This is a genomic window from Tessaracoccus sp. MC1627, from assembly GCF_014164725.1.
Lineage (GTDB): Bacteria > Actinomycetota > Actinomycetes > Propionibacteriales > Propionibacteriaceae > Arachnia.
This window is the reverse complement of sequence record NZ_JACJGA010000005.1, coordinates 1-57671: the sequence shown is the minus strand read 5'-3', so window position 1 is coordinate 57671 and position 57671 is coordinate 1. Positions and strand designations below refer to the sequence as shown.

At 69.3% G+C, this 57671-nt stretch carries 52 protein-coding genes (1 of these 52 running past the window's edge); 45 read left to right on the top strand and 7 right to left on the bottom strand.

The genetic code is table 11. From position 1 onward, the window contains the following. From H5399_RS11360 to H5399_RS11310, 11 genes are all read left to right on the top strand, one after another. On the top strand, positions 1 to 698 hold the 3' portion of the coding sequence (locus H5399_RS11360) for a glycosyltransferase family A protein (RefSeq protein WP_182783172.1). 166 nt of this gene lie to the left of the window's left edge; 698 of the gene's 864 nt are visible here — the last part of the coding sequence; its start codon lies beyond the left edge, outside the window; it ends in the stop codon at positions 696 to 698. Further along, positions 695 to 1588 (top strand): glycosyltransferase family 2 protein, encoded by an 894-nt coding sequence (locus tag H5399_RS11355; RefSeq protein ID WP_182783171.1) that lies wholly within the window; start codon positions 695 to 697, stop codon positions 1586 to 1588. Before H5399_RS11360 ends, H5399_RS11355 begins: the two co-directional genes overlap by 4 nt. A 23-nt stretch (positions 1589 to 1611) precedes the next feature. Further along, complete coding sequence (locus tag H5399_RS18550) at positions 1612 to 2592, top strand: glycosyltransferase (RefSeq protein WP_182783170.1); 981 nt, start codon at positions 1612 to 1614, stop codon at positions 2590 to 2592. Continuing rightward, positions 2583 to 3611, top strand: a complete 1029-nt coding sequence (locus H5399_RS11345; RefSeq protein ID WP_182783169.1) for an RNA-binding protein — start codon at positions 2583 to 2585, stop codon at positions 3609 to 3611. The genes H5399_RS18550 and H5399_RS11345 overlap by 10 nt, the downstream gene beginning before the upstream one ends. Next, a complete protein-coding gene (locus tag H5399_RS11340) occupies positions 3608 to 4498 on the top strand; it encodes a glycosyltransferase family 2 protein (protein ID WP_182783168.1) in 891 nt (296 codons plus the stop codon). Before H5399_RS11345 ends, H5399_RS11340 begins: the two co-directional genes overlap by 4 nt. A gap of 91 nt (positions 4499 to 4589) precedes the next feature. Continuing rightward, the gene (locus H5399_RS11335) at positions 4590 to 6833 is read left to right on the top strand and encodes an N-acetylneuraminate synthase family protein (RefSeq protein ID WP_182783167.1); all 2244 of its coding nucleotides are present in this window, start codon (positions 4590 to 4592) and stop codon (positions 6831 to 6833) included. Between the two features lies 1 nt (position 6834). Then, positions 6835 to 7878, top strand: coding sequence for a glycosyltransferase family 4 protein (locus H5399_RS11330; RefSeq protein WP_182783166.1), 1044 nt, complete (start codon positions 6835 to 6837; stop codon positions 7876 to 7878). Next, a complete protein-coding gene (locus tag H5399_RS11325) occupies positions 7875 to 8903 on the top strand; it encodes a glycosyltransferase family 4 protein (RefSeq protein ID WP_182783165.1) in 1029 nt (342 codons plus the stop codon). Before H5399_RS11330 ends, H5399_RS11325 begins: the two co-directional genes overlap by 4 nt. Next, positions 8903 to 9835 (top strand): glycosyltransferase family 2 protein, encoded by a 933-nt coding sequence (locus H5399_RS11320; RefSeq protein WP_182783164.1) that lies wholly within the window; start codon positions 8903 to 8905, stop codon positions 9833 to 9835. The genes H5399_RS11325 and H5399_RS11320 overlap by 1 nt, the downstream gene beginning before the upstream one ends. Continuing rightward, positions 9835 to 10983 (top strand): glycosyltransferase, encoded by a 1149-nt coding sequence (locus H5399_RS11315; protein WP_182783163.1) that lies wholly within the window; start codon positions 9835 to 9837, stop codon positions 10981 to 10983. Before H5399_RS11320 ends, H5399_RS11315 begins: the two co-directional genes overlap by 1 nt. After that, positions 10980 to 12155, top strand: coding sequence for an O-antigen ligase (locus tag H5399_RS11310; RefSeq protein WP_182783162.1), 1176 nt, complete (start codon positions 10980 to 10982; stop codon positions 12153 to 12155). The genes H5399_RS11315 and H5399_RS11310 overlap by 4 nt, the downstream gene beginning before the upstream one ends. Here the strand turns inward: H5399_RS11310 and H5399_RS11305 are convergent. Next, positions 12149 to 13693, bottom strand: a complete 1545-nt coding sequence (locus tag H5399_RS11305) for a polysaccharide biosynthesis tyrosine autokinase (protein WP_182783161.1) — start codon at positions 13691 to 13693, stop codon at positions 12149 to 12151. The two genes, H5399_RS11310 and H5399_RS11305, sit on opposite strands and share 7 nt — an antisense overlap. 145 nt (positions 13694 to 13838) lie before the next feature. Here H5399_RS11305 and H5399_RS11300 point away from each other — a divergent pair, with 145 nt between their 5' ends. From H5399_RS11300 to H5399_RS11275, 6 genes are all read left to right on the top strand, one after another. Further along, on the top strand, positions 13839 to 15257 hold the full coding sequence (locus tag H5399_RS11300) for a sugar transferase (protein ID WP_182783160.1): 1419 nt from the start codon (positions 13839 to 13841) through the stop codon (positions 15255 to 15257). A 76-nt stretch (positions 15258 to 15333) separates the two neighbouring features. Continuing rightward, a complete protein-coding gene (locus H5399_RS11295; RefSeq protein WP_182783362.1) occupies positions 15334 to 16713 on the top strand; it encodes a sugar nucleotide-binding protein in 1380 nt (459 codons plus the stop codon). Then, complete coding sequence (locus H5399_RS11290) at positions 16710 to 17609, top strand: 2-nitropropane dioxygenase (protein WP_182783159.1); 900 nt, start codon at positions 16710 to 16712, stop codon at positions 17607 to 17609. Before H5399_RS11295 ends, H5399_RS11290 begins: the two co-directional genes overlap by 4 nt. Next, positions 17606 to 17866, top strand: coding sequence for a PqqD family protein (locus H5399_RS11285; RefSeq protein WP_182783158.1), 261 nt, complete (start codon positions 17606 to 17608; stop codon positions 17864 to 17866). The genes H5399_RS11290 and H5399_RS11285 overlap by 4 nt, the downstream gene beginning before the upstream one ends. Beyond that, a complete protein-coding gene (locus tag H5399_RS11280; protein ID WP_182783157.1) occupies positions 17859 to 18596 on the top strand; it encodes a hypothetical protein in 738 nt (245 codons plus the stop codon). The genes H5399_RS11285 and H5399_RS11280 overlap by 8 nt, the downstream gene beginning before the upstream one ends. Further along, positions 18593 to 18886 carry a PqqD family peptide modification chaperone gene (locus H5399_RS11275; protein WP_182783156.1) on the top strand — a complete coding sequence of 98 codons (294 nt, stop codon included), beginning with the start codon at positions 18593 to 18595 and terminating at the stop codon, positions 18884 to 18886. The genes H5399_RS11280 and H5399_RS11275 overlap by 4 nt, the downstream gene beginning before the upstream one ends. On the opposite strand, the gene H5399_RS11270 is transcribed toward H5399_RS11275, so the two are convergent. After that, a complete protein-coding gene (locus H5399_RS11270; protein WP_182783155.1) occupies positions 18876 to 19778 on the bottom strand; it encodes an HAD family hydrolase in 903 nt (300 codons plus the stop codon). The two genes, H5399_RS11275 and H5399_RS11270, sit on opposite strands and share 11 nt — an antisense overlap. A 200-nt stretch (positions 19779 to 19978) precedes the next feature. Between H5399_RS11270 and H5399_RS11265 the strand changes: the two genes are divergently transcribed. From H5399_RS11265 to pknB, 8 genes are all read left to right on the top strand, one after another. Continuing rightward, positions 19979 to 20752, top strand: coding sequence for a hypothetical protein (locus H5399_RS11265; RefSeq protein ID WP_182783154.1), 774 nt, complete (start codon positions 19979 to 19981; stop codon positions 20750 to 20752). Positions 20753 to 20788: 36 nt separating this feature from the next. After that, the gene (gene meaB / locus H5399_RS11260; RefSeq protein WP_182783153.1) at positions 20789 to 21823 is read left to right on the top strand and encodes a methylmalonyl Co-A mutase-associated GTPase MeaB; all 1035 of its coding nucleotides are present in this window, start codon (positions 20789 to 20791) and stop codon (positions 21821 to 21823) included. Positions 21824 to 22732: 909 nt separating this feature from the next. Beyond that, the gene (locus H5399_RS11255) at positions 22733 to 23440 is read left to right on the top strand and encodes a DUF3662 and FHA domain-containing protein (RefSeq protein WP_182783152.1); all 708 of its coding nucleotides are present in this window, start codon (positions 22733 to 22735) and stop codon (positions 23438 to 23440) included. 2 nt (positions 23441 to 23442) lie between these two features. Further along, positions 23443 to 23904, top strand: coding sequence for an FHA domain-containing protein (locus H5399_RS11250; RefSeq protein WP_182783151.1), 462 nt, complete (start codon positions 23443 to 23445; stop codon positions 23902 to 23904). Positions 23905 to 23907: 3 nt separating this feature from the next. Next, positions 23908 to 25353 (top strand): PP2C family serine/threonine-protein phosphatase, encoded by a 1446-nt coding sequence (locus H5399_RS11245; RefSeq protein ID WP_182783150.1) that lies wholly within the window; start codon positions 23908 to 23910, stop codon positions 25351 to 25353. Further along, positions 25353 to 26747: an FtsW/RodA/SpoVE family cell cycle protein gene (locus H5399_RS11240; RefSeq protein WP_182783149.1), complete on the top strand. Its 1395-nt coding sequence runs from the start codon at positions 25353 to 25355 to the stop codon at positions 26745 to 26747. Before H5399_RS11245 ends, H5399_RS11240 begins: the two co-directional genes overlap by 1 nt. Then, positions 26744 to 28171 carry a penicillin-binding protein 2 gene (locus H5399_RS11235; protein ID WP_182783148.1) on the top strand — a complete coding sequence of 476 codons (1428 nt, stop codon included), beginning with the start codon at positions 26744 to 26746 and terminating at the stop codon, positions 28169 to 28171. The genes H5399_RS11240 and H5399_RS11235 overlap by 4 nt, the downstream gene beginning before the upstream one ends. A 68-nt stretch (positions 28172 to 28239) precedes the next feature. Then, complete coding sequence (gene pknB, locus H5399_RS11230; protein ID WP_182783147.1) at positions 28240 to 30084, top strand: Stk1 family PASTA domain-containing Ser/Thr kinase; 1845 nt, start codon at positions 28240 to 28242, stop codon at positions 30082 to 30084. Between the two features lie 698 nt (positions 30085 to 30782). Here pknB and H5399_RS11225 read toward each other — a convergent pair. Next, positions 30783 to 31421 carry an aminodeoxychorismate/anthranilate synthase component II gene (locus H5399_RS11225; protein WP_182783146.1) on the bottom strand — a complete coding sequence of 213 codons (639 nt, stop codon included), beginning with the start codon at positions 31419 to 31421 and terminating at the stop codon, positions 30783 to 30785. Between the two features lie 62 nt (positions 31422 to 31483). After that, positions 31484 to 32263 carry a DUF881 domain-containing protein gene (locus H5399_RS11220; RefSeq protein WP_255422274.1) on the bottom strand — a complete coding sequence of 260 codons (780 nt, stop codon included), beginning with the start codon at positions 32261 to 32263 and terminating at the stop codon, positions 31484 to 31486. A 105-nt stretch (positions 32264 to 32368) separates the two neighbouring features. Here H5399_RS11220 and H5399_RS11215 point away from each other — a divergent pair, with 105 nt between their 5' ends. The 9 genes from H5399_RS11215 (at position 32369) to H5399_RS11175 (ending at position 42036) form a co-directional block, all read left to right on the top strand. Further along, entirely contained in the window at positions 32369 to 32653 is a 285-nt protein-coding gene (locus tag H5399_RS11215; RefSeq protein WP_182783145.1) for a cell division protein CrgA, read from the top strand. Continuing rightward, positions 32650 to 33294 carry an HAD-IA family hydrolase gene (locus tag H5399_RS11210; RefSeq protein WP_220490973.1) on the top strand — a complete coding sequence of 215 codons (645 nt, stop codon included), beginning with the start codon at positions 32650 to 32652 and terminating at the stop codon, positions 33292 to 33294. Before H5399_RS11215 ends, H5399_RS11210 begins: the two co-directional genes overlap by 4 nt. Before the next feature lie 48 nt (positions 33295 to 33342). Continuing rightward, complete coding sequence (gene lysS / locus H5399_RS11205) at positions 33343 to 34854, top strand: lysine--tRNA ligase (protein ID WP_370585756.1); 1512 nt, start codon at positions 33343 to 33345, stop codon at positions 34852 to 34854. Between the two features lie 579 nt (positions 34855 to 35433). Next, positions 35434 to 36735 (top strand): ABC transporter substrate-binding protein, encoded by a 1302-nt coding sequence (locus H5399_RS11200; protein WP_182783143.1) that lies wholly within the window; start codon positions 35434 to 35436, stop codon positions 36733 to 36735. Between the two features lie 74 nt (positions 36736 to 36809). Continuing rightward, positions 36810 to 37742 (top strand): carbohydrate ABC transporter permease, encoded by a 933-nt coding sequence (locus tag H5399_RS11195; RefSeq protein ID WP_182783142.1) that lies wholly within the window; start codon positions 36810 to 36812, stop codon positions 37740 to 37742. After that, complete coding sequence (locus H5399_RS11190; protein ID WP_220489491.1) at positions 37742 to 38650, top strand: carbohydrate ABC transporter permease; 909 nt, start codon at positions 37742 to 37744, stop codon at positions 38648 to 38650. Before H5399_RS11195 ends, H5399_RS11190 begins: the two co-directional genes overlap by 1 nt. Continuing rightward, positions 38647 to 40056 (top strand): GH1 family beta-glucosidase, encoded by a 1410-nt coding sequence (locus H5399_RS11185; RefSeq protein WP_182783141.1) that lies wholly within the window; start codon positions 38647 to 38649, stop codon positions 40054 to 40056. The genes H5399_RS11190 and H5399_RS11185 overlap by 4 nt, the downstream gene beginning before the upstream one ends. 14 nt (positions 40057 to 40070) lie before the next feature. Further along, on the top strand, positions 40071 to 41075 hold the full coding sequence (locus H5399_RS11180) for a LacI family DNA-binding transcriptional regulator (RefSeq protein ID WP_182783140.1): 1005 nt from the start codon (positions 40071 to 40073) through the stop codon (positions 41073 to 41075). A gap of 43 nt (positions 41076 to 41118) precedes the next feature. Continuing rightward, the gene (locus H5399_RS11175) at positions 41119 to 42036 is read left to right on the top strand and encodes a DMT family transporter (RefSeq protein WP_182783139.1); all 918 of its coding nucleotides are present in this window, start codon (positions 41119 to 41121) and stop codon (positions 42034 to 42036) included. A gap of 3 nt (positions 42037 to 42039) precedes the next feature. On the opposite strand, the gene H5399_RS11170 is transcribed toward H5399_RS11175, so the two are convergent. Next, positions 42040 to 42756 (bottom strand): NUDIX domain-containing protein, encoded by a 717-nt coding sequence (locus H5399_RS11170; protein WP_182783138.1) that lies wholly within the window; start codon positions 42754 to 42756, stop codon positions 42040 to 42042. A gap of 63 nt (positions 42757 to 42819) precedes the next feature. Between H5399_RS11170 and nadA the strand changes: the two genes are divergently transcribed. The 4 genes from nadA to H5399_RS11150 all read left to right on the top strand — a co-directional run bounded on the left by nadA (position 42820) and on the right by H5399_RS11150 (position 47472). Next, positions 42820 to 43854 carry a quinolinate synthase NadA gene (gene nadA, locus H5399_RS11165; RefSeq protein ID WP_182783137.1) on the top strand — a complete coding sequence of 345 codons (1035 nt, stop codon included), beginning with the start codon at positions 42820 to 42822 and terminating at the stop codon, positions 43852 to 43854. Continuing rightward, positions 43851 to 45584, top strand: a complete 1734-nt coding sequence (nadB, locus tag H5399_RS11160) for an L-aspartate oxidase (RefSeq protein WP_255422273.1) — start codon at positions 43851 to 43853, stop codon at positions 45582 to 45584. Before nadA ends, nadB begins: the two co-directional genes overlap by 4 nt. Before the next feature lie 5 nt (positions 45585 to 45589). Then, positions 45590 to 46498, top strand: a complete 909-nt coding sequence (nadC, locus tag H5399_RS11155; protein ID WP_370585766.1) for a carboxylating nicotinate-nucleotide diphosphorylase — start codon at positions 45590 to 45592, stop codon at positions 46496 to 46498. A 167-nt stretch (positions 46499 to 46665) separates the two neighbouring features. After that, positions 46666 to 47472, top strand: coding sequence for a type IV toxin-antitoxin system AbiEi family antitoxin domain-containing protein (locus H5399_RS11150; protein WP_182783135.1), 807 nt, complete (start codon positions 46666 to 46668; stop codon positions 47470 to 47472). Positions 47473 to 47618: 146 nt separating this feature from the next. On the opposite strand, the gene H5399_RS11145 is transcribed toward H5399_RS11150, so the two are convergent. Beyond that, positions 47619 to 49052: a nitronate monooxygenase gene (locus H5399_RS11145; RefSeq protein ID WP_370585755.1), complete on the bottom strand. Its 1434-nt coding sequence runs from the start codon at positions 49050 to 49052 to the stop codon at positions 47619 to 47621. Between the two features lie 77 nt (positions 49053 to 49129). Then, the gene (locus tag H5399_RS11140; RefSeq protein ID WP_182783134.1) at positions 49130 to 49306 is read right to left on the bottom strand and encodes a hypothetical protein; all 177 of its coding nucleotides are present in this window, start codon (positions 49304 to 49306) and stop codon (positions 49130 to 49132) included. A gap of 295 nt (positions 49307 to 49601) precedes the next feature. Between H5399_RS11140 and H5399_RS11135 the strand changes: the two genes are divergently transcribed. The 7 genes from H5399_RS11135 to H5399_RS11105 all read left to right on the top strand — a co-directional run bounded on the left by H5399_RS11135 (position 49602) and on the right by H5399_RS11105 (position 56955). After that, complete coding sequence (locus H5399_RS11135; RefSeq protein WP_182783133.1) at positions 49602 to 50741, top strand: ThiF family adenylyltransferase; 1140 nt, start codon at positions 49602 to 49604, stop codon at positions 50739 to 50741. Between the two features lie 16 nt (positions 50742 to 50757). Beyond that, positions 50758 to 50997 carry a MoaD/ThiS family protein gene (locus H5399_RS11130; protein ID WP_182783132.1) on the top strand — a complete coding sequence of 80 codons (240 nt, stop codon included), beginning with the start codon at positions 50758 to 50760 and terminating at the stop codon, positions 50995 to 50997. Between the two features lie 14 nt (positions 50998 to 51011). Then, positions 51012 to 51881, top strand: a complete 870-nt coding sequence (locus H5399_RS18075; protein WP_182783131.1) for a DUF4031 domain-containing protein — start codon at positions 51012 to 51014, stop codon at positions 51879 to 51881. 85 nt (positions 51882 to 51966) lie between these two features. Next, entirely contained in the window at positions 51967 to 52422 is a 456-nt protein-coding gene (locus tag H5399_RS11120) for a cupin domain-containing protein (protein WP_182783130.1), read from the top strand. 221 nt (positions 52423 to 52643) lie between these two features. After that, a complete protein-coding gene (locus tag H5399_RS11115; protein ID WP_182783129.1) occupies positions 52644 to 53246 on the top strand; it encodes a TetR/AcrR family transcriptional regulator in 603 nt (200 codons plus the stop codon). Further along, positions 53231 to 54976, top strand: a complete 1746-nt coding sequence (locus tag H5399_RS11110; protein WP_182783128.1) for an ABC transporter ATP-binding protein — start codon at positions 53231 to 53233, stop codon at positions 54974 to 54976. The genes H5399_RS11115 and H5399_RS11110 overlap by 16 nt, the downstream gene beginning before the upstream one ends. Next, complete coding sequence (locus H5399_RS11105; protein ID WP_220489637.1) at positions 54973 to 56955, top strand: ABC transporter ATP-binding protein; 1983 nt, start codon at positions 54973 to 54975, stop codon at positions 56953 to 56955. Before H5399_RS11110 ends, H5399_RS11105 begins: the two co-directional genes overlap by 4 nt. The last annotated feature ends 716 nt before the right edge of the window (positions 56956 to 57671 follow it).

Here is a 57671-nt window from a genome sequence, read left to right as displayed (position 1 = left end):
GATTCAGAGGCGGGATCAGCGTGGTGGACTCCTCGGAGAAACCGGGGGTGGCGCACGCACGAAACGTGGCCGCGCGGGCTACCGATGAACCGATGATCCTCATCTGTGACGGCGACGATGTGGTCCACCCAGAGTGGGTGGGCGCGATGCGCACGGGCCTGGCAACCCATGACATCGTCACCGGGCCACTCCACTTGAGGCACCCGGGCGCTCCCAACCGCGACACCATCTGGAACGGGAACAACGTCCCCACTTCCATGAATTACCGCTCCTACGCCCCCGGTGGCAACATCGGCATACGGAGGGGGGCGTTCGAAGCCGTCGGCGGCTTCGACGAATCCCTCTCTCTTGGCCAAGAGGACGTGGATCTTGGCTGGCGAGCAATTGAGCTGGGCCTTCGCATCGGTCATGCCCAGGGGGCTGCGGTGGACTACTACCAACGCGACGATCTCAGGTCAGCGATTCGCCAACAGCTTCGATACGGCAAGGCGCACGTAATGCTGTACAACAAGCACCGGCAGAATCCAGACATCCCACCCCCCGCATCGGACAAAACATCCGTTCGCTGGTTCTGGGAATGGGCCAAGCAGCTACCTAGAGCCGTCGCCGCGGGTCAGGTCAGGCCGGCCATTGCGGCCGCCGCGTTCCAGGCGTCACGCTTCTATCACTCCATCAGCTTGGGGAGGAGCCCCCTATGAATCTGCTCAGCGTGGTGATTCCACACTATGGGGCGCCCGAACCAACGCTCGCCTTGGTCAACCAGCTAACTGACCAAGCCGGCCCTCTCCGACTGGAGATCATCGTCAGCGACGACTGCTCACCCGTACCGTTCCCTCCCTCGGGCGCATACAAACTGGTGAGGCGGACTGAGAACGGCGGCTTCGGTTCGGCGGTCAACAGCGGCGCTGCGGTGGCCACCGGCGACTACCTTCTGATTCTCAACAGCGACCTGGAGATCGATCCGACATTCATCTCCTCGCTGATCGACGCGAGCGCACCATGGCAGCCGGCGGTGACCGCTCCCCGAGTGGTGACGCCCGCCGGGCGCGTCGACCACACCGCACGCTCCTGGCCGAGTATCGCCAACCAGACTCTGGAGTGGCTCACGCCGCTGGCGCGCTGGCACCAACGCGTGTGGTTCCAGCGACTCTTGGGCCATAATCCTCGGACCCTCACCACCACCCAGCCCGTCGAGGTCGATTGGCTCGTCGGGGCGGCTTTTTTGGTTCCCACTGCGGACTTTCGTGCGGTGGGTGGGATGGACGAAAGCTTCCACATGAATTCGGAAGAGATCGACCTGCAGCGCAGGTTGGCCGCTCGCGGCCTGAAGCGGGTCTACCTGCCCGCTGTCTCCGTCGTCCACGAGGGCGGCGGATCGTCGGACCCCGCCAAGCGCCGGTGCTGGCTCGTCACCTCCCAGCTGCGGTACGCAGAGAAGTGGGGAGGGTTGAGGCGTCTCCGCGTCGCACTGACCGTGGCTACGTTCATCAACTTCGCATGGAACAGCATTCGGCGGCTACGAGGAATCGACGTCCAGCCGCTGACCGTTGCACGCGAAGAGTTGTCGCTCGTCTGGACCCGGATATGAGGACCAGCCCTCGACTCCTCTTGGTGAGCCCCGTCTTCCACGGCTACTGGCGGTCGATCGAGGATGGCTTCCGCAGCTGCGGGTTCGAGATCAACTCCCACCTCTACGACCGAAAGGACCGCCTCCTCGACAAGGTGGCGTACAAGGCGCTGCACGAGCTTCCGGCCAAGGCTGGCGTCAGGAAAGACCGCGTGAACGCGACCGTCACGGCGGGCACCGCACAGGCCATCCGGGCTCATCGGCCGGACGTCACGCTGGTGATTCGAGGGGATCAGTTCGGTGAGTCTGTCTTCGCGGCGTTGGACGAGGTGGGCTCGAAGAAGATCGTCTGGCTCTGGGACGAGGTGCGACGCACGTCTCATACGGACGACTCGCTCGACCGGTACGACCACCTGATGTCCTACTCCCCGCTGGACACCGCCGCCTTCATCGCTTCGGGCCGTGACTGCCTCCACCTACCCAATGCGTTCGACCCGGCCATGTCACCCGCGCCGCGCCACGCCAACGAGGTCGTCTTCATTGGCGCGCGCTATCCACGTCGAGAGGAGCTTCTCACCCATCTCTCGGCCCGTGGTGTGCCGCTTCGCGCGTTCGGACGCGACTGGTCGCGCCACCTCCTCGACCGCGCCCGCACCTGGCAGATCAGCCGACCCGACGTCCCGTCCTCCCGTGACATCAGCCGGCTGGATGGGTATGCGCTGACCGCAGGCGCGCCGGCCGCGATCAACATTCACGGGGATCAGGACGGCTTCACGATGAAGACATTCGAGGTGCCGGGCGTCGGCGGCGTGCAGCTCATCGACCGGGACGACGTCTCCGACTTCTACGAGCCGGGCAAGGAGGTCGCCGTCTTCCACGATGAGGCCGAGTTGCTGGAGCTGTGCGAGCGCGCCATTCGGGACGACAGGTGGGGCGACGCCCTACGCCTGGCTGGGCGCAAGCGCACCCTCGCAGAGCACACATGGGCGCACCGCGCGGCGAAGGTGGCGCAGCTGTGGGCCTGAAGTACTCGGACCTGGACTCCTGGCGCCGCTGGCAGCAATCCCGGCGACGCCTGCACGTGTTGAAGGACCGCGCCCGCTCCCTCCGCCGCTCGCCAGCCCCACAGCCCGCACGCCGTTTCTGGGTTCGAGGAGCGGACCCGACGATTCTTGTGGCGTGCGACTCTGACTCCCCAACGAACGACCACGCCCTGATCAAGCCGCTCGAGACCGCCACGGACCTGGGGGCGGTCGTCGCTCATCCTGAGGGCGTCCACCTCAAGCTGGGCGGCGAGTGGACCGAGCTCGGATCGATCGACGAGGTCTGGCCGTCCGTCAGGGCGGTCGCCTCCATCGGCGACCACCTCGGGACCGGGGCATGGGCGCACGGCCTCGCCCAACGTGAACAGCGGGGGCAGCTCGTGGTCCAGCACGGCCTCCTGACCCCCTTCTCACCTCCCCCTCCACGGAACTCCCGTGTGGCGGTCTGGTCCGAGGAGGACGCCTCTTTCCTCGGACAGGGGCGGCCCGACCTCAGCTTCGTGGTGACGGGATCACCGTTGCTCGAAGCTGCGGCCAGCGCGCCCGCTCGTCACGTGAGCCGCTTCGAGACCCCCGTCTTCCTCGGCCAGCTCCACGGCGCCGAGCTGTCCCGCAGGTCAATGGCGCGATCCGTCACCGCCTTCTGGCGCGAGACGGGCTGCTGGTACCGGCCTCATCCCCGCGAGGAAGACAAGCTGTCGCGTCTTCAGCACGCGGCCTGGAGACGCGCCGGCATGCAGTTCGACGACGCGGCCCGGTTGAGCGACGTCGACCGCCCCGTGGTCAGCGCTTTCTCCACCGGGGTGCTGGAGGCGGCCGCGCGCGGAATCCCCGCGTGGGTCTTTCACCTCGATCCCCCACAATGGCTGGAGGAGTTCTGGGAGCGGTACGCGATGTCGAGGTGGGGGATGACGCCGACACCCCAGTCGCCATTGACTTCTATCGGTGGCGTCTCGGCGAGCACGCGGATCGCCCACCTGTTCGAAGGAGAGCGCCCATGACCCGGGTCGAGGTGTCCGTAGTGATCTGCGTGCTCAACGGGGCGGCGACGATTCGACGACAACTCGACGCCCTGGACGCTCAGCGGGGCCACCCGCCGTTCGACGTCCTTGTCGTCGACAACGGGTCCACCGACGCCACCCCCACACTCATCGCGGAGTGGCAATCCCGACCCGGCGCACCGACTCGGAAGCTCGCAATCGAGGCCCACGAACGCCGCAACATCCCGTACGCCCGCAACGTCGGCGCCATGACGACGACAGGCCGGATCATCGCCTACTGTGACGCGGACGACCGGGTAGATCCGGCGTGGGTCAAGGCCATCGCCGACTGCCTCTCTGGCGACGGGATCCTGGGGGGTCGAATCGAGGGGGTGAGCCCTCGAGGGGAGCCGAAGCCTGACACCTTCCCCCACGGGCTCACGCGAACTCCCTATCTCCCCCATGGCGGCAACTGCAACCTGGCGATCACCAGGAGCTGCTTCGACGCGATCGGCGGATACGACGAGACTCTCCCGCGCTACGGGTTCGAGGATGTCGACATCTGTTGGCGTGCCCAGGAGGCAGGCTTCCCCATGACGTACTGCCCCGAAGCCGTCGTCTACTTCTCCATCTCCCCAAAGACCAAAGCCATCAAGAAGGAGTTCCTCATCGCCCAGGCACGGGTGGCCATGGCCCATCGTCATCCTGGGGCGTACCAGGGATTCACGCTCCCCGGCACGGTTGCGCACCTGGCGCGCACCACAGCACTGTTGCCAGTGCGCCTGGCCCGACCCGGCGCATCAACTCGCAGCCGCCACGTGAGGCACTTCATCGACGCCTGTGGATTCATGGTTGGGTACCTCAAGTACGGGCCTCCCCCGCGGTCGGCGAAGACCCAGCGGAAGTAACGCTGAAGCCGCACGCAACCAACTTGTGCCACCATGGGAGTGATCCCCTCAACGAGGGGCATGAACGACCAGCTCGCGGGGGGGCCGCTAGATGATCATCGAGCGCCGTGTGGGCCAGTACTTGGTCCGCGATGACGAGCCGCTGCTCAGCGCCCTCAGACGGATCGACGCCAACAAGTCACGCATCGTCTTCGTCGTCGACAACCACGGACATCTAGTGGGTTCGCTCACCGACGGCGACGTGCGCCGTTGGCTGATCGCAACCCCAGACGCCCTCCTCGACTCCCCGAGTCGGCAGCCCGCGAACGCCTCCTGCGTCCGCGCCCGGATCGACGACCCGCACCAGCAGATCTCGGCGCTCATCACAGGTGCCATCAGCCACGTGCCACTGCTCGACGACCAAGGCCGCCTGGTCGCCGTCGCCAGCAACGACCGCCGCGCCCTCCAGATCGGCCGCCACCGCGTCTCCGCCGAGGACCCGACGCTGATCATCGCCGAGATCGGCAACAACCATCAGGGTGACGTCGACTTCGCCAAGGAGCTGGTCGACCTCGCCGTCGACTCCGGCGCCGATGTCGTGAAGTTCCAGCTCCGTGACATGGACGCCCTGTACCGGCAGACCGGCGCCGCCAGCGGCGGCGAGGATCTGGGCGCGCAGTACACGCTCAACCTGCTCGCGAAGTACTCGCTGAGCGCCGAGCAGATGGTCGAGGTGTTCGACCACTGCCGAGCCGTCGACGTCGACGTCCTGTGCACCCCGTGGGACTCGCCCAGCGTGAAGGTGCTGGCCGACTACGGCGTCCCCGGCCTCAAGGTGGCCTCCGCCGACATGACCAACCACACGCTCCTCGACGAGATGTTCGCGACCGGGCTCCCGCTCATCGTCTCGACGGGGATGAGCACCGAGGCCGAGATCATCGAGGCCGCCGACCTCCTGCGCTCGTCCGGCTCGCCCTTCGCCATGCTCCACTGCCAGAGCACCTATCCGGCCCCGTTCAAGGACATCAACCTGCGGTACCTGTCCCGCCTCGCGGAGATCGCGGGCGGGCCCGTCGGTTACTCCGGCCACGAGCGCGGCTACCACGTGCCGCTGGCCGCCGTCGCGATGGGCGCCCGGATCATCGAGAAGCACTTCACCACCGACCAGAGCCTCGAGGGCAACGACCACAGGGTCTCCCTCCTCCCCGGCGAGTTCCGGGCCATGGTGGCGCGCATCCGTGAGCTCGAGGAGTCGCTCGGCAACGGAAGCGCCCGCGTGGTCTCCACCGGCGAGTCGATGAACCGTGTCAACCTCGCCAAGTCGCTCGTCGCCACCCGCCGCATCAACGTGGGCGAGCGGATCGGGCGCGACGACGTCACGGTCAAGTCCCCCGGCCGCGGCCTGCAGCCCAACAAGCTCCACGAGCTCCTGGGGCGCACGGCGGGCCGGGCGATCGAGGAGGGCGACTTCTTCTACGCGGGCGACCTCAGCGACGCCCCCGTCGGCAAGCGGAACTACTCCTTCCGGCGGCCCTGGGGTCTGCCCGTGAGGTACCACGACTTCGCGAAGCTCGCCGAGGGCACCAACCCCGACTTCGTCGAGTTCCACCTGTCCTACAAGGACGTGGAGCTCGACGTCGACGAGATCTTCGCCGGACGCCTGCCGTACGGCTTCACCGTCCACCTGCCGGACTTGTACGCCGGCGACTTCATCGTCAACCTCGCCAGCCCCGACGACGTCGTCTGGGAACGCTCGATCGCCGAGACGCAGCGGGTCATCGACCTCACCCGGCACCTGACGCCCTACTTCACCCAGGACGAGCCCCCGGTCGTCATCGCCACGATGGGCGGCTTCACCGCCGACGGCTTCGTCGACCCCGGCGAGCGCCCAGCCATGTACGCGCGGATCGCCCAGGCGATCGAACGCCTCGACACCGCCGACGTCCGGCTCACCGCCCAGACCCTGCCGCCCTACCCGTGGCTGATGGGCGGCCAGCAGTACCACAACCTGTTCATGGGGCTCGACGACACGGTCGACTTCTGCGAGCAGTACGGCCAGCGGATCACGCTCGACATCTCGCACTCGAAGCTCGCGGCCACCTTCCACAAGCTGCCGTTCAGCACCTACGTCGAGAAGCTCGCCCCGCTCACCGAGCACCTGCACATCGTCGACGCCGAGGGCGTCGACGGCGAGGGCCCGCAGATCGGCGACGGCGAGGTCGACTGGCCGCTGCTCGCGAGGCAACTCGACGACCTCTCTCCCGGCGTTGGTTTCATCCCCGAGATCTGGATGGGCCACACCGACGGCGGCGCCGGGTTCTGGACCGCCCTCGAACGGTTGGAACAGTGGTTCTGACGTGACCAGGCGAGCACTGTGGGTCACCCCGGTCAGCAACCTGGCGGGCGTCTCACGCAAGATCCTCGACGCGGCCCGCGTGGGCATTCCCGGATACGCCCTCACCGTCGCCGCTCCGGCCGGCCCCGTGCTCGACAGGCTGGCGCAGCTGGGCGTCCCCACCCACGTCCTACCCCTCGACAGCTCGCCCGTCCAGGCGGTCCGCCAGCTGAGGACGATCATCCTCGACCTGAAGCCCGCCGTCGTCCACACCCACCTCGCGCGGGCCGACTTCCTCGTCCCCGCCGCGGCTTTCGGCCTGCCCACGCACCTGGTGTCGTCCGAACACGGCATCGCGGCCGACGACCGGCTCTACCACAGCGGCCGGGCCAAGGCGCTCGTCCGCCGAGCACTTCACCACGCCCGATCCCGTCGCTACGACGCGCTCATCGCCGTCAGCGAGTCGACCAAGCGTGAGATGATCCGCGCCTGGCGACCCACCCCGCCGATCCACGTCGTCCTCAACGGCGTCGACCGCCCGCAGTGCCAGCCCCGCGAGCCCGGCACGAGGTTCCTCAGCCTCGCGCGGCTGGCCCCCGAGAAGCGCATCCCGGACACTCTCCGGGCCTTCGCGCGCCTCGCCGGCGACCTCCCCGCCGCGACCCTCACCGTCGCGGGCGACGGGCCCGCTCGAGCAGAGGCCGTCTCGCTGGCCCACGACCTCGGCCTCGCCGACCGGGTCACCTTCCCGGGCTACCTGGAGCCGGAGGACGCACTCGCCGACCACGACGTTCTGGTGCAGCTGTCGGCGTGGGAGAACGCCTCGTACTCGGTCCTAGACGCCGTGGTCCACGGCCTGGGCGTCGTCGCCACCCCCGTCGGCGGCAACCCGGAGATTCTGCCTGGCCACTGCATGGCCGACGGCGACGACGTCGAGCGCGTAGCGGCGCTCCTCCGCGAGCAGGCGCTTCAGGTGGACCGGCGCCCGACGCTCCCCGGCGGCTGGCCCTCGGTCGCCGACATGACCGCCCAGATCGCGGCGGTGTACGAAGAGGTCATCGGATGAGGATCAGCTTCGCGGCCAACCACGGCGACATAGGCGGCGGCGAGGTGATGCTGCTGGCGATGGCGAGGGCGGCGCGCGCACTGGGGCGCGACGTCGAGGTGGTCACCCCCGGGGGGGCCCTCGCGGAGGCGGCCATGGCCGACGACTTCCGAACCGTCACGATTCACGCCGGCTCCACGCCCAGCTACCTGGCCAACCTCCGACGGTGGGCGCGCCAGTCCCGGCCGGAGCTGCTCTGGTGCAACGGGCTGAAGCCGGCCTTCGCCACGTCGTTGCTGCCCAACCGGGTCGTGCACCTCCACTCGCTGCCGGTCGGGCCGATGGGCGCCCTCGCTGCCATCGCAGTGCGGCGCGCGACCGCCGTCGTGGTGCCGTCGCAGTGGATGAACTCGCAGCTGGGCGGGCACCTCCGCGTCCTGCCCAACTGGACGGAGTCCCTCGCCCTGGAGCCCCTTCCGCCGCCGGCCACTCCCGCCGACCGGCCGATCCGGCTCGGCTTCCTGGGGCGGCTCACCAGCGAGAAGGGCGCGCGCGTGCTGGCTCGAGTCGTCGCCTCGCTCAACGCGTCCGACCCGGGGCGCTACCAGGTGATCGTGGGGGGCGCCTCCCGGTTCACGAGCGAGTCGGACGCCGACGACACCGCGGCCGCACTCGCCGCGCTGGACCCGCCCACCGAGTTCCTCGGCTGGGTCGACCGCGGTGAGTTCTTCTCCAAGGTGGACCTGGCCGTGTTCCCCTCGGTGTTCCCGGAGTCGTTCGGCCTCGTCGCGGCCGAGGCCATGGCGGCGGGAATCCCGTTCGTGATCTCCGACGCCGGGGCCCTGGCGGAGGTCACCGACCACGACCCCCGGTTCATCGCCAAGGCGGGCGACGCCAACTCCCTCGCCGCGGCCATCCGGGCGGCGGCCACCGCCTATCCCGCCGAGCAGATCTCACGCTCCCGGGCACGTTGGGAGGAGGAGTTCTCACCTCGCGCCGGGACGGAGCGCTTCGGGGCCCTGCTGGACTCGCTGGAGGCCCGCTGATGACACTCGCGTCGATCGTGATCCCCAGTCGTGGTGGCGCCTCGCGCCTGCCCCGGCTGCTGAACGCCCTCGCCGCTCAGGACGATCCGAAGTGGGAGGCGATCGTGGTGGTGGACGGCGACGTCGACGGGTCCGAGCAAGTCCTCGCCCGCTACCAGCACCTCCCGGTTCGGGCCATCGTGTTCCCGGAGAACCGCGGCCGGGTCGCGGCGCTCAACGCCGGCTTCGAGGCCGCCGACGGCGACGTCTTGATTCGGTGCGACGACGACCTGGAGCCCGGAACCGGCTACGTGCGGCTGCACAAGGCCGCCCACTCCGACTCGCCCGGCGGAGCAATCGGGCTCCCCCTCAACGTGTCGGCCGTGACCCCCTACTGGCGCGTCTACGGGCAGCCAACCGACCAGAGATTCCGGTCGCAGGCGTACGCCACGGACCCAGCCAAGCAGTGGCGCTACTGGGGGGGAAACGTCTCCGTCACCCGCCCCGTCCACGAGGCTGTCGGGGCCTACAGCGCCGACTACCGGGCCTACGGCTTTGAGGACGTTGACTACGGGTACCGCATCCATCAGGCGGGCTACCCGGTCCGACTGGTGGAGAATCTGGAGACCCCACACCACATGGCGGCGGTGACGACGAGGATCCGCAGCAACCGCGCCTTCCACTCGGGAGCCGCGAGGCGCATCTTCGAGGCTCGGCACGGCGTCGGGGTCCTCGGGGATCCCACCGATCTCGACCCGAGCGCGTGGAACCGTCTGGTCCTGGGGCTCGGCGGCGCGCTGAACGCCCCGCTCGTGCAGATGCTCGCGGCTCTGGCTGATGCGGCGGCCCGACTCCTTCCGTCGCCCGTGGCCCGTAAGCTCGTGGCCCTCACGGTGGAGTCGGCGGCGCTCGCGGGGTACCGCAACGCCCACCAAGTGTCGTTGGAGGTGTAATGGCAGCCCGTCCCCGCGTGGCCATCGCGCACGACTACTTCACCCAGCGCGGCGGCGCTGAGCGCGTCGCGCTGGCGATGCTGCGCGCCTTCCCCGACGCGACCCTCTACACCACCGTGTACAACCCCGAGACCACGTTCCCCGAATTGCGCGACGCCCGGGTCATGACGCTGCCCCTCAACAACCTGGCGGCCCTCCAACGTGACCACCGCTTCGGCCTCCCGCTATACCAGGGCGCGATCGACCGGGCTCCGGTCATCGACGCCGACGTGCTGCTGGTCTCCACCACCGGCTTCGCCCATGGCTTCCGCACCACCGGCAGGAAGCTCGTGTACTGCCACTCCCCCGCTCGCTTCCTGTACCTGGCCGAGGACTACCTCGGCGGGGCGCCGGCGAAGTCGCCCGTCGGATGGCTGCTCTCCGCCCTCCGTCCGAAGCTGGTGCACTGGGATCAGCGGGCCGCCCGCTCCGCGGACCGCTACCTGGCGAACTCCACCGTCGTGAGGCAGCGGATCAGCGACGTCTACGGCATCGACGCGACCGTGGTGCCGGCTCCGCCGGCTGTGAACTCCGCCGTCGCCCCCCACCCCATCGCCGCGCTCGCCGACTGGGACGAGGGTTTCTACCTGGTGGTGTCCCGCCTGCTGCCCTACAAGAACGTGGACAAGGTGATCGCCGCCTTCCGCGAGTTGCCAATGGAACGACTGGCCATCGTCGGCCGCGGGCCGCTGTCCGAGGAGCTTCGCCGCGACCTCCCGGTCAACGTGAGGATGCTCGAGGGCCTCACCGACGGGGAGCTGGCCTGGGCATACGGCCAAGCCGCGGCGCTCATCGCGCCCAGCTTCGAGGACTACGGCCTGACCCCCCTCGAGGCCGCGGCCCTCGGGACGCCGACGCTCGCCCTCCGCGCTGGCGGCTACCTCGACACCGTCGTCGCTGGGGTCACCGGCGCGTTCTTCGATGCCCCCACGGCCGGGGCGATCGGCGACGCCGTCCGGGGCAACACCGGCCGGGCGTGGGACGCATCCCAGATCCGCGCACATGCCACCGCATTCGACGAGTCGCACTTCGCCGCGGCCTTGAGGCGGCACGTCGCCGAGCTTGTGCCACACTCGTGGGCTAGCACGGAAGACGGGAGGCCACGGTGAGTACCACGGACACCACCCTGGCTGTTCCTGACGCGGACTCACCAAGGGAGAACCGCTGGCTGGAGGAGTGGGGCGACATCGTCATCCCAGTGTTCCTCCTAGGCATGCTCATCCCCGTGCGAGGGGTTGAGTTCCTCATCCCTGCCCTGACTCTTCCGGTCAACACCCTCGCCTGCGCCGCATTGGTAGGCATAGGCGTCTGGGCGGGCGCACGCTGGAAGGCGGGCAGCGTCCTGGTCTCGCTGGCCGGGACGGGGCTCGTGCTCTGGCTGGTGGGCTGGACGCTCTGGATGCACGGCCTCGACGAGCTCCGGCGCTCCCTCAACATCATCACCCTCTTCGCCGTCGCCGCCGTCCTCGGCGCCGGCCGCCTGCACGTCCGCTCGGTCACCAGGGGGGTGGTGATAGGCATGATCATCGCCCTGGCTTTCAGCGCCGCGCTCATTCCAGGCAGCAGCTACGAGGGCAGGCTCACCGGCGTGCTGGGGGACCCGAACGCGGCGGGCTACGTGCTCACGACGCTTGGATTCGCGGTCATCCAGTCACTGCGCACCCGCCGTGCCCGCCTGGCGTTCTGGGCCGTGGTGGGCATCGGGGTGCTCCTGACCGTCTCTCGGACGACGCTGTTCGCCTACGCAGTCGCCACCCTCTGGGTGTGGTTCGCGCCGCGGATTAATCGCCTGCTCAGTGTCGCGACTCTCGGAGTGTCCGCGGCTCTCTACGCCTGGATGGATGCCTTGGCGGAAGAACGGGGCTGGTTCACCGAACGCTCAGGCTCGGACGACCTCCGCGCGGCCCTCGCTCTTGCCGAACAGCAGATGGTTCGGGATGCGGGATGGCTCGGCCAGGGGCTTGGCACGGCGGAGGTACAGATCAGGGGCACCACCCTGTTCTTCCACAACAGCTACCGGGCGATGCAGACCGAGGGCGGCCTCATCGCCATGGGCCTTCTGATCGCCCTGATCGTCGGCGTCTTCCTCATGTTTCACCAGCTACCCGCGAAGGACCGACCTGTCTGGGCCGAGGGCGCGCTCATCTGCGGCCTTATCTGTTCCTTCAACATTGGCTTTTCCCTGACCAGCCCGCCGATTGCCGTGGCTCTGGGTCTCTACCTCGCCTATCACGGAGCGGCGCGTGAGCGGATTGCAGCGGAGGCGGACGGAGGTCAGTGACCTGCGCTGCGCTTCGCGGAGCGTGGAACAGTCACCGGCGGAGTGACGTCACCGGGAATGCGAGCGAGGGGCTCTGACGGGGCTGCGGCGCGTCGGACCGTGATGGGCGCGGTGTCCTCCTCGGTGAGCAGGGTGTCTCCGGTGCCGTAGTAGGCCTGATAAGCGCCGCCGTGTCCGGCGCCGTACACCACATCACCCATGCTCTTGCGATGCGCTCGATGCAGAACCGTGCCCAGTACCGAGCCACCCACCTGCTTCAGCAGCTTCGTCGCCATCCGTAACTGCTCCTTGTGCGTCTTCCCCACCCGAGCAACCAGAACCGCCCCGTCGGTGGACGCCGTCAGGAGGCCAGCGTCGGTGACCGCCAGGATCGGCGGCGCATCGGTGATCACGAAGTAGTGCTTTGAGAGGCCCGCCAGAAGCGTCTTCATGCGCCGCGAGCCCACCATCTCCGAAGGGTTGGCCGGTACCTTGCCCGAGGTGAGGACCATGAGATTCGGCTCGCTCGTGCGCTGCAACGCGTCGTCCACGGACACGTCACCCACGAGCACCTGCGAAAGCCCGATCGCGTTGTCCGCGCCGAAGATCGTGTGCTGCACCGGCTTGCGCAGATCGGCATCGATGAGCACCACGGGCTGCCCCGACCGCGCGATCAACACTGCGAGGGTGGATGAGATGGTGGACTTACCCTCGCCCGGGTTCGCCGACGTGACCACGATCGATCTGGGCGGCGAGTCGATGTTGACGTAGCGCAGGTTGGTGCGGAGCTGGCGCAGCGCCTCTCCGGCCGGACCGAGCTTGGACAGGCTGATCCGAGCCCCGGTGCGCGCCTCGGACAGTTCCTTGGTGTCCGGGATCACACCGAGGACTCCGTGCCCGGTTTCAGCCTCGACGTCCGCCATAGTGCGCACCCTCACGTCCAGCTTCGAGCGGGCGAAGGCAACGGCCAACCCAAGCCCGAGCCCGGCGCCGGTCCCGATGAGGAGGAGTCGAAGCCAGTTCGGCGAGACCGGCTCGGAGGATGCGGAGGCGGGGCTGTATGTCGCGATCCGAACCGCGACATCGTCCGGATTCGCCGGCGTCCCCTCCTCAGTGGGGGTGCGCATCTCCAGGGCGAGCGCCTCGGCGGCGAGCGCCTCGAGTCCGGCGTCGGCCAGCAGCCGCGCCTCCTCACCCGAACCGCCGGTGGCGCTGACTGTGAGCAGCGGCGTGCCCGTCACAGTACTGGCGCTGATCGATCCGTTGGCGGCCGAAGGGTTCTCCTGGATGGAGGGTGCCTCCGCGGCGCGGTCCCGCACGGCCGCCGTCCCGGCCAAGGCCACGTAGACCGCCGCGCGCTGTTGCGCGAGCGCGCTGCCGCTCATGGCGCCGCCGACGCTCGTGTTGTCCCCGGCGACGACGATGCCCGTTGCGCTCGACTGGTACACCACCGGCTGCAGGTAGGCGTAGCCCGCCGCCGCCACGAGGCCCAGGAGGGTCATGATGGCGATCAGGCGCGCGTCGTGGCGCAGAAAGCGGACGAACTCGATGAGCGTCACGTACGGAACCCCCGGACATAATCGCGGGTGCCGCCCCGCGGTCCTCCCGAGTATAGGCACCGCCCGCAGGGCACGCACCGTCGAGGATTCGGCGTCCGCCACACCCACTGGCTAGAGTGCTCGGAAGGGGGTGTTGGGGAGCACTATGCGTAATCTGTATCGCTGGGCACTCGTCGCCCTGGATACTGCCCTGATTTCTGCTGCTGCGGTTGCCGCGGTGGCGCTGCGCAGGTGGGTCCCCTTCCTCCGGAGCATCAACGACGCGGAGCAACTCGTCATCCCCGTTGCCCCACTCATCGTGGTGGGATGGCTGCTCGCACTGGCCTTCGGCGGGGCATACCGCCCGCGCCACTGGGGCTTCGGAGTGGCCGAGTACCGCCAGGTGTTCAACTCATCGCTGCTGTTCCTGCTCGCTCTGGGCTTCTTCGCCTTCATCTTCAACTACCCGCTGTCCAGGGGATTCGTCGCCATCCTGGTGGCCATCGGCATCCCCGCCCTGCTTCTGGGGCGCCGCACCGCGAGGCGGATCCTGCAACAGCTGCGGGTGTCCGGTCGCTTCTGTCTGCCCACCCTGGTGGTCGGGGACAGAGGCGCCGTCGACGATGTCGTGGCCGTGCTGCGGAGGGAGACGTGGCTCGGCTACACCCCGGTGGGCGTGGTGGCTCCGCCCGACGACGAGTCGATCGACGTCGACGCGAGGTCAGACAGCGACATCGACGAGGTGGGCACCCTCGACGACCTCCTGAGCGTGATCGATCGCACCGGTGCCCGGGCCGTGATCTTCACCACGGGCTCCGTCCGACGCGGGCGCGAGTTCAACGAGATGGCCCGCAAGTTGGAGGGCCACCGCGCCGAGATGGTGGTGGTCCCCGCCATGACCGACATCTCCAGCCAGCGCATCCACGTGACGCCCGTGGCCGGACTCCCGCTCATGCACGTGGGAAAGCCGCAGGCGGAGCGGTCCCTCAGGTTCACCAAGCGAGCCTTCGACCTGGTCGCCTCAGTACTGCTGTTGGTGCTGCTGTCCCCCCTCATGCTGGTGACAGCCCTCGTCATCAAGCTGAGCGACGGCGGGTCCGTGCTCTTCAGGCAGCAACGCGTGGGCATGGGAGGAGAGCCGTTCCAACTGCTGAAGTTCCGCTCCATGGTGCAGAACGCCGAGCAGATCCGGGCCGAAGGCCTCGAGGACGCCAACGAGGCGGAGGGTGCCCTGTTCAAGATCAGAAACGACCCCCGCATCACCCCCTTTGGGCGCTTCATCCGCCGCTTCTCCATCGACGAACTCCCCCAACTGTTCAACGTGCTGCGAGGGGAGATGAGTCTCGTCGGGCCGCGCCCGGCCATGGAGCAGGAGGTGGCGCTCTACCTGACTCATGTGCGGCGTCGATTGGACGTGCGGCCAGGCATCACGGGCCTGTGGCAGGTGTCGGGCAGATCCGACCTCGGGTGGGACGACACCGTCCGTCTCGACCTCTACTACGTGGACAACTGGTCCATGCTTCAGGACATCGTCATCCTCCTGCGCACCTTCCGCGCGGTCGTGAGCTCGCGCGGCGCCTACTGACGAGGATGGAGCGAGCGCCAAGGCATCCACCGGCTAGGCTGGCCGCGTGACCAACGCTGTGCGCCCAGGGGAGGGGATCGCAGGGCTCAGCCTCTCCTCAACCTCGATCCCCGGCCTCCTGATCCTCACCCTGCCCCTCCACGGCGACGCCCGCGGATGGTTCAAGGAGAACTGGCAGCGCGCCAAGATGATGACCCTCGGGCTGCCCGATTTCGCGCCCGTGCAGCAGAACATGAGCTTCAACGCCGAGGCCGGCGTCACCCGCGGCATCCACGCCGAGCCGTGGGACAAGCTGGTCTCAGTCGCCACCGGGCGCGTGTTCGGGGCCTGGGTGGACCTGCGCGAGGGCGACACCTTCGGCGCCGTGGTCACTCACGAGATCGGCCCAGACACCGCCGTCTTCACCCCCAGCGGCGTGGGCAACGCCTACCAGGCCCTCGAAGCAGGCACCTGCTACTCGTACCTGGTCAACGAGCACTGGTCAGCCGAGACCAAGTCCCAGTACACCTTCGCCAACCTCAACCACCCGGGCATCGACTGGCCAATGCCCCTCGAATCGGCCATCGTCTCCGAGGCCGACCGCACCCACTCGGCTCTCGCCGACGTCATCCCGATGCCCCGGCCCCGCCCCGTCGTCACCGGGGCCGGCGGCCAACTCGGCCAGGCACTGCGCCGGCTCCTTCCGGACGCCCAATTCCTCGATCGAGACGAACTCGACATCACTGATGCCGACGCCGTCGCCGCCTTCCCGTGGGGACGGGCCTCCGCGATCATCAACGCCGCCGCCTGGACCGCCGTCGACGCCGCCGAAGCCGACGGACGGGCTGCCTGCTGGGCGGTCAACGTGACCGGCACTGCCAACCTCGTCGCAGCCGCCAACCGCCACCGGCTCCCCCTCGTGCACGTCTCCTCCGACTACGTCTTCGACGGCACCCGCGACACCCACGCCGAGGACGAGCCCTTCTCACCCCTCAGCGCCTACGGCGCCTCCAAGGCCGCCGCCGACGCGCTCGTCGCCACCCTGCCCCGGCACTACATCCTGCGCACCAGCTGGGTGATCGGAGACGGCCCCAACTTCGTGCGCACCATGGCCCGCCTCGCCGACTCCGGGATCAGCCCCGCCGTCGTCGACGACCAGTTCGGCAGGCTCACCTTCGCCGACGACCTCGCCCGGGCAACGCTCCACCTCGTCGAGACGGGCGCCCCCGCCGGCATCTACAACGTCACCTCCGACGGCAACCCGATGTCGTGGTTCGACGTGGCCACCGCCGTCTTCGACGCCCGCGGCGCTCAGGGCCGCGTGACCCGCACAGACACCGCGACATTCTCAGCCGGCAAGATCACCGCACCACGCCCGCGACACAGCACCCTCGACCTGGCCAAAATCAAGGCCACCGGATTCCAGCCCAGCGACGGCACCGAAGCCCTCCGCCGTTACCTCGACGCCCTGCGATGACGAAAGAGCCCTCCCTCCACGTCCGGCTACGCCTCACCCACGGCGTGCTGCAGCGCATCGCCGACAAGGCCGGGGCGGACGTCCTGCACGTCAAGGGGCCGGCCGTCGCGCGGGAACTGCTCGACACCCGCGACATCCACGACGCCGAGGGCAGCTTCGAACGCACCGAGATCATTCACCGCAACAGCAGCGACGCAGATCTCCTCATCCGCCCCGAGCACGTCCACCGCTTCCTCGACGGGGCCTCCCGGCACGGCTGGATCCGCAAGACCAGCTTCTCCACCAGCTCAGCCTTCGGCCACGCGATGAACATCTTCCATCCCACCCTAGGCAACGCCGACGTGCACCGCCGCTTCCCCGGCCTCGCGCCGGAGGCGTTCGACGAGCTGTGGCGGGCCCGCACAAGCACGGACCTGGGTCACGTGCCGTGCCCCACGCCGTCGGTCACGGCGCAGCGGCTGCTCCTCCTCCTGCACTCCGCGCGCAGCGGCCCCCACCACCCCGATACGGGTCGTGCTTGGGACCGCGCCACCGCCGACGAGCGCACGGGGGTGCTCGCCCTGGCGCGACATCTCGGCGCCGAGATCGGGGTGGCGGCCGCCGTCGGGGACCTGGAGGCCTTCAGGGACCATCCCGAGTACCTGTTGTGGAAGCACTTCCGCGACGGCAACCCGAGCCGCCTCGACGAATGGCGTGCTCGCTGGCGGGCAGCGACCACCGTCGGCAAGAAGGCCGCCGTCGTCCAGGGGCTGCTGTTCTTCGACCCGTCCCTACTCGAGGCCGAGCTGGGGCACGCGCCCAGCCACCGCGAGGTGGCTCAGCGTACGCTGCTGCGATGGAGACGACTGCTCGGCGAGCTGGCCGCCCGTCGCACCTCGACGGGGGGCAGAGCATGACGCACCGCCACCATCCCGAGGTGGTCTGGGAGGACGACGAGGATCGCGTGGTGGCCACGGCCCCCACCGTCGGGGAGGTGGTGATCCTCGACGGCACCGCCGCCCTCATCTGGCACTGCCTCGACGGCGCCACCACAGACGAGATCGTCGCCACGGTGAGCGAGGCAACAGGCACAGAGGCGGCGGAGATCCACGCCCACGTTGCCGCATATCTGGCCGATCTCACGGCGAGAAAGCTCGCGGTCTCCGATGAGTGAGGCACCCCACACGCTCACCCTCGCGGGCCTCGGCACAGGGATCGCAGTGGACCTCGGCGACTCCGGCCTCGACCTCGACGCCGTCCGGCACCTCTGGGCCCGCTGCCTCTCCCGCGACACCACCGCCCAGGCCGACGTCACCGTGAGGAAGAACTCCTCACAGGAGTCAGCCACCCAGCAGATCACCCAGGCGTTCATCGCCGCCCGCGCCGGGCAGCTCCTCATGTTCCACGCCGGGGCGGTGGCACACCCGGAGACGGGGCGCGCCCTGGTGTTCGTCGCCCCCGGCGGCACGGGCAAGTCCACGCTCACCCGCCGCCTCGGGAGGAGCTACGGCTACCTCTCCGACGAGACGGTGGGCATCGACCCGGTCACGCTGCGGATCCACCCCTACCCCAAGCCCATCACGCTGGCCCCGGACCACGGGCACCCGAAGCGGGAGAACTCCCCCGACGACCTCGGGCTGCTCCAGGCCCCCCCGTCTCCGACGCTGACTGACCTGGTGTTGCTGCGCCGCACCCCCGGCCGCGACAACGCCGCCTTCACCCCCCTGCCCGTCCTCGACGCCCTGGCCATGATCGCCCCGGAGACCTCCTCGCTCTCGAAGCTGCCCCGCCCGCTGCACCTCATGGCCGACGTGCATCGTCGCGCCGGCTGCACCCTCGTCGAATACGGCGAGGTGGAGCAGATCCTCCCGTGGTGCACCGACCACCTGGAGGGACAACAGTGATCAGGTGCGCAGACCTCACGGACTTCCTGCCTGTCGACGGCGAGTCCCTGGTCCTCCTCGACGACAAGGTCCTCCGCCTGGGCCCCGTCGCCACCCTCATCCTTGAGCTGTTGGGCAACGGGCCGGTCACCCTCGACCAGCTCACCGACGAACTGGCGGCGGCCTTCGGTACCCCGCCCGACGGCTCCCTCACGGAGGCGGTCGCGGCCCAGTTGGCCGCTCTGAACGACAACGGGCTCCTCATCATCGATGAGGAGCCCGCGGGACAGGACCCAAGCGTCAAACGGTGACCCAGGTGGGCCTCTCCGGAAGCAGCGCCTCGAACTCGGCCACCAGGGAGTCCATGTACTCCCCCCGGTAGGTGCCGCCCAGGAACCTGGGCAGCGCCTCCTCGCGGAACCGCCGCCAGGACTCGGCCTCGCTACCGGGCATGATCGGGTAGAACAGCACGCCCTCGGAGAAGGCGCTGTCGCGGTCGCCGGGCGCGTCGCCGATCAGCATGATGTGGTCATCCGGGTACTTGCCCTTGGCGGCCCAGTGCACGTGCTGGGCCTTCGAGCCCATCTCCTGCCCGGCGACCACCTTCATGTACCTCGCCAGGTCGTGCTCGTGCCACTCGCGCTCGAGCGCCTCCATCGGCGTCGCGGAGACGGTCATGCAGTCCACGTCCGGCTGCATCGCCTCGATGGCCTCGCGCACACCCGGGAAGGGTGCGCAGCCGTGCACCATCCAGGCGATGAGCTCGTTGACGCCCTTGCCCCAGGCGATGCAGCGCTCGATCTCCTCTGACGGATGGGCCTCGGCGAACTCGGCGATCCCGCGATCGGAGCGCGGGTAGCCGGAGTCCAGGAACCTCCGCAGCTCGACGCCCTCGGGCACCTTCACGCCGCGCTCCACCACCTCGGGCCGCTGCCTCAGCAGCTCGAACAGCCTGGCCAGCGCCACCCAGCGGTTCTGGCCGCGGGTGGTCGAGTACAGGTTGACGAACAGGGCCGTCTCGCGGACCAGGGTGGAGGCGGCCTGCAGGTCGAAGTACTTGATGTAGGCGGGCGTGAAGCACTCCTGGTGCTTGATGTCCATGGCGTCCATGGCGCAGCCGTCGGAGTCGATCCCGACGAAGAACTGCTTCGTGGGCTGGAAGTCGAGGAGCACCTGGGCGCGCTCGGGCATCTTGTCAGTCATCGTCGGTCCTCAGATCCGGGTGTCGGGGAAGGGGAACATCTCGGTGTTGGGCGTGCCCTTGAACTCCGACTTGCCTTCGAGCTTGTCGAGCACGATGCCGAGGTTGAAGTCGTGGTCGTCGTTCGGGCGACCTTCACCGAGATCGAAGCTGATGGCGGTGCCATGCTCCTTGGCCCGTCCAGCCCTCGCTGGTGCACTGGATGGACCGGAACGTGGCCTGGGCCACCAGCATGGTGGACCGGATCACACCGGCCACCACCGACGGGGACCTCGTGGAGGTGGCCCGCACGCAGGGCTACGTCGACGCCTCCCCGGTGCCCACCGAGCCGTTCAGCGAATGGGTGATCAGTGGGGAGTTCCCCGCCGGCCGTCCGGATTGGGAGTCCGCGGGCGTCCAGATCGTCGACGAGGTGGAGCCCTACGAGCAGCGCAAGCTGTGGATGCTCAACGGGTCGCACTCGCTGCTGGCCTACGCCGGGCCCATCCTCGGCGTCGAGACAGTGTCCGAGGCCATCGCCCACCCGACGCTGCGCGCCTGGGTTGAGCAGTGGTGGACCGAGGCCGGGGTCGGGCTACAGGTGCCGTGGGAGGACTACGCCCGGGCGCTGCTCGATCGCTACGAGAACCCCAACATCCGGCACCTCCTGGCCCAGATCGCCAGCGACGGGTCACTGAAACTGCCCGTGCGGATCATGCCGACGGTGAGTGCGTTCCGGGCGCGCGGTGAGGTGCCCGCGGCCGCCGTGCGGGCGGTCGCGGCGTGGCTGCTGCACCTCCGCGGGCACGGCGCCCCTGTGCGCGACGCCGGTGGTGAGGGCCTTGTCGGGCTCGTCGGCGAGGACCTGCAGGCCGACGCGGCCCGCGTCGTCGCGTTCCTCGACCCGTCGCTCGCCGACGACGTGCAGCTGCGGGACGCTGTGGCGGCGGCCGCCGAGGAGATCCTGGAACTCGAAGGCAACGCCAGGCGGGGCTGACGTCGCCGCGGGCGGCTGCGGCGGTAGGGTCGGGCCATGCGGAAGGTGACACCCGAGGAGTTGGCGGACCGGATCGTCGCGGGATCGCGGGGGCACATCGCCCGCGCCATCACGCTGGTCGAGTCATCGAAGCCGGAGCACCGTGAGCAGGCGCATCAGCTGCTGCGGCTGATCGCCCCGCTCACCGGCAAGGCCTTCCGCGTCGGCATCTCCGGTGTCCCCGGCGCCGGCAAGTCCACCTTCATCGACGCCATGGGGATCAAGCTGATCGATGAGCGGCACCACCGCGTGGCGGTCCTCGCGGTGGACCCGTCGTCGTCGCGGACAGGCGGTTCCATCCTCGGCGATCGCACCCGGATGGCCGAGCTCGCGGCGCGGGAGGACACGTTCATCCGGCCCTCGCCGTCGGGCGGCCACCTGGGCGGCGTGGCGCGCGCCACCCGCGAGTCCATGCTCGTCCTGGAGGCGGCCGGCTACAACGTGATCCTGGTGGAGACCGTCGGCGTGGGGCAGTCAGAGGTCGCGGTGGCGGGGATGGTGGACACGTTCCTCATGCTCCAGGTGGCCCGCACCGGTGACCAGCTGCAGGGCATCAAGCGCGGCATCCTCGAGCTCGCGGACGTGATCGCCATCACGAAGGCCGACGGCGACAACGAGCAGGCGGCTAGGGTCGCGGCACGCGAGCTGAGCATCGCGATGAAGCTGATCACCAGCGACACGAAGAAGCGCCGGGCTCCGGTGCTGACCTGCTCGTCGTACACGGGGGTGGGCCTGGACGAGCTGTGGAACACCGTCGAGAAGCATCGTGCCGAGCTGGAGGCGGAGGGGTCGCTGGCCGCCCGCCGGCTGGACCAGCAGCGCGACTGGCTGTGGAACATGGTGCGCGACGAGCTGCTGGAGTCGCTGCGGACCTCGCCTCAGGTGCGTTCTGTCGCGAAGGATGTGGAGGCGCAGTTGGCGGAGGAGGCGCTGTCGGCGCTGGAGGGGTCTCAGTTGATCCTGCGCGCGTTCGCCGACGCCCTGCCCACCTTCCCGTGGGCCCACCACGCCCACCACGGCCACCAGGCCTGACCCCAAACCCCTGGGGGCCGCCTGGGCGCCGCCCTGGGTGTCCTGACCCGTTGACGGTGCCGGGACACGTGAGCCGACGCCCGGGCGGCCGCTGTCTACGGTCTCTGCGAGTTGCGGCGAGTCACGCGTGGGTCGGGTGATCGAGGCCGCCCGGGCCTCGCCTCCCGCCTCCCCGCACTCGATTCCCCGTGGCGTGGCCCTGGGTCAGGGCGTGTGCCGGCCGGGCGGCCCTGGTGAAAGTGGGTTGAGGCGGGAGGCCAGCCTGGTGATCCTCGGGTTGGGCATCCCGACGCGCAGCCGCCCCGCCGACCCCCACCCTCGCATTTGGCTCGCGACGCAGAGCCGACCTGCCGACCCCTACACTCGCACACACCTCGCGTCGGCTCGTCTCAGGGCGGCGGGCCCTGTGGCGCCTGCGATAAGTCTGGCCGCCCGCGCTACAGCGCTGGCTGCCGAACATAGGACAGGCGGCTCCGGGGCGCCTGCGATCTAGAGCAGGCGCCGAGACGCAAGCCAGGCGTCGAGACACAAGCCAGGCGTCGAGACACAAGCCAGTCGACGCGACGGGGACAGCCAGGCGGCACACACCCGAACCCGGACACGCCACCAGCAGACGAGTGTGAGGAGACCAGGGACGAGGCCCGGGCGGCCTCACCACCCGACCACCAACGCACCGGCACCAACGCGCAGACCGTAGACAACGGCCGCCCGGGCGACGGGGCTGGGCTCCCCGCACCGGCAGCCAGGGCCAAGACAGCGGGAGCCGAGGGGAACAGAGACGGCACCGGCGGATCACGCGGCCTTCCTCCTTGTCGCAGCCCGATATCGCACCCGCGCAGGCTCGACGGTTAGACTGGCGGCGAACGTGTGCCTGGGGGGAGGCGCTGTCCAAGCACCGAGAGGAGGCACATGGGAGTCTTTGACAAAGCCGAGAAGCGGATCGAGTCCGCCGTGGGCAAGGTCTTCGCGAAGGCCTTCAAGGGTTTCGTGCATCCCGTGGAGATCGTCGCGGGCATCCAGCGCGAGCTCGACGCGGAGGCCAAGCTGCTCTCGCGCGACAAGCGCCTCGTGCCCAATGCCTTCACCATCGGCCTCTCACAGGCGGATTTCGACAGGCTCGTCCCCTACTCGAAGACCCTCAACGCCGAGATCCTGCCCGGCATCCGGGACCACGCCGCGGACCGCCACTACGTGTTCAACGGGCCCGTCACCATCGATTACTCCCTCGACGAATCGCTGCCCACCGGGCAGTTCACCGTAACCAGCCACGCCCTCCCCTCCGAGGGCGCGGGCCATTCCTCCGTTCCTGCGGCTGTCCCTGGACGGCTGGTCGTCGAGGTCAACGGCGTGCGGCATCCGCTGGTGGCGCCAGGCCTGCTGATCGGCCGCGGCGCCGAGGCGGACCTGCGGCTCAACGATCCCGGCGTCTCCCGGCGCCACGCGATGATCAGCGTCTCCGGTGACCCGGATCACCCGGTGATCACCGTCGAGGACCTCGGCTCCACCAACGGCGTGCACGTCAACGGGAGCCGGGTCACCAAGACCCGTGTCGGCGAGGGGGCCAGGATCGAGGTCGGCAACACCAGGATGCTGATCCACTCACCGACGGGATCCTGAGCGTGTCTGACCTTCTCGTCGGGACGATCAAGATCGTCTTCATGGCCATGATCTGGCTGTTCATCCTCTTCGTCGCCAACGTGGTGCGCACGGACATGTTCGGTCGCCGGGTGCCCGTCTCATCGCTCGCGGCCATCCCCGCGGACCGGGGGCGGGGCCGCAACCGTTCGAAGCTGCCCACCCGGTTCGCCATCACGGCCGGGGGGCAGCAGGGTACCGCGGTCCCCGTCGAGCCCACCATCAACCTCGGCCGCGCCGCGGACTCCACCCTGCTCCTCGACGACGACTACGCCTCCGCCCGGCATGCCCAACTGGTGCAGAAGGACCCCACCACCTGGGTGATCACGGACCTGCAGTCCACCAACGGCACCTACGTCAACGGCAAACTCGTGACAGAACCCACGAAGGTCACCGTCGGGGACGTGGTCCGCATCGGCAAGACCCTCATGCGGTTCGAGATCTGATCCATGACCTTCTCCCTCCGCTTCGCCGCCCACTCGGAAGTGGGCAGGATCCGCAAGAACAACCAGGACTCCGGCTACGCCTCCCCCACCATGCTGCTGGTCACCGACGGCATGGGCGGCGCCGCAGCGGGTGACCTGGCCTCCGCCGTCGCGGCGCAGGAGGCGGCACGCTCGGATCAGCGCGCGGCTGACGGCGAGGAGATGCTGGAGCGGATGGCCGGGATGATCGCCCGCGCCAACACGAAACTCACGGAGCTGATCGAGGAGGACCTGGAGCTCGACGGCATGGGCACCACCTTCTGCGGCGCAATGTTCAACGGCACCCAGTTCGGGCTGGCGCACATCGGCGATTCCCGCGGCTATCTGCTCCGCGACGGCGAACTCACCCAGCTCACCCACGACCACTCGTGGGTCCAGTCGCTCCTCGACGACGGCAAGATCACCCCGGAGCAGGCCGCCACCCATCCGCACCGCTCGCTCATCCTCAAGGTCCTCAACGGACAGGTCGAGTTCGAGCCGGACCTCGAAGTCCTCGACGCGCAGGTGGGCGACCGCCTCATGTTTTGCTCCGACGGGCTCAGCGGCCTGGTGGACAATGCGACCCTCCGCGAGTTCCTCACCATCGACGACGCGTCGTCTGCGATCTCCCGGCTGTCCGAGACGGCCAACGCCAACGGTGGCCACGACAACATCACCATCGTGATCGGCGACGTCGTGCCTCAGGACGACGCCCTTGACGCGCTCGAGGGCCAGCTCGTCGGCGCCGCCGTCGACCTCAAGGTCCCCCGGACGGGGCAGTTGGCCATGACGAAGGGCGGCACTGGACGCGGGCCGCAGTGGCCGCAGTCCGCACCCGCCGTCGACGTGGAGCACGACGCGGCGGAGGTGGCGCGCTACGCGCCGCACGAGGCGAAGCACCGCTGGCCCGGCATCACGGCCCTGGTCCTCGCCGTCGCTCTGGTACTCGGTGGCAGCGCGTGGGGGGTCATCTCGTACTCGCGCACCCGCTACTTCGTGGCCGCCGACGACGGGTACGTGGCGATCTACAACGGCATCCCCGGCTCACTGCTGGGGCTGGACCTCAACACCCTCACCCAGCGCACCGACATCCCCGTGACCGACCTGCCCCGTTTCTATCAGCGCGTGGTGGACGGCGCTATCCAGGTGGACAGCCTGCCCGCCGCCCGGGGCACCACCCAGCAGCTGCGCACCCTGGCCGAGCGCTGCGTCGAGGTGCGGGAGGAGAGGCAGCAGCCCACGCCGCAGCTGTCGCCGTCACCCAGCCCGACGGCCACCCCGTCGTCGACGATCCCCGGGCTGCCCACCACCACGCTGTCGGCGGTGCCCGGCGCCACCGCGCAGTCCGCTCCCCCGAGCTTCCTGCTTCCCTCCACCCTCGTCACCGCGACCCCCACGGCCAGCGCCGAGGCTGACCCCGAGGCCTGCTGATGACGGCAGCGGTCCAGCCGGCGGTCTCGGATGAGGTGATCGTCTACAAGAAGCGACGGACGGTCGAGCTGTTCCTGGTGCTGTTCGCTCAGTCGTTCGGTCTGGCCGGTTGGGTCATCACGAGCCTCAACCTCTACGGCGAACTGCCCCAGAACCTGATTCCGGTGACCGCTCTCTGGTACGGGATGGGGGTTGCCGCGCACCTCGTCGTGCGCTTCCGACTGCCCTATGCGGACCCGGTGATCCTGCCGTCGGTGTTCCTCCTCAACGGCCTGGGCCTGGCGATGATCTCGCGGATCGACCAGATCCCTGAGCCCGTCAACGACGACGCGGCCACCCAGCTGCTGTGGACGGCGCTCGGGCTGATCCTGTTCGCCGCCGTCGCGATCGGCCTCCGCGACCACCGCCGCCTCCAGCGCTACCCCTACCTCCTGTTCATCTCCGGCCTTGTGCTGCTGCTGCTGCCGCTGCTCCCGGTGATCGGCGTCTCCTCGGGTGGCGCCCAGATCTGGATCCGGGTCTTCGGCTTCTCGTTCCAGCCCGCCGAGGTGGCCAAGATCGCGCTGTCGATCGCGTTTGCCGCCTACCTCTACGAGAAGCGCGAGGTGCTCGCGCTTGCCGGTAAGCGGTTCATGGGCATCGAACTGCCCCGCGCCCGCGACCTCGGGCCCATCGCGGTGATGTGGCTGCTGTGCCTGGTGGTGATGGTGTATCAGAACGACCTGGGCACCTCGATGCTGTTCTTCGGGCTGTTCACGGTGATGATCTACGTGGCGACGGAGCGGCCCGCGTGGCCCATCCTCGCCGGCCTCTCCTTCGTCGTCGCCGCCCTTGCCGCCAACCAGTTCACCCACCACGTGCCGCGCCGCGTCAACGCCTGGCTGGACCCGTTCAGCAACTACGACCAGAACCTTCAGATCATCAGCGCGCAGTTCGGGTTCGCCTGGGGCGGACTGTTCGGCCGCGGCTGGGGCCTCGGCCGGCCCGGGCTCACCCCGCTGGCCAAGAGCGACATGATCGCGGCCGCCCTGGGTGAGGAGATCGGCGTGCTCGGGCTCATGGCCATCGTGCTGGTGTACGCGCTGCTGGTTGCGCGCGGCTTCAAGACGGCAGTCACCTCGCCCGACGGGTTCGGCAAGCTGCTGGCCACCGGGCTGAGCTTCACGTTCGCGCTGCAGGTGTTCGCCATCATCGGCGGCGTCACCCGGCTCCTGCCGCTGACGGGCCTCACCACGCCGTTCATGTCCCAGGGCGGCTCCAGCCTGATCGCCAACTGGATCATCATCGCCATCCTTATGGTGATCTCGCATCGCAGCCGGATGCCCCAGGCCGCCACGGCCGCCCCGCGCGAAATGGGTGCGGTCAACGATGAGACGGCGGTGATCAGCCGATGAACGTGCCCATCCGCAGGGTGACGGTGTTCGTGGCCCTCATGATGGCCGCGCTGCTGCTCAACCTCACCGCCATCTCGGTGGTCCAGGCCGAGGACCTCAACGCGCACCCGAGCAACCGTCGGGTCCGCGACGCCGAGTTCGCCCGCCCCCGCGGCGCCATCCTGGTGGGCAACGAGCCCATCGCCGTCTCGGTGCCCCGGCCCGGCCGGTTCCCCTACGTGCGGACCTATCCCGCGGGAGAGCTGTGGTCGACGGTGACCGGCTGGTACTCCTACGACTACGCCCGCTCCGGCCTCGAGAGCTCCTTCAACGAGGAGCTGGCCGGCACCTCGTCCGAGCAGTCGATCGACCGGATCGTCGATCTGGTCACCGGGCAGAGCTCGCAGGGCGCCAACATCTCCACCACCCTCAACCCGCGCGCCCAGGCCGCGGCCGTCCGCGCCCTGGGCAGCCAGCAGGGCGCCGCCGTCGCGATGAACTACGAGACCGGCGAGATCCTGGCCATGGTCTCCACGCCCACCTACGATCCCAACCGGCTGGCCACCGTCGACCTCGAGGTGGCGCGGGAGGCCTGGACGGAGCTCCTGGACTCCCCGGACGAGCCGCTGAAGAACCGCGCCGCCCGCGAGGTGTACCCGCCCGGCTCCACCTTCAAGCTCGTCACGGCTGCGGCGGCTCTGGAGGACGGCATGGTGCCGAGCAGCGAGTTGGATGCCCCCGCGTCGCTGCGGCTGCCCAACTCCAGCCGCTCCATCGGCAACTCCACCAACTGCGGCGGCACCACCGTGACCCTGCAGCAGGCGCTCCAGACCTCGTGCAACACGGCCTTCGGGTCCCTGGCGCTGGATCTGGGCAGCGACAAGCTGCAGGCGATGGCCGAGGCGTTCGGGTTCAACCAGGAACAGAGCCTGGACCTCGCGGCCGCCACGTCACGGTTCCCCACCGAGCTCGACGAGGCCCAGACCGCGTTGTCGGCGATCGGTCAGTACGACGTGGCCGCCTCCCCCCTGCAGATGCTGCAGGTGGCGGCCGCCATCGCCAACGACGGCGTCATGATGTCTCCCTACCTGGTCAGCACCGTGACCAACCAGGACCTGACGGTGCTGAGCTCCCGTGGCCCCGAGGTGATCGGCCAGCCGATCAGCGGCTCCACAGCCGGGCTGCTGCAGCAGATGATGGTGGCCACCGTCGAGGACGGCACCGGGCGCCCCGCGCAGACCGACGGCGTCGTGGTCGGCGGGAAGACTGGCACCGCCCAGACCGCGCCGGACCGCCCCCCCTACGCGTGGTTCGTCGGCTACGCCGAGGACCCGTCGGTGGCCATCGTCGCGTTCGTGGAGAACGCCGACGTGGACCGCGACGACATCTCCGGGGGTCGGCTCGCGGCCCCCATCTTCAAGGCCGTACTGGAGGCTCTCCGATGAACTTCTCAGACACCTCTCAGGTAGATGGCGCACTATTGTGCGTGACTGACCGAAAGGATCGTTAAGCGATGACAGAGCGAGGAGCGCTGCTCGGCGGCCGCTATGAACTCGACCAGGTGATCGGTCGGGGCGGCATGGCCGAGGTGTGGCGCGCACGGGATCTCCGTCTCGAGCGCGATGTGGCGGTCAAACGGTTGCGGGTGGACCTGGCCAGCGACCCCACGTTCCAGGCCCGTTTTCGACGGGAGGCTCAGTCCGCGGCCGGTCTGAACCACCCCAACATCGTCGCGGTCTACGACACAGGCGAGGAGCGCGACCCCTCGTCGGAGGTCTCTGTCCCCTACATCGTGATGGAGCTCGTCGAGGGCGTGACGCTGCGCGAGGTCCTGCGCGACGGCCGCAAGATCGTGCCGGACCGCGCCATGGAGTTCACGGCCGGCGTGCTCGACGCCTTGGCCTACTCACACCGCGCCGGCATCATCCACCGCGACATCAAGCCCGCCAACGTCATGCTCACCCCCAACGGCACCGTCAAAGTGATGGACTTCGGCATCGCCCGGGCTGTCGCGGACACCTCCGCCACCATGACGCAGACCGCGGCCGTGATCGGCACCGCGCAATACCTGTCCCCCGAGCAGGCGCGCGGCGAGAAGGTGGACAACCGCTCGGACATCTACTCCGTCGGCTGCCTGCTCTACGAACTGCTCACCTCGCAGCCACTGTTCAAGGGCGACTCCCCCGTGAGCGTCGCCTACCAGCACGTGCGGGAGATTCCCGTGCCGCCGTCGGAGATCGACACCGAGATCAGCCCGTCGATGGACGCGATCGTGCTGAAGTCGCTGGCGAAGGACCCGCGGGACCGCTACCAGGACGCCTCCGAGATGCGCGAGGACCTTCTCCGCGCTCTGAACGGGCAACCTGTGCTGGCCGCGTTGCCGGCAGAGCCGGCCACGAAGGTGATTCCGAGCGATCCGATGACCACCACCGCGCGACGGGGGGCTGTGGTGCCTGCTCCGTCGCCGGTGCTCTCTCCCACCGACACGGACCTGATGGAGCCCGAGGAGAAGAAGTCCAACAAGGGCGTGATCGCGCTGGCGATCGTCGCCGGGCTCATCCTGATCGCCATGGGCGTGGCCATCTGGACCATCCTCAACCCGCCTGAGCCGCCGTCGACGGCAACAGTCCAGATTCCGACGGTGGTGGGGCAGACCGAGCTGGCGGCCACCAACATCCTCACCGACGCCCGGCTGGTGCCCAACGTCACCTACGAGGCGCGCTCGGACGTCGACGAGGGGGTGGTGCTGAGCTCGGATCCAGTGGCGGGGACGATGGTGGAACCCGGGTCACGGGTGGCACTGGTGGTCTCCAGCGGGCCGGACGAGAAGACGGTGCCCGATGGGCTGACGGGGGTCACGGTCGCGGAGGCTCGACGGTTGCTCGAGGCGGCCGGACTGACCCAGGTCACCGAGGAGGATGCGGACCCGGCCACCGAGCCGATCGATGCTGTCGCGGGGAATGTGGTGTCGGTGAATCCGGCCTCCGGTGCGACGGTGCCGCCGGATCAGCAGATCGTGCTGACCGTGGCGACGGGTCGTTCGCTGGTGCCCGTGCTGACGGAGCGCACGGCGTCGGCGGCGCAGCGTGAGGCTGAGGCTGCGGGCTTCCGGGTTGAGGTCACTGAGGAGGAGACCACTGAGGTGTCGTCCGGCCTGGTCTTCGATCAGGATCAGACCGCCGGTACGGCGCTGGACCGTGGAACGGTGATCAACATCAGGGTCGCGGTGGCTCCCCCGGAGGTTGAACCCACGACGCCTCCGCCCACGAGTGAGCCACCCGTCGTTGAGACCCCGACACCTCCCCCTTCCCCGCCGGCCTCTGAGCCCCCGACTCCTGACCCGTCCGCGACCCCGTAGCCCCGGACGACGCGGAGCGGCTTGGCCCGGCCTTCCCGCTCCCTGAGCTGAGAAGGGCCGCCCATCCGCTCCCTGGGAGGGCCGCCCGCGTAGCGGCGCGGATCGTCCCCTCGCTCCCTGAGGAGGGCCGCCCGCGGAGCGGCGCAGCCGTCTTTCCGCTCCCTGAGGAGGGCCGCCCGCGGAGCGGCGAGGACCGTCCCCTTTCGCTCCCTGAGGAGGGCCGCCCGCGAAGCGGCGTGGACCGTCTCGAAGGGTCGTGACTACCACCTTCATGCAGTTCTGGTGGTCGGGTGCGGGGAGCCGTGAGTCGATGCCCAGGCGGCCGTTGTCCAGGGTCCGCTGATCGCCGCCGGTCAATCTGTGGTCGGTTTGTTGAGGCCGCCCGGGCATCGTCTCCCGTCTCCCCGCACTCGGTCCTCCCTGTGGCGTGGTCCTGTCCCGGGTGCGGGCCGGCAGGGCGGCGTTGGGGTTGGGTCTGCTTGGGCGGGATGCCAGCTGGGTGATCGTCGGGTTGGGCACCGCTGCGCAGTGCCGCCCTGCCGTCCCCAACCCGTGCGTTCACGCGCAGGTTCTGGAGCCTTCGAAATCTCCCGCGGAAGCTCGGAAATCGGGGGTGCCCGCAGAGTGTGACCTCGGGGTCGGTCTACCATCCCGGAATCCACACTCTGCGGAGGGGTGGTAGCCCCCGGGGGCCGGGATCAGTCGAGGGTGGTGGTGACCAACGGGGACATGCCCTCGGCGCGGCGCGGGGCGTCGTCGTCGCCACACTCGACCAACCAGTTGGCCAACATCTGATATCCCCCCTCGGTGAGCACCGACTCAGGGTGGAACTGGACCGCCTCGACGGCGAGGTCGCGGTGCCGGACCGCCATGATCACACCGGTCTCCGTCCGCGCCGTGACCTCAAGCACGTCAGGCACGGTCTCCTCGACGATGGCCAGCGAGTGGTAGCGCGTGGTGGTCACCGGCGATGGCAGGCCCTTGAACACGCCCTTGCCCTCGTGGAACACCGGGGAGGTCTTGCCGTGCAGCAACTCCGGCGCGCGGTCCACGACACCGCCGTAGGCCACGCCCATGGCCTGGAGGCCGAGACACACCCCGAACAGCGGCTTCACGCCGCCGAGCGTGCGCACCACGTCGACGCACACCCCGGCCTCCTCGGGCGTGCCGGGCCCCGGGGAGAGGAGCACGCCGTCGAAGCGCTTGTGCCAGCCCTCCTCCGCGAAGCGCGGATCGTCGTTGCGCCACACCTCGACCTCGGCGCCGATCTGCGCCAGGTAGGACACGATGTTGTAGACGAACGAGTCGTAGTTGTCGATCACGAGGATGGCTGCCACGCGGCCATTGTGCCACCGGGAGCCCGATCCGCCGCGCGCCGTTCGGCGGCGCCGCGACACCGTCAGCCGGCGGCCTGCGCCAGGGAGATGCCGGTTGTGCCGCTGAAGGCGGGTAGCTCCAGCTGCTGGGGCCGTTCCACCGCGTAGCCGAGGCCGTAGGCGTCAACGTACTGCCGGTAGATCTGCACCGCCTCGGACGCATCGAGCCCAGCCTGCAGCCGCTGCTGATCCCCGACGGCCTCGATCACATACGGCGGCGCGTACGGGATGCCGTGCAGCACGACGGTGTTGCCGACGCACTTGATGCCGGTGGTCGCGATCACGCGCTGGCCCTGAATGGTCATCGCCTCCGCCCCGCCGGCCCACAGCGCGTTGGCCACCGCCTGGATGTCCTGCTGGTGGACGACGAGCGCGTCGTCGTCAACACCTGCGGGGCGGACGTCGTTGGGGGCGTCGGTCAGCGTCACCCTCAGGCCCGGCCCGCCCACCGCGACCAGGCCCGCCCGGAACTCGGCTTCAGCGAGGTCGTCGGCGAGATCCCCTGTGCCCACCTGGCCCGAGCCGAGCGACGCCACCTCGGCCCGCAGCTCGTCAGCCTCCAGGCTCAACTCCGCGTTGCGCTGGCCCTGCGACACGATGAGGTCGCGCATGTCCGCGTTGCGGTCCGTCCTCAGATCCGTGCCTCGGGCTGCCAGCGCCGCCACCGTCATCATGAAGCCCGCCAGCACACAGACCAGGATGGTGGTCACCCGTCCGCGGCCGGAGCGGTGCCGAAGCTGGTTCTTGCCGATGTTGGCGCGCACGCGCGGCACCCGCTGCTTCAGCGCGCCCCACATGCCCATGGCCCCACGGTACCCGGCGCGCGGCGCGCCAGGGATTCCTCAGGCGCCGATGTGGGCGATTCGTCGACGCTGACCTAGGCTAGGTGCCCGACGAAGGAGGCAAAAGTGCCCGAATCAAAGGTGCGCAAGACCGCCGAGGACAAGAAGAAGTCCAAGGCGAAGGCAGAGCTCACGGAGCAGCGACGTGAAGCCGCCCGGTTGGCGCCCCGCGGACGGTCCTGGGTGCCGGCGGTCTTCCTGCCGATCGGCCTCATCGGCGTCGCCTGGATGGTCACCTGGAACCTGGCCTATGAGTACATCGGCTTCATGCGCTCCCTCGGGGACTGGAACCTGGCCATCGGCCTGGGCCTGATCGTCGTGAGCTTCACAGGAATGACCCTGTGGAAGTGACCGGGATCGGCACATTCGACGCTGTCATCTTCGACTTCGACGGCACCCTCGCCGATTCCATCGCCTCGATGCATCGCGCCTACAGGCTGTGGGCCGCCGAGTACGGGGTGGATCTCGAGACCCTGCGGCAGTACACGGGCCGGCCGGCCGAGGCGGTGGCGCGCGCGCTCCTGCCTGCAGACATCGCGCCCGCTGCCGGGGCACGGATCGACGAGCTGGAGGTCTCGGACACCGACGGCGTGGTGGCGCTCCCAGGAGCGGCCGCTGCCTTCGCGGCCATCCCCACCCACCGTCGCGCCATCGCCACCTCCTGCACCACCGCGCTGTTGGACGCCCGCCTGGGCGCCACCGGCCTGCCTCGCCCCGAGGTCATCGTGACCCGGGACCAGGTGGAGAACGGGAAGCCGGCCCCGGACAGCTTCCTGCTCGCAGCCCTGCGGCTGGGCGTGGATCCCGCGCGCTGCCTGGTCTGCGAGGACGCCCCCGCCGGGGTGGCCGCCGCCCGATCGGCCGGCATGAAGGTGCTGGGCGTCCTGACCGAGCACCGCGCCGACGAGCTCGCCGCGGACTGGACCACCGAAAGCCTCGCCGGCGTGGTCTTCGAGGACACCGTCGACGGGGTGCGCGTCAGCTGGGCGTGAGCCCTCGCCGTGACGGGCGGGACACCCCCACCCGTTAGGATGTCCCGCGTGACTGATACCCCCTCCGCCCTGCCCAGCGACTCGGAACAGACCGCCATCCGCAAGGAGAAGCGCGCCCGGTTGCTGGACGCCGGGGTTGAGCCGTATCCGGCGGACCTGGAGCGCAGCCACACCCTGCGGGCAATCCGGGGCACCTGGGGACACCTTGAGGCCGGGCAGGAGACGCAGGACCTCGTCACCACCGGCGGGCGCGTGGTCTTCATCCGCAACACCGGCAAGCTGGCCTTCGCCACCCTGCAGGACGGCTTCACCCCCGACGACAACGGCGAGCGCCTCCAGGTGATGCTGTCGCTGGCCGAGGTGGGCGATGAGGCGCTCGCGGCCTGGAAGGCCGACGTGGACCTCGGCGACTTCGTCTGGGTGACCGGCCGGGTCATCTCGTCGAAGCGCGGTGAGCTGTCCATCATGGCCTCCGAGTGGCGGATGGCATCCAAGGCGCTTCGGCCGCTGCCCGTGATGCACAAGGACCTCTCCGAGGAGGCGCGCGTGCGCCGTCGCTACGTGGACCTCATCGTGCGCGACGACGCCCGCCAGATGGTCCGCACGCGCGCCGCCATCACCCGGGCGGTCCGCCAGACGCTGTACGCGCAGGACTACATCGAGGTGGAGACGCCCATCCTGCAGCTCGTGCACGGCGGCGCCGCGGCGCGCCCGTTCACCACCCACATCAACGCGTTCGACATCGACATGACGCTGAGGATCGCCCTGGAGCTGCACCTCAAGCGCACCATGGTGGGCGGCGCGGACCGCGTCTTCGAGATGGGCAGGGTGTTCCGCAACGAGGGCATCGACTCGACGCACTCCGCGGAGTTCACCATGCTCGAGGCCTACATGGCGTGGGGGGACCAGCGCACGATCGCGCGACTGATCCAGGACATCGTCGTGGCGGCGGCGGACGCGGTGGGGTCGCGGCAGATCGAGACGCCGAAGGGCGTCATCGACCTCGACGGCGAGTGGCCGTGGCTGTCGGTCTTCCCGGCCATGTCCGAGCGGTTCGGGGAGGAGATCACCGTCGACACGCCCCTGGAGACCCTGCACCGGATCGCCGACGCGCACGAGGTGGAGTACGACCCCAAGTGGGCCGCGGACAAGATGGCGATGGAGCTGTTCTCCGAGGTGATCGAACCGGACCTGCTGCAGCCCACGTTCGTCTACGACTACCCGTCGATCGCGCAGCCGCTGGCCCGCCAGCACCGCACGGATCCGGGCAAGGTGGAGGCGTGGGATCTGATCATCGGCGGCCTGGAGCGTGGGACGGGCTTCACGGAGTTGGTGGATCCGGTAATCCAGCGCGAGGTGCTGGTGTCGCAGTCGCTGAAGGCGGCCGGGGGTGATCCGGAGGCGATGCAGTTCGACGGCGACTTCATCGAGGCGCTCGAGTACGGGGTGCCGCCGATGGGCGGTCTGGGGTTGGGCATCGACCGGTTGATTATGCTGCTGACGGGCGTCGGCATCCGCGAGACGATCCTCTACCCCCTCCTCCGCCCTAGCACCAGCTGATGAGGTCGGGGCCTGAACTCGGGGGCCTTAACGCGTGGGTCGGGTTGGCGCTGGATGGTGGCGGCCGGTCCCGCCCGTGACTCCTCGATGAGGCGCTGACGCGCCTGACCTCGTCGCACATGCCCGAGCCAACCCGGCCCGGCCGCCACCACCCAGCACCGCTTCACGCCACAGCGGGCGCAGCCCGGCACCACCCGACCACCAGGAACCATCCCCAGCAGTCATCGGCGGCGGCGAAGTCAGGGCAACCCGCACCTGAGCGCCGAGCGGTGGCTGAGGGGGACCGGTCGCGGTGGGTCGGGCGTTGGGGCTAGGCAGGCCGGCGGTTTGGGCCTGCCGACGGGGCGCCCCATGGGCGAGGCCGGTCCCCCTCAGCCGCCGCGGACCGTAGGCCCCGTCCGTGGGGAGGGCAGAGCCCGCGGTGGGGCCCAATTATCACAAGTTGATAACCCCGGTTGACTTTCGGCGGGGGTCGCACATACGCTTCTAGCAATCCCTGAGAGCGCTCTCGATGATTCGCCGAAGACAGATGAGAGCGCTCTCTACGGGAAGGCACACAGTCATCACAAAGGAGTCACCGTGCGTCCTGTCATTCGCAATCTCGCCGCCGTCGCTTGCGTCGGCGCCCTACTGACGGCCTGCTCGTCGGGCACCCCCGACGCCACCACGTCCCAGGACGCCTCGGCGAACCCGGACGAGAAGATCACCCTCACCGTCGCCACGTTCAACGAGTTCGGCTACGAAGAGCTGATCAAGGAGTACATGGCCGACAACCCCAACATCACCGTCGAGCAGCGCAAGGCCGCGACGGCCAACGAGGCCCGCGACAACATGAACACCCGCCTCGCCGCAGGCTCGGGCCTGGCCGACATCGAGGCCATCGAGATCGACTGGTTGACCGAGCTCATGCAGTACCCGGACAAGTTCGTCGACCTGGCGGACCCCGAGCTCGAGGGCCGCTGGCTCGACTGGAAGACCGCCGCCGTGACCACCGAAGACGGCAAGCTCATCGGCTACGGCACCGACATCGGCCCCCAGGGCATCTGCTACCGCGCCGACCTCATGGAGAAGGCCGGCTTCCCGACCGACCGCGAGGAGGTGGCCGCGCTGCTCGAGGGCGACTGGGACAACTACTTCACCGTCGGGAAGGATTACGTGGCCAAGTCGGGCGGCGTCGCCTGGTTCGATTCCGCCTCGGCCACCTTCCAGGGCATGGTCAACCAGGTGGAAAACCCCTTCGAGAATTCGGACGGCACCCCCATCCCGCTGAGCGAGAACGAGGAGATCAAGGGGATCTACGACCAGATCGCCACCGCTGCCGTCGACGACGGCCTGTCCGCCGGCCTGGCGCAGTGGACCGAGGACTGGACCAACGCCTTCCAGGGTGAGAAGTTCGCCACCATGCTCTGCCCCGGCTGGATGCTGGGCGTCATCGAGGGCAACGCCGAGGGCGTCGAGGGCTGGGACATCGCCAACGTTTACCCGGGCGGCGGCGGCAACTGGGGCGGTTCCTACCTGACCGTTCCTGAGCAGGGCCCCAACCACGAGGCGGCCAAGGAGCTCGCCGCATGGCTGACCGCCCCTGAGCAGCAGATCAAGGCGTTCGAGGCCAAGGGCACCTTCCCGTCGCAGGTCGATGCCCTCGAGGACCCGGCCCTGCTGGAGTCCACCAACGCGTTCTTCAACGACGCGCCCACCGGACAGATCCTGGCCGACCGCGCCAAGGCCGTCACCGTGCAGCCTTTCAAGGGCCCGAACTACTTCGCCCTTGCGCAGCTGGTCACTGACGGTCTGAACCGTGTCGACGTCGAAGGCACCGACGACGCCGCCGGCTCGTGGGACAAGGCCCTCGCGGCCTACGACGCCCTCGGCCTCAGCTGAGTCTCACCGCGGGGTCGGGGGTCGCCCCCCGGCCCCCGACCCCGCCCCGTCCCCGCTGCCCGAAAGACATCCCCATGAGAGAGCTCACCCTGAGCCAGCGCCTGAGCCGGCTCGACGTCAAGGCGTCGCCTTACCTGTACATCAGCCCGTTCTTCATCCTGTTCTTCATCGTCGGCCTGTTTCCGCTGGTGTACACCGCCTACGTGTCGGTGCATGACTGGCACCTGATCGGCGGTCAAGGCGACCTGGTGGGCCTCAAGAACTACACCGACGTGCTGCAGCAGCCCAACTTCTACAAGGCGCTGCGCAACACCTTCTCGATCTTCCTTCTCTCCTCCGTGCCGCAGGTCATGGCCGCGATTGTGATCGCCTACCTGCTCGACACCAACCTCCGCGCGAAGACCTTCTGGCGGATGGGCGTGCTGCTCCCCTACGTGGTGGCGCCCGTGGCCGTCTCCATGATCTTCGCGAAGATCTTCGCCGACCAGTCCGGCCTCGTGAACGCGGTCCTCGCGAACCTGGGCGCGGCCGGCATCGGCTGGCACGCGGATCCGCTGGCCGCCCACATCGCCATCGCCACCATGGTGAACTTCCGCTGGACCGGCTACAACGCGCTGATCTTCCTCGCCGCCATGCAGGCCATCCCGCGGGAGGTCTACGAGGCCGCGATCGTCGACGGCGCCGCCCGCTGGCGCACCTTCTTCTCCATCACCATCCCGATGCTGCGGCCCACCATCATCTTCGTCGTCATCACCTCCACCATCGGCGGCCTCCAGATCTTCGACGAGCCCCGCATGTTCGACACCCTGGGCCAGGGCGGCGCGGACCGGCAGTGGATGACGCTGACGATGTACATCTACGAGCTGGGCTGGGGAGCCCAGAAGAGCTTCGGCCGCGCCGCGGCCGTGTCCTGGATCCTGTTCCTCATCATCATCCTGGTGGGCGTCATCAACTACCTCATCACGCGCTCCATCGCGTCATCCTCGAGCGGAAAGGCGGGCCGTTGATGTCCACGCAGATGTCCTCCCCCATGGTCGAGCAGTTGGCAGGCAAGGGCGCAGCCCGCGCGGTGCGACGCAAGCTGCACGGCGTTGACAAGCGCCCAGGCTGGGCGACGTACGCCGCCCTCGCCGCCGTCGTGCTCATCTCGATCTACCCGATCTACTTCACGATCCTGCTGGCCTCCTCGACCGCGCCCGAGATCGCGCGCAACCCCATCCCGTCCTTCATCCCTGGTGGCAACCTGATGGCCAACATCGGTCGCGTCATCACCTCGGACATCAAGTTCTGGACGGCGCTGGGCAACTCGGTGATCGTCTCCACGATCACCGCCATCTCAGTGGTGTTCTTCTCGACGCTGGCCGGTTACTCGTTCGCGAAGCTACGGTTCCGCGGCAGCAGCGGCCTGCTGGTGTTCGTCATCGCGACCATGGCGGTTCCGACGCAGCTCAGCATCGTGCCCCTGTTCATCCTCATGTCCGAGCTGGACTGGGTGGGCAAGCTCCAGGCGGTCATCGTGCCCGGCATGGTCACGGCCTTCGGTGTGTTCTGGATGACCCAGTACCTGCGCGAGGCGCTGCCCTTCGAGTTGATCGAGGCGGCCCGAGTAGACGGCGCCTCCATGATCCGCACATTCTGGTCCATCGCGCTCCCGGCGGCCCGTCCCGCCGCGGCAATGCTGGGCCTGTTCACTTTCGTCGGGTCCTGGACCAACTTCTTCTGGCCCTTCATCATCCTGGGCTCTGCCAACCCCACCCTCCCGGTGGCGCTGCAGCTGCTCCAGGCGTCCTACTTCAAGGACTACTCGCTCATCATGGCCGGCGTCCTCGTCGCCACGCTGCCGCTGGTTGTCCTGTTCGCCGTCGCCGGGCGCCAGTTGGTGGCCGGCATCATGCAAGGAGCAGTCAAGGGATGACCGCCTATCAGTTCCCCCCAGGCTTCCTGTGGGGCAGCGCCACCGCGTCGTTTCAGATCGAGGGGGCCACCCACGAGGACGGCCGCACGGACTCCATCTGGGACGTGTTCTGCCGTGAGCCGGGCGCCGTCTTCGGCGGCCACGACGGCACGGTCGCCTGCGACCACTACCACCGCATGCCGCAGGACGTGGGCATGATGGCGGACCTGGGACTGCAGTCCTACCGCTTCTCGACGTCGTGGCCCCGCGTGCGCCCCGACGACAAGGACCTCAACCCCCGGGGCCTGGACTTCTACTCACGTCTGGTCGACGAGCTCCTCGGCCACGGCATCACGCCGTGGGTGACGCTCTACCACTGGGACCTGCCCGCCGCACTGCAGGACAAGGGGGGCTGGACCAACCGCGACACCGCCTACCGCTTCGTCGAGTACGCCGAGGCGATGCACGCCGCGCTGGGTGACAGGGTCAACATCTGGACCACGCTCAACGAGCCGTGGTGCTCGTCGTTCCTCTCCTACGCCTGCGGGGAGCACGCCCCCGGGCATGCCTCGCGGCGCGAAGGCCTGCACGCGGCGCACCACCTGCTGCTGGCCCACGGGATGGCGACGGCGCGGCTGCGCGAGCTGGCGCCGTCGGCCACGCTGGGGATCACCACCAACCACACGGTTCCGGACCCGCTGGACCCGTCGTCGGCCAACGACGTGGAGGCCGCCAGGCGGATCGACGGGATTTTCAACCGCTTCTTCCTGGACCCGATCTTCCGCGGGGAGTACCCGGCGGACGTGCTGGAAGACCTGGCGGGGCTCGGCCTCGAGGACGCCATCCAGCCGGGGGATCTGGAGATCATCTCCACCCCCATCGACGTGCTGGGCGTGAACTACTACCACGGTGAGGCCGTCACCGGCACGCCGTCGTCGGACTACGCACCGGTGGTGCTGCCCGACGGGCGGGTTCGGGGGAACCCGAACATCGGCTCCGAGTGGGTGACGTCCGTGCCGCGCGGGCTGCCGGTCACGGATCAGGACTGGGAGATCCAGCCCGAGGGCCTGACCCGGCTGCTGGTGCGGCTGCAGGAGGAGTACACCGGCCCGGCCGGCATCCCGCTGTACGTGACTGAGAACGGCGCCGCGATGCCTGACGTGGCGAACGCGGAGGGCTTTGTCGACGACCAGGACCGGGTGTCGTTCGTGCGCGACCATCTCGTCGCCGTCCACGACGCCATCTCGGCCGGGGTGGACGTGCGCGGGTACTTCGTGTGGTCCCTGATGGACAACTTCGAATGGGCGTGGGGCTACGACAAGCGCTTCGGCATCGTGCGCGTGGATTACGAGACACAGCAGCGCACCCCGAAGGCGTCGGCTCTATTCTTCCGTGACGCTGCGCGCCAGAATGGCGTGCAGGGGTAGTGAAGGGACCGACGATGGTGAGGCCGACGCTGGAGGACGTCGCACGGTTCGCGGGCGTCTCGCGCGCCACGGTGTCACGCGTCGTGCGTCACGATCCCGGGGTGGCAACGGAGACCGCTGCCAAGGTGGGGGCCGCCGTCTCCAAGCTGGGCTACGTGCCCAACGCGTCGGCCCGGTCCCTGGCGACGGGGCGCTCCAACACGCTCGCGATGGTGGTGCCGGAGCCGGACGGGATGGTCTTCTCGGACCCCTTCTTCGGCCTGGCTGTGGCCGGCATCAACGACGGCATGGCCGGCACAGACATGCAGCTCGTGATGGTGTTCGCGTCACACCCGGACCGGTCCGGTTCAGTCGTCGACTTCCTGCTTGAGGGGCGCGTTGCGGGGGCGATCGTGGTGTCGCACCACCGCTCCGACGGGCTGGTCGCGGCCGCGCTCAACCTGCCCATCCCGACGGTGTTCCTGGGGGCGCCGCTGCTTCCGGACACTGATCATCATCCGTACTTCGTGGACACCGACAACTTGGGCGGCGCACGTCTCGCGGCGGAGCGGATGCTGGCGACGGGGGTGCGCCGCCCTGCCACCGTCGCTGGCCCGTCGGACATGTCGGCGGCGCTGGACCGACTCACCGGCTGGCGCACGGTTCTCGAGGATGCGGGGCTCGAGGTCGCCGTCGCGCACGGCGACTACACCCGCGAGTCGGGCGCCCGCGCGGCGGCTGAGCTGCTCGACGCAGACCCAGCGATCGACGGGATCTTCGCGGCCTCGGACCTGATGGCCCAAGGCGTGATGGATACGCTCCGGGCGCGCGGGATCCGGATCGGCGAGCAGGTGAAGGTGATCGGATTCGACGACTTCGCGGCCGCCGCGACACTCGACCCGCCCTTGACGACGGTGGTCAACCCCGCGGTCGAGTTGGGCCGGCAGGCCACCCTGATGGTGTTGGGCCTCGTTGAGGGGCGGGAGATCGCGTCTCCGGTGACGCTGCCGGTGGAGTTGAAGATCCGCGCCTCCGGCTAGCCGCCCGTAGACTTCCCGCGACACACAGAGCGGGAGGAGGAGCATGCGGAAGCCAACCGTCGCCACCCTGGCATTGCTCGTGGTGACGGCGATCTGGGGGTCGACGTTCTTCATCATCAAGGACGCCGTCAGCAAGATCGACCCCATCGACTTCCTCGCCGTCCGGTTCGCCGTCGGAGCCGCCATCCCCGCCTTCGTCTTCTGGCGACGACTCAGCCGCCTCACCGCCACGCAGTGGCAGATCGGACTGGCCCTCGGCTGCCTCTACGGCCTTGCGCAGATCGTCCAGACCGTGGGCCTGCAGACGACGGCGGCCTCAGTCTCCGGGTTCATCACCGGCACGTACGTGGTCCTGACCCCGATCATCATGTGGATCGCCTTCAAGGCCCGACTCAACGTCCGCACGTGGGTGGCGGTGGCGCTGGCACTCGCCGGGCTCGCGGTGCTGAGCCTCACCGGGCTCGGCAACGGCGGAGTCGGCGAGGCGCTCACCCTCGTCGGCGCGGCGCTGTACGCCGTTCACATCGTCCTGCTGGACCGGTGGTCACGCTCCATGGACGCCATGAGCCTGGCCATCGTCCAGCTCATCGGCGTGGCGCTGACCACCGGTTTCCTGGGCCTCCCCGGCGGCTACCACGTGCCCGCGGACCCCGGCGTCTGGGGCGCCATCGTCTACACCGCGATCATGGCCGGCATCGTCACGATGCTGTTGCAGACCTGGGCGCAGCGCCACATCACCCCCACCCGGGTGGCCCTACTCATGACGTTCGAGCCGGTCTTCGCCTCGGCGTTCGCCGTCGGCTTCGGCGGCGAGGCCGTCACAATCCGCCTCGTGGCCGGCGGAGCTTTGATTCTGCTGGCCACCCTCATCGGCATCCGCGGTGGGCAGGCCGATGCCGTGAACGACACCATCTCAATCCCGGGGCGCGACGACGCCGACCCCCCTCCCCGCGCTGGGTGAGGCCTACTCGGGGCGGAGGACGGCGAACGGGTCGGTGACCACCAAAGCATGGTCGCGGAAACGGAACACCCGGGCCGGGCGGCCACCCTTCGTGCCGGGCGCCGACATCTCCCCCGTCGGCACCAGCTGGCCGCGCCTCGTCAGGACGCGCTCCAGGTTCGTCGGCTTGACGTCGTGGCCCAGGGCCGCGACATAGACCTCCCGCAGCTCCGCGACCGTGAACTCGGTCGGCATCAGCGCGAACCCGAGGTTGGTGTAGCTCAGCTTCGCCCTGAGCCTGGTCACCGCTTGGGCCACCACGCTGTCATGGTCGAACGCCAACTCCGGCAGATCGTCGACGGCGAACCACGCTGCCCGCTCGGGCAGATGTGGCTCCAGCACCGTCGGCACGAGGCCGAGGTAACTGGTGCCGATGGTGCGCTGCGCCGGGTCGCGGCCGGGGTCTGAGCGCGTGCCCAGCTGCTCGAGGTGCGTCAGCCCCGCGACGTCCACCTTCTGCGCGAGATGCCTCAGCACCGCAGCCTCCAGGGTCTCCTCCGGCTCGACGGGCCCGCTCGGCAACGCGAACCGGCCCGCGTAGGGCTCGTGGTCCCGGCCGGCGAGGAGCACGGAGAGCCGGGGGGCGCCGTCGTCGACCCCGCGCACCTGCAGGACCGCCCCGATGGCCTCGTGCCGGTACAGCGCGACGCCCACGGAATCGCGCGGGGTGTGGGGAGCCATGGATGGCATGCTACAGTTCCCCTAGTTTTCGCCTGATAGTCGAAAACCGGAAAGGAGCAGGAGATGACTCTCCTCCAGGAGCCCGCCGTCGGCCTCGAGGCCTGGGAGCGTTGGACCCCCGACGAGGTAGCCGCGTGGCAGACCCGCGTCCACGCGCTGGCCGCGGAGCGCAACGCCGTCATCCTCGCCCACAACTACCAGGCACCGATCATCCAGGACGTCGCGCACCACGTGGGCGACTCGCTGGCCCTCTCCCGCATCGCCGCCACCTCCGACGCCGAGACCATCGTCTTCGCCGGCGTCCACTTCATGGCCGAAACCGCCAAGCTCCTCTCCCCCGCCAAGCGCGTCCTCATCCCGGACCAGGCGGCCGGCTGCTCGCTCGCCGACACCATCAACGCGGACCAGCTGCGCGCGTGGAAGGCCGAGCACCCCGGCGCCGTCGTCGTGTCCTACGTCAACACCACCGCCGAGGTCAAGGCCGAGACGGACATCTGCTGCACCAGCTCCAACGCCGTCGACGTGGTGCGCTCCATCCCCGAGGACCGCGAGATCCTCTTCCTCCCGGACCAGTTCCTCGGCGCCCACGTCCGCCGCGCCACCGGCCGGACGAACATCCACGTCTGGCTCGGCGAGTGCCACGTGCACGCCGACATCTCGCCGTCGGACCTCATCGAGTCCGTGCGCGCCAACCCCGCCGCCGACCTGTACGTGCACCCCGAGTGCGGCTGCACCACTAGCGCGCTGTGGCTGGCCGAGTCCGGCGAGCTGCCCGGCGACCGCACCCACGTGCTCTCCACCGGCGGAATGCTTGACTACGCGCGGCGGGAGACGTCGCGCCAGGTGCTGGTGGCCACCGAGATCGGCATGCTGCACCAGCTGCGCAAGGCCAATCCCCTGACCGACTTCCAGCCGGTCAACCCCAAGGCCGCGTGCCCGTTCATGAAGATGACCACGCCGGAGAAGCTGGAGGCGTGCCTCGGTGACCCTGCGCTGACCAGGGCGTACGAGGTGGATGTTCCGGCGGACGTGGCCGCCCGGGCGCGGCAGGCCGTCGAGCGGATGGTGGCGATCGGCAACCCCGGGTCGGGGGAATGATGCTGCCCGCGGCTGCCCCCGCCTGGACGGGGCGGACCGACGTCGTGGTGGTCGGCACCGGCGCGGCGGGCCTCTCCGCGCTGCTGCACCTGGCCGCCGCCGGCGTCGACTGCGTGGCCGTCACCCGCGGCGAGGTCACGGACTCGGCCACCGCCTGGGCGCAGGGCGGGCTCGCGGCGGTGTGGGACGACGGCGACACGCTCGCCTCCCACGTGGCCGACACCCTGACCGCCGGGGCGGGATTGTGCGACGCGGGGGTCGTGTCGGATCTGGTGGCGAGTGCCCCGGGCGCGATCCGGCGGCTGATCGGGCTGGGGGCGCGGTTCGACCGGGCTTCTGGGGGCGGGCTGGACCTGCACCTCGAGGGCGGGCACTCCGCGCGGCGGATCATCCACGCCGACGGCGACGCCACAGGCGCGGAAATCGAGCGTGCGCTGTGGGCGGCGCTGTCGTCGGCTCTCGCGGGGTCGCGGACGCGGGTCATGACCCGGACGCGACTCGTCGACGTGCTCACGGATGCCGAGGGGCGGGCCTGCGGGGTGCGGCTGCTCGACGCCGACAGTCGGGTGGGCGAGCTGTTCGCCGGCGCCGTCGTGCTCGCCACCGGCGGGATCGGTCAGTTGTGGCCCGTCACGAGCAACCCGCTGGGCGCGACGGGCGACGGCGTGGCCGCGGCGCTGCGGGCCGGCGCCGAGGTGCGCGACCTCGAGTTCATGCAGTTCCACCCCACCGTGCTGGCCGACGCCGACGCGGGGTCGCGGGGGGTCCTGGTGTCCGAGGCGGTGCGCGGCGAGGGCGCGTGGCTGGTCGACGACGCGGGCCGCCGGATCATGGCTGGGGTGCACCCGCTGCTCGAGCTGGCGCCGCGCGACGTCGTCTCGGCCGCGATCATGTCTCACCTGGAACGGACGGGTGCCGCGCACGTGTGGCTGGACGCGACGTTCTTCGGGCGGTCGACGTGGGAGGGCCACTTCCCCGGGATCCTGGCGCTGTGCCGGGGCCGAGGCGTCGACCCCGTGACCGAACTCATCCCGGTGCACCCGGCGGCGCATTACGCGTGCGGGGGTGTCGCGGCGGACCTGTCCGGGCGGACGTCGGTGCAGGGGCTTTTCGCCGTCGGCGAGGTCGCGGCGACGGGCGTGCACGGGGCGAACCGGTTGGCGTCGAACTCGCTGACCGAGGCGCTGGTCGCGGGCGACCGGGTGGGCGCGCTTCTCGCTGCGGAGGCTTCGTCGCGGCCCGGGGCTGGGCCGGCGGTGCGCGACCAGGTCAACGTGCCACTCGCCGACCTCGACCGCGCACGGCAGAGCGTCTCCGCTCGTCACCCGTCGGTTGAGGCGGATCTCCAGTCGGCGGCCGGCGCCATTGAGAACGGGGGCCGAGTCGTCGATCCGGCCTTCCTGCCCGCACTGCGGGGATGGATGCAGCGGGAGGCGTTCGTGTCGCGGACGGGCTCCGGGCTGGCCTCCCTCGGGGTGGCGCTGGCGGCGGCACCCGTCGTTGCCCACCCGGTGGATCATGCCTCGCTGACAGCCACCAACCTGCACGCCGTCGCCACCGTCATCGCGGCGGCCGCGGCGGAGCGGACGGAGTCGCGGGGGGCGCATCGGCGCTCGGACTTCGCCGCCACGTCACCCACCTGGGAGCGGAGGATCGCCATCCGCCTCACGGAGGGCGGCCTTGAGCTCACCTCTGCGCCCCTCACCATCGCCGAAAGGACCGCAGCATGAACGCCCTGTCGACCGAGATCGACCTTGCCCCACTGGACCGCGACGTGGTCGACGCCTGGGGCGCCGTCGACCCAGCCGAGGTGCGGCGGATCATCGCCGTGGCGGTGGACGAGGACCTCCGGCTCGGGCCGGACGTCACGACGGAGGCGACGGTGCCGGCGGGCGCTGTCGGGGTCGCGGAGGTGGTGGCGCGCGAGGCTGGAGTCGTCGCGGGGGTGCCGGTGGCCGTCGAGGTGCTGCGGACGGTGGCGTCGCGGCTGGGGGTCGAGGCGTCGGCCGAGGTGGTGCTGGCCGACGGGGCGCGGGTGGCACCGGGGGACGTCGTACTGCGAATTGCCGGTCCCGTGCGCTGCCTGCTGACGGCCGAGCGGACGCTGTTGAACTTCCTGGGGCAGCTCTCCGGGGTGGCGACTGAGACGGCTGAGTGGGTGTCCGCCGTGGCCGGGAGCGAGGCCCGGATCCGCGACACGCGCAAGACCGTGCCGGGGATGCGCGCCCTGCAGAAGTACGCAGTCGTCTGTGGCGGCGGGGTGAACCACCGGATGGCGCTCGGGGACGCGGCGCTGATCAAGGACAACCATGTCGCGGCGGCGGGGTCGGTCGCGGCGGCGTTCCGGGCTGTGCGTGCGCACGCGCCGGGTGTCGCGGTGGAGGTGGAGTGCGACACCGTCGCGCAGGTGCGCGAGGCCGTCGCGGCAGGCGCCGAGCTGGTGCTGCTGGACAACATGACCCTGGCGGAGACCCGCGAGGCCGTTGCTGTGTGCCGCGAAGCGGGGGTCCGGACGGAGGCGAGCGGAGGGCTGACGCTTGAGCGGGCCGCCGAGGTCGCGGCCACAGGAGTGGAGTTCATTGCCGTCGGCGCCCTGACCCACTCGGCAGAGGTTCTCGACCTCGGACTCGACCTCACTTCCTGACCAACGCCCGGATCTGGCCACCCCTGTCTGCAACTTGCTATCCAGAGCGCGGTTTCTGTGGATATCTGCAGAAACCGCGCTCTGGATAGCAACTTGCAGAGGCGAGGTCGTCCACAGGGCGTCAGGCGTGGCGGGAAATGCCCCGCCAGGTTGCCGAGAGTGGCGGCATGGATCTCCAAGGCATCTACTCCCCCGCTCAACTTCGAGACGCGGGCATCACCCGGCACCACGCCGCTCTGCTGGTGAAGAACGGAAGCTTGCGCCGGATCCGCCCGGGCTGGTACGCCACGGACGGAGCCGACGAAGACGTGCAGCGCGCCCTCAAGGCTGGCGCCAGGCTGGGCTGCCTCAGCGGATGCCGGCACCATGGACTCTGGGTCCCCAACAGGTCAGGAATCCATGTCGTCTACGGGTCTGGAACCGACCCCGTCAGGCGCAAGGGGTTGATCGCCCATCCTTACGGGGTCAGATATCCGCCAGAGGCAGTCTGGCCGTTGTCGGACTGCCTGCGACAGGTGGCGGTCCGACACCCGGTGGAGGACGCCATGATCGTGGCCGAGTCCGCCCTGAACCTCGGCCTGGCACCTCTGGAGGAAGTCCGCTGGGCACTCGGAGGGTTGCCGAAGAAGTACGCCGACTACCGCGACCGAATCGCACCCGCCCAGTCCGGGAGCGAAACGAGAGTCAGGCTCTTCTTCGTGCGCAGGCGCGTCCCCGTCAGGGCTCAGGCCGAGATCGACGGCGTTGGGTTCGTCGACCTCCTGGTGGGAGACTCGCTCATCGTCGAGTGCGACAGCCAGGCACACCACGGCGAGACCAACTACGAGAACGACCGACGGCGGGACCTTGCCGCGAGAGGACTCGGCTACACGACGCTGAGGCTCAGCTACCAGCAGATCTGGAAGAAATGGCCGGCTACCCAACAGAGCTTGATCCATGAACTCCGCAAACGCCGCCACTTGAGGCCCAAGTGATCTGCAACATGCTACGTAGAGAGCGGCATTTGTGTATATACACAAATGCCGCTCTCTACGTAGATTCCTGCAGATCAGTCGGCACGCCTCCCCGACCTCGTCGCCATCCGAGGTCAGGGAAGGGTGCGGCTACTCCTCGTCAGGGGTCAACGCGGCGCGTGGACCGACAGCAACCAGTCGACAGCCTGCCGAGCGGTCCACCCACCGGGATACAGGGCCGACAGCGCCTTGGCGCCGTCCAGGTCCTGCCCGAGGGTGACCGCAGGCTGCTCCTGGTAGCCGTCCTTACGGAGCTGCCCAAGACCGATGTTGGCCATCAGAGCGTTGCAGAGGCACTTGCGCCCCACCGTGTCCTCTTCGGAGCCGCCCTTGCGGAGGTAGGGCTTGAGGGGCTCCGACGGGCATCGGTAGGTGATCGACTTGTCTGGGCGCTCGACAGGGATGCGGAGGTACCCGAGGTCGCAGATGCGTTCCCGCGCCTGGTAGACGTCCTCCTCGGAGAGGGTGTCGGCCAGTTGGGCCACCTTGAAGGGGAAGCCGGTCGGCGACGCGCGCGGATCGTTGCGCACCACCAAGTCACCGGACTCCAGCTCGGCCATCAACTGCTGCCGGATGGCAGGGGTGAGGCCGGACTCGTCCGCCAGTGCGAACAAGGTGCCGATCTGCACGCCCTCGGCGCCTGCGGCGCGAGCCTCCGCGACCTTCTCCGGGGTGGCGTAGCCGCCGGCAACCCAGAACGGCAGGCCCACGCGGGCGATCTTGCTCAGGTCCGCGTCGTCCCTCGGCCCGTAGATCGGGTCCCCGGCCTCGTCGAGGACACGCACGCCGCGCGGCGGGGAGCTGTGCCCACCGGCGCGGGGGCCCTCGACGATGAAGCCATCGGGACGGATCTCGGGGTCGCGGTTGAGGTAGTCCGCCAGCACATGGAGGGTGACGATCGCGAGGAAGTTGGGGCGCCGCAGGGCGGGCAGCTCGTCGCCCATGGCGGTGACCGGGTTGAGGGAAGCCGTGTGGGTCGTCGTGGAGTTGACCACGTCGATGGTGAGGTGGCCGGTGCGGCCGGCCGCGAACTCCGTGAGCAGCCTGGGGATCTCGCGCGGCACCCCGGCGCCCATGATCACGTAGTCGACGTCGGCCAGCATCGCGCCGAGGATGGCGGAGAGACTGGCGGTCTGGATCTTCTCCAACATGTTGATCCCGACCAGGCCGGAGTGTCCCTCCTTGGCCAGCCAGACCTCGGAGAAGTTGCCGACGAGGTTGAGCTCGATGGCCGCCCGCCTCGGCGAGATCGTGAGGGTGGGGTGCGGGCGGTACGGCTGGCCGGGAGCGCGGCCGCCTTCGAGAAAGTAGGTGTCGAGGATCCGCTGGGCCATCGCGGGCGACGGGAAGTGCGACAGCGCCCGACGGCGGTGTCCGCCCGGATCGCCGTCCTGCAGCACCCGGGCCAGCACGCCGTCGAGGGCGGTGCCGGAGACGACGCCGAGTTCGCCGCACTGGGAGACCTCGCGGGCCAGCTTCCAGGACGACACTGCGACGCCCATGCCGCCCTGAATCACGGTCGGGGGATGTGTGATGGGCACTGATGATCTCCTCACAAATGGTGTTCCTACGGTACCGTAACTTACGGATGCGTAAGAATCGACTCCGGGGTCCACGGTTACCCGGTCTTCAGGGCGCCTCCGAGGGTGGCCCCTCCGCGCGATCTCCCTCCCCCGTCATCAACAGCCACGTGGTCATGACGCATCACAAAGAGGTCGATCCCCTGGGCCGCGCAGAACTCCTCGAGGCCACCGTCGGCCCGGATCTCGGCGAGCAACTGCGCTGTGGTCCGCATGGGGTCATCGTAGACGGGCAGGCACTTGGCGGTGCGTGAGAGGATGACGCCACCGTCGATTCGAAGGATTCCCGGCCAAGAGCCCCCCGCGCCGGCCGCGGACCGGCTCGTCGGGTACCGGGAGTCGCTCGGCAGCGCGGCGGCCGGTCCCGTGTGACGGGTTTGAGCAAATGGCACGGCTCGCGGTCAGCTCCGCGCTCAAGACGAGCGTGGCCTCCGTCGCGAGTCGTGCCATTTGCTCAAACCCCCTACCGGGCGGGGGCTCTCCGAAGAATGCGAGGGTAGGCTCGAATGCGTGACAGCCCCGCTCGTTGAACCCGGCCCGGAGCTCACCCGCGCCCAGCTCACCCGCTACTCGCGGCACCTGCTGGTCCCCGGCATGGGCATCGAGGCCCAGCGGCGCCTGCTCGCCGCGCGGGTCGCGGTCGTCGGCGCCGGCGGGCTCGGGAGCCCGATCCTGGCCTACCTCGCCGCTGCCGGCGTCGGGCACCTCACGGTCATCGACGACGACGTGGTGGACGCCAGCAACCTCCAGCGGCAGATCATCCACCGCGACAATGCAGTCGGCCTCCCCAAGGTGGACTCCGCCGCCGCGTTCGTGACCGGCCTGAACCCAGACGTCACGGTCACCACCCAGCGCACCCGCATCACCCCTGACAACGCCCGCAACCTCCTCGAAGGCCACCACCTCGTCCTCGACGGGGCCGACAACTTCCCCACCCGCTACGCCGTCTCCGACGCCTGCGCCCAGCTCGGACTCCCCGTGGTCTGGGCCGCGGTGCTGCAGTTCGACGCCCAGGTGTCGTCCTTCGTGCCCGGCCGCCCGGAGTCGGTCACCCTCCGCGACCTCTACCCGGTCCCGCCCCGCCCGGAGGACGTCCCGTCGTGCGCCGAGGCCGGCGTGCTGGGCGCGCTGGTGGGCCAGGTGGGGTCCATCATGGCCGCGGAGGCGGTCAAGCTGATCTGTGGATTCGGCGACCCCCTCGTCGGCCGCATCCTCCTCATCGACGCGCTCACCCAGCGCACCCGCGAGGTGCCGCTGCGCCCCGCACCCCCCGTCGTCCATACCCGCCCCCACACCCACCCCCACACAGCGGAGGCCCCCATGACACTGAACGAGCTCACCGTCGAGGACGTCGCCGCCATCCTGGAGAATCCCGCGCGGCCCACGCTCCTGGACGTCCGCGAGCCCGCGGAGCACGCACTGGGCACGATTCCCGGCTCGCTGGCGGTGCCGCTCGGCGAGGTGCTGACCTGGGACCGGTTGGACGACAACCTTCCCGACGGCCCCGTCATCGTCTACTGCAAGATCTCACCCCGCGCGCGCCGCGCCGCCGCGCACCTCATCGGGCTCGGCCACCCTGATGTGTCGCTGATGGAGGGCGGCATGATCGCGTGGGGCGAACGGATCGACCCGAGCTTCCCCCACTACTGATGCGACACTGGTTCCCATGGCGACGGTGAGGTACTTCGCCGCGGCCGCCGAGGCCGCGGGCACAGAGCAGGAACAGGTGGCGGCCCCCACGCTGGGCGCGCTCCTGGCGGACCTGCGCTCGCGGCACGGGGCGAGGCTGTCGCGGGTGCTGGAGGTCAGCTCCGTCCTCCACGACGGCCAATACGTGGAGGACCCAGCCACCCCGCTGGCCGACGACGCCCTCCTGGACGTCCTCCCGCCCTTCGCCGGCGGCTGACGGCGGGTTCGACGATGGCCGTGCTGATCGACCCGCCCCGCTGGCCGGCGCACGGCACCGTGTTCGGCCATCTCGTCTCGGACGCGTCCCTCGACGAACTCCACGACTTCGCCGCGCGCGCGGGCATCCCGCCCAGGGCGTTCGACCACGACCACTACGACGTGCCGGTGTCGCGCTATGACGAGCTCGTCTCCGCCGGGGCCCTCCCGCTGGATGAGCGGGAGCTGGTGCGCCGGCTGGCCGCCTCCGGCCTGCGGGTGCGCGTCCACGAGAAGACCCCCACCCGCCCGGCGGCCCGCGTCGCCGTCGTCACCGCATGGGAGCGTCTCCGTCTGCCGACGACCCTCCGCGACGACCTCGTCGCCCGATGGTCGGAGCCTCACCGCCACTACCACGACGTCCGCCACCTCGCGCAGTGCCTCACCGCCCTCGGGCAGTTGGGGTGCCGGGACGGAGTCGTCGAGCTCGCGGCATGGTTCCACGACTCCGTCTACGACGGTGTGCCCGGGGATGACGAGGAGCGTTCGGCCGCGTTCGCCGAGTCGTCGCTGGGTGGGCTGATTCCGGCCGACGACGTGGCTCAGGTGTCGCGGCTGGTGAGGATGACCGCCACCCACGCCCCCGACGACGAGCGCGGGGCGCTGCTGTCCGACGCGGACCTCTCGATCCTCGGCCAGATCCCCGGCCGCTACCACGTCTACGTCCGCGACGTCCGGCTGGACTACGCCCACGTCGACGACGACGCCTGGAGGGTGGGGCGGGCGGAGGTGTTACGGCACCTGCTCGCGATGGAGCCCCTGTTCCGCACCACCGGGGGCCGCGATCTGTGGGGGTCGCGGGCGCGAGAGAACCTGGCCGCAGAGCTCGCCCGACTCACCGCCTGACCTCAGCTCCACGGAGCCGCACGGTCCCCCCCACCGCTGGCCCCGCCGCTGGGCTAATGTGGGAAGACGACCGGAGGGAGAACCGATGAAGATCACCGACAATGGGCCGGAGCCCAACGTCTTCGACCTGGAGACCGCTACCAGGGAGAACCCCAACTACCGCACTGTCGCATGGACCGGGAAGTACCTGCAGATCACGTTGATGTCCATCCCCGTGGCCCACTCGATCGGGCTCGAGGTGCACCCGGACACGGACCAGTTCATCCGCCTCGACGCGGGCAAGGGTCGCTGCCTGATGGGTCCCTCCAAGGATGAGCTCAACGTGAAGGTGGACGTGGAGGACGGCTGGTCCGTCCAGGTCCCGGCCGGCACCTGGCACGACATCGTCAACACCGGCGACGAGCCCATGCAGCTCTACGTGATCTACGCCCCGTCGCACCACGCCAAGGGCAAGGTGCACAAGACCGAGGAGGACTCGGAGGCCGACGAGAAGGCGGGCAAGGACGAGCCCCCGACGTGGACTGTCCAACCGGACGAGTGACGTCCATCGCGCTCCGGTCAGTCTTGCCGCCTGCGTAATGTCGCGCGGCCTGCGCTTCAGCGCGGGCGGCGCGCACCAACGCAGGCGCCTCCACAGGCGGCCCAACCCAAGGCAGGCGACGGGAGCCAACGCAGGCGGCCCGAACTCACGCACGCGCCTGGAGACCACGCGAGGGCACAGCGCATTTGATGAGTGAGTGTTCACTCACTACACTTCCACCTGTGACCCGCGCTGCCCCGATGCCCCCCGAACAGCGCCGCGCCGCCATCATCGAGGCCAGCATCCCCCTCCTTGGCGAGCACGGCCAGGCCCTCACCACCCGCATGGTGGCCGAGGCGGCCGGGGTGGCCGAGGGCACGATCTTCCGCGTGTTCGACTCCCTCGACGACCTCATCTCCGCCACCATCAGCGAGGCGCTGTCCTCCGAGCGGCTGACCACCCGGCTCGCCATGACACACCTCACCGGCGACATCGAGACCCAGACCCGCGCCGCCATCGAGCTCATCGAGCAGTACCTGCACTCGGTGCACACCATGTTCGTCGCCGCGCACGGCGCCGCCAAGCACACCGCGCCCCACGCGGCGCAGTGCGCCCGCACCGAACTCGAGGCACGTACAGCCGAGCTCGACGCCTGGATGACGGACGCCTTCGCCCCCCACCGCGACCACATCACGATCCCCCTCAGCGCCTTCGCGACGCTGCTGCGCACGTTCGCCGTCGGGCACGCCTCCCGGTTCGTCTCGTCGTCGCTCTCACTCGACGACCTCGCCCGCCTCGCGCTCCACGGGGCGCTCCGAAAGGACACCGAATGCTCTCCCGCTTAGGGCGGCTCATCAACCGCTACATCCGCCCCTACTGGGGGCTGCTCGCGATCGTCATCGTGCTGCAGACCATCGCAACCATCATGTCGCTGTATCTGCCCACCCTGAACGCCCGCATCATCGACGAGGGCGTCGTCACCGGCAACACCGACTTCATCTGGAGCACCGGCGGCATCATGCTGCTGCTGACGGCCGTCCAGGGCGCCGCCCAGATCGCCGCGGTGTGGGCCGGCGCGAACGCCGCCATGCAGTTCGGCCGCGACGTCCGCGCCGCGATCTTCGAGCGCGCCCTCTCCTTCTCCGCCCGCGAGCTGAACAAGTTCGGGGCGCCGTCGCTGATCACCCGCAACACCAACGACGTGCAGCAGGTTCAGATGCTGGTGCTGATGAGCGCCGTCATGCTGGTCTCGGCCCCCATCACCATGGTGGGCGGCGTCTTCATGGCGCTGCGCGAGGACGCCGGCCTGTCGTGGATCATCCTGGCCGCCGTCGTGGTCCTGGGTGCGGGCATCACCGTCCTCATCGTCAACATGGGCCCGCTGTTCGAGACCATGCAGAAGCGCATCGACACCCTCAACCGTGTGCTCCGCGAGCAGATCACCGGCATCCGGGTGGTGCGCGCCTTCGTCCGGGAGCCCCACGAGGCCCGACGCTTCGACAAGGCCAACGCCGAGCTGGTGGACACCACCACCACCGTCGGACGGCTGATGGCCTTCCTGTTCCCCTTCGTCGGGCTCATCATGAACGTCTCGACCGTGGGCGTGATGTGGTTCGGCGCCCAGCGCATCGAGTCCGGCGACATCCAGATCGGCCAGCTCACCGCCTTCATCTCCTACCTGATGCAGATTCTCATCTCGGTCATGATGACGACGATGTTGCTGGTCATGGCGCCCCGCGCCGCCGTCTGCGCGGACCGCATCATGGAGGTCCTCGACACCGAGAGCTCGGTGGCCCCGCCGGCCAACCCGGTGGCGCCGTCGGGTGAGCGCGGCCACGTGCTGTTCGACCGGGTCAGCTTCTCCTACCCTGGCGCCGAGTCCCCGGTGATTCAGGACCTCTCCTTCGAGCTCACCCCCGGCACCACCACCGCGATCATCGGGTCCACCGGGGCCGGCAAGACCACCCTGATCAGCCTCATCCCCCGCCTGTTCGACGCGACGCAGGGACGGGTGCTCGTCGACGGCGTCGACGTGCGCGACCTGGACCCGGACACCCTCTGGGCCCGGATCGGCCTCGTGCCGCAGAAGCCCTACCTGTTCTCCGGCACCATCGCCAGCAACCTGCGCTACGGCAAACCGGACGCCACCGACGACGAACTGTGGTCAGCGCTCCGCGTCGCGCAGGCGGAGGCGTTCGTGCTTGAGAAGGAGGACCAGCTCGGCGCGCACATCTCGCAGGGCGGCACCAACGTCTCCGGCGGGCAGCGACAGCGCCTCGCCATCGCCCGGGCGTTGGTGAAGAAGCCGAGCGTGTACATCTTCGACGACTCCTTCTCGGCCCTCGACGTGGCCACCGACGCGCGCCTCCGGGCTGCGCTCAGGCCCGAAACCGCCGACGCCGCGGTCCTCGTGGTGGCCCAGCGCGTCTCCACCATCACCGCCGCAGACCTGATTCTCGTCGTCGAAGACGGCCGGATCGTCGGACGCGGCAACCACGACGAACTGCTGGCGTCCAACGAGACGTACCGCGAGATCGTCGAGTCCCAGCTGAGCGCCGAGGAGGCCGCCGCATGAGCGAGAACAAGGCAATCCCCGTCAAGGCCAACGAGCGCCCCAAGCACGCCCCCACCCACCGCGGTGGCCCCGGGCACGGCCCGATGGCCGGCAGCGGCGAGAAGGCGGCGAACTTCAAGGTGTCGGTCCGGCGGCTGCTCAGCCACCTGCGCCCGCAGCGTGCCGGCATCATCCTGGCCATCGCGATGGGCGTGCTGTCGGTGGCGCTCAGCGTGGTGGGGCCCAAGATCCTCGGCCGCGCCACGGACCTGATGCTGTCGGGCATCATCGGCGGCCAGATGCCCGCCGGCGTGACCAGGCAGCAGGTCATCGACGCCGCCGTCGCGGAAGGCAACACCGACTTCGCGGACCTGCTGCGCAACCTGGACTTCATCCCCGGCGAGGGCATCGACTTCGGCGCCATCGGCGGCATCCTGCTGTGGGTGCTCGGCCTCTACGTGGTGTCGTTCATCTTCTCCTACGTGCAGGGCTGGGTCCTCAACGGCGCAGTGCAGAAGTCGATCTACCAGATGCGCCGCGAGGTGGCCGCCAAGCTGGACCGGCTGCCGCTGTCCTACTACGACAAGCAGCCCCGCGGCGAGGTGCTCAGCCGCGTCACCAACGACATCGACAACGTGTCGCAGACGCTGCAGCAGACCCTGTCGCAGCTGCTCAACTCGCTGCTCATGGTGATCGGCGTGCTGATCATGATGTTCTGGATCTCCCCCATCCTGGCGCTCGTCGCGCTGGTGTCGGTGCCGATCGCCATGGTGGTGGTCTCCGTCATCGGGAAGCGCTCCCAGAAGCTGTTCGCGCAGAACTGGAAGTCCACCGGAGAGCTCAACGCCCACATCGAGGAGGCCTTCACCGGCCACTCGCTGGTCAAGGTGTTCGGCCGCCAGAAGGAGGTCGAGGCCGAGTTCCAGGTCCGCAACCAGGAACTCTACAAGGCGGGCTTCGGCGCCCAGTTCATCTCCGGCATCATCATGCCGGTCATGTTCCTGGTCGGGAACCTCAACTACGTGGTGATCGCCGTCGTGGGCGGCCTGTGGGTGGCGTCGGGCCGGATGAACATCGGCGACGTGCAGGCGTTCATCCAGTACTCGCGCCAGTTCACGCAGCCGCTGACGCAGGTGGCCTCGATGGCCAACCTGCTGCAGTCCGGCGTCGCGTCGGCCGAACGCGTCTTCGAGCTGCTGGACTCCGAGGAGATGTCGAAGGAGCCCGCCGGTGAGCTGAAGGTGTCGCGGGGAGACGTGGTGTTCGATCACGTCGGGTTCTCCTACAAGCCCGAGCAGCCGCTGATCCAGGACCTGTCGCTGACGGCGAAGCCGGGGCAGACGGTCGCGATCGTCGGGCCGACGGGAGCAGGAAAGACCACGCTGGTCAACCTCATCATGCGGTTCTACGACCTGCAGTCCGGTCGGATCCTCATCGACGGCGTGGACATCGCGTCCGCGCCCCGGGGTGAGGTGCGCGGCAACATCGGCATGGTGCTGCAGGACACGTGGTTGTTCGGCGGGACCATCCGCGACAACATCGCCTACGGCAGGCCGGACGCCACCGAAGAGGAGATCCGCGCCGCGGCCAAGGCCACGTTCGTGGACAGGTTCGTGCACTCGCTGCCCGAGGGATACGACACGGTGATCGACGAGGAGGGCTCCAACGTCTCCTCCGGCGAGAAGCAGCTGATCACCATCGCGCGCGCCTTCCTTGCGGACCCGGCGCTGCTGATCCTCGACGAGGCCACCTCGTCGGTGGACACGCGGACCGAGGTGCTGGTCCAGCACGCGATGGCGGCACTGCGCACCGGGCGGACGTCGTTCGTCATCGCGCACCGGTTGTCCACCATCCGCGACGCGGACCTGATCCTCGTCATGGAGGAGGGTCGCATCGTCGAGCAGGGAACCCACCACGAGCTCCTCGACGCGAGGGGTGCGTACTACGACCTGTACCAGAGCCAGTTCAACGCGGCGATCGAGGAGGAGACCGCTGCCTGACCCGCTCTCGCTCCTGAGGAGGTCCACCCGCGGAGCGGCGTAGCCCGTCCTTTCGCCCCCTGAGGAGGACCGCCCGCGGAGCGGCGTGGGCCGTCTCGAAGGGTCGTGACTACCACCTTCACGCGGATCTCGTGGTCGGGTGCGGGTCCGCGACGGCAGGGCGGGCCTGGGTCGGGCCTGCCCGGGCGGGACGCCAGCTGGGTGATCCTCGAGTTGGGCAGCACTGCGCCGAGCCGCCCCACCGTCACCCACCCTCGCGCCCCCTCATGACCCACCGTCGGCCGTGAAAGCCGGGGTCACCCGATGCGCAGGACGGAGCTGAGCCGGACACGGCTCCACCTTCCTCCAGACCCGAGCCTGCCGGAGCCTAATTGTCAGGTCTGAGGTCGTACTCGACTCCAGTCGTGACAATTAGGCGTGGGCCCATTCCCTGTCGGTCGAGTCAGTGGAGCGGGACTGACGCCCCCTGCCACAGGTCCCTTTGCAGCCGACGGAGGCTTCGACGCGGTCGGCGGCGCTACGCGCCCGACCGGCTCACCCAACGGGATGGGGTCCAAAGATCCCCGCGAGGGAGTGGGTCGGCAGGGTGGCGGGCCCTGTGGCGCCTGCGTTGACACCACAAGCCTGGCGACGCGACCAGCACCGCTGGCTGAGGAGCGAGGAGCGCCAGCGACGAGCCTCGAAGCCTGAGAAACGCAACCTGACAAGGGAACTCA

Bases quoted from the DNA above. Each gene is read 5' to 3' on its own strand.
- H5399_RS11355 (WP_182783171.1), top strand. From the start codon at position 695: ATGAATCTGCTCAGCGTGGTGATTCCACACTATGGGGCGCCCGAACCA.
- H5399_RS11340 (WP_182783168.1), top strand. From the start codon at position 3,608: ATGACCCGGGTCGAGGTGTCCGTAGTGATCTGCGTGCTCAACGGGGCG.
- H5399_RS11335 (WP_182783167.1), top strand. From the start codon at position 4,590: ATGATCATCGAGCGCCGTGTGGGCCAGTACTTGGTCCGCGATGACGAG.
- H5399_RS11325 (WP_182783165.1), top strand. From the start codon at position 7,875: ATGAGGATCAGCTTCGCGGCCAACCACGGCGACATAGGCGGCGGCGAG.
- H5399_RS11320 (WP_182783164.1), top strand. From the start codon at position 8,903: ATGACACTCGCGTCGATCGTGATCCCCAGTCGTGGTGGCGCCTCGCGC.
- H5399_RS11315 (WP_182783163.1), top strand. From the start codon at position 9,835: ATGGCAGCCCGTCCCCGCGTGGCCATCGCGCACGACTACTTCACCCAG.
- H5399_RS11300 (WP_182783160.1), top strand. From the start codon at position 13,839: ATGCGTAATCTGTATCGCTGGGCACTCGTCGCCCTGGATACTGCCCTG.
- H5399_RS11290 (WP_182783159.1), top strand. From the start codon at position 16,710: ATGACGAAAGAGCCCTCCCTCCACGTCCGGCTACGCCTCACCCACGGC.
- H5399_RS11285 (WP_182783158.1), top strand. From the start codon at position 17,606: ATGACGCACCGCCACCATCCCGAGGTGGTCTGGGAGGACGACGAGGAT.
- H5399_RS11280 (WP_182783157.1), top strand. From the start codon at position 17,859: ATGAGTGAGGCACCCCACACGCTCACCCTCGCGGGCCTCGGCACAGGG.
- H5399_RS11270 (WP_182783155.1), bottom strand. From the start codon at position 19,778: ATGACTGACAAGATGCCCGAGCGCGCCCAGGTGCTCCTCGACTTCCAG.
- H5399_RS11265 (WP_182783154.1), top strand. From the start codon at position 19,979: ATGGACCGGAACGTGGCCTGGGCCACCAGCATGGTGGACCGGATCACA.
- meaB (WP_182783153.1), top strand. From the start codon at position 20,789: ATGCGGAAGGTGACACCCGAGGAGTTGGCGGACCGGATCGTCGCGGGA.
- H5399_RS11255 (WP_182783152.1), top strand. From the start codon at position 22,733: ATGGGAGTCTTTGACAAAGCCGAGAAGCGGATCGAGTCCGCCGTGGGC.
- H5399_RS11245 (WP_182783150.1), top strand. From the start codon at position 23,908: ATGACCTTCTCCCTCCGCTTCGCCGCCCACTCGGAAGTGGGCAGGATC.
- H5399_RS11240 (WP_182783149.1), top strand. From the start codon at position 25,353: ATGACGGCAGCGGTCCAGCCGGCGGTCTCGGATGAGGTGATCGTCTAC.
- H5399_RS11235 (WP_182783148.1), top strand. From the start codon at position 26,744: ATGAACGTGCCCATCCGCAGGGTGACGGTGTTCGTGGCCCTCATGATG.
- pknB (WP_182783147.1), top strand. From the start codon at position 28,240: ATGACAGAGCGAGGAGCGCTGCTCGGCGGCCGCTATGAACTCGACCAG.
- H5399_RS11220 (WP_255422274.1), bottom strand. From the start codon at position 32,263: ATGGGCATGTGGGGCGCGCTGAAGCAGCGGGTGCCGCGCGTGCGCGCC.
- H5399_RS11195 (WP_182783142.1), top strand. From the start codon at position 36,810: ATGAGAGAGCTCACCCTGAGCCAGCGCCTGAGCCGGCTCGACGTCAAG.
- H5399_RS11190 (WP_220489491.1), top strand. From the start codon at position 37,742: ATGTCCACGCAGATGTCCTCCCCCATGGTCGAGCAGTTGGCAGGCAAG.
- H5399_RS11185 (WP_182783141.1), top strand. From the start codon at position 38,647: ATGACCGCCTATCAGTTCCCCCCAGGCTTCCTGTGGGGCAGCGCCACC.
- H5399_RS11180 (WP_182783140.1), top strand. From the start codon at position 40,071: ATGGTGAGGCCGACGCTGGAGGACGTCGCACGGTTCGCGGGCGTCTCG.
- H5399_RS11175 (WP_182783139.1), top strand. From the start codon at position 41,119: ATGCGGAAGCCAACCGTCGCCACCCTGGCATTGCTCGTGGTGACGGCG.
- H5399_RS11170 (WP_182783138.1), bottom strand. From the start codon at position 42,756: ATGGCTCCCCACACCCCGCGCGATTCCGTGGGCGTCGCGCTGTACCGG.
- nadA (WP_182783137.1), top strand. From the start codon at position 42,820: ATGACTCTCCTCCAGGAGCCCGCCGTCGGCCTCGAGGCCTGGGAGCGT.
- nadB (WP_255422273.1), top strand. From the start codon at position 43,851: ATGATGCTGCCCGCGGCTGCCCCCGCCTGGACGGGGCGGACCGACGTC.
- H5399_RS11150 (WP_182783135.1), top strand. From the start codon at position 46,666: ATGGATCTCCAAGGCATCTACTCCCCCGCTCAACTTCGAGACGCGGGC.
- H5399_RS11140 (WP_182783134.1), bottom strand. From the start codon at position 49,306: ATGCGGACCACAGCGCAGTTGCTCGCCGAGATCCGGGCCGACGGTGGC.
- H5399_RS11130 (WP_182783132.1), top strand. From the start codon at position 50,758: ATGGCGACGGTGAGGTACTTCGCCGCGGCCGCCGAGGCCGCGGGCACA.
- H5399_RS18075 (WP_182783131.1), top strand. From the start codon at position 51,012: ATGGCCGTGCTGATCGACCCGCCCCGCTGGCCGGCGCACGGCACCGTG.
- H5399_RS11120 (WP_182783130.1), top strand. From the start codon at position 51,967: ATGAAGATCACCGACAATGGGCCGGAGCCCAACGTCTTCGACCTGGAG.
- H5399_RS11110 (WP_182783128.1), top strand. From the start codon at position 53,231: ATGCTCTCCCGCTTAGGGCGGCTCATCAACCGCTACATCCGCCCCTAC.
- H5399_RS11105 (WP_220489637.1), top strand. From the start codon at position 54,973: ATGAGCGAGAACAAGGCAATCCCCGTCAAGGCCAACGAGCGCCCCAAG.